Below are 57671 nucleotides of genomic sequence, written 5' to 3' on the forward strand. Positions count from 1 at the left end.
GCCCCTGTTTGGCCGCTACGCGGGCCAGGTCGACCAGTTCGACTGGCCCCGGCTGGCCGCGCCCTATGCCCGCAGCGCCCTGTGGCGCCGCTTCCACCACAAGCGCTGGCATTACGTGGCGCTGGGCACGGAACACATTTTCTGCGCCGTCGCCATCGTCGACGTGGGCTGGACCAGCACCGCCTTCGCCTACGCCTTCGACCGCGACGACGGCGACATGCTGGCCAATTTCTCGCAGGACGGCTTGCCCGGCCTGTCGGCCACGCTGGCCGACAACGCGGCCGGCGCCAGCCGCTTCAAGACGCGCCGCAGCAACATCGCCATCGACAGCCCCGAGCCGGGCCGCTACCGGCTCGCGCTGCATTGCGATTACCTGGAGATCGAGGCGGAATTCGGCCCCGGCACGGCGCCGCTGCTGCTGGCCAGCGGCCCGGTGGCCAAGGGGGCCGTGCACGCCACCCAGAAATCGACCGCCATGCCCGTCACCGGGCGGGTCAGCACGTTCCGCGACGAATATGACCTGGCCGGCGGCGTGGCCAGCTTCGATTATTCGAACGGCCTGCTGGCGCGCGAGACGGCGTGGCGCTGGGCTTCCGGCCATGACCTGGAAGTGGGCTTCAACCTGCAGGCCGGCTATTTCGGCGCCAACGAGAACGCGCTGTGGCTGGACGGCCAGTTGCACGCCTTGGGCCCCGCGCACTTCCTGTACGATAACAGCGACCCGCTGTCGCGCTGGCACATCTTCACCGAGGACGACCAGCTGGAACTGCACTTCACGCCGGAAGGGGCGCGGCGCGAAAACAAGAACCTGGTGGTGGCGGCCAGCCGCTACCTGCAGCCGATCGGCACCTTCAGCGGTTGGGTGCGTACGGCGCCCGACGCGCCCAAGCGCATGGTCAACCAGCTGGTCGGGGTGACGGAAGACCACAGTTCGCGCTGGTAGTGGACGCGCGGCAGCGATATCAAGAGAGCGAAAAATAGAGCGAAGTACAGCGAAGTACAGCGCGGCGCCAGCCGCTAAGGATCTGGTATGAGCATCAGGCATCTCAAGCATCTGTTCGCACCGGCCTCAGTGGCCGTGATCGGCGCGTCCGACAAGCCGCAGCGCATCGGCACCCGCGTGCTGGCCAACCTGGTCGAAGGCGGCTTTGGCGGCGCGCTGTGGCCGCTCAACCCGCGCCACGACCGCCTGCACGGCTTGCGTTGCTACGCCAAGTTGAGCGCCTTGCCGGCCGCGCCCGACCTGGCCATCCTGTGCACGCCGCCGGCCACCATACCGGGCCTGATCGCCGACCTGGGCGCGCGCGGCACCCGCGCCGCCATCGTCATGACGGCCGGTCTGGAAGCCCATCGCGCGGGCGGGCGCAGCGTGCGCCAGGCCATGCTGGAGGCGGCGCGGCCGCACCGGCTGCGCATCCTGGGGCCGGGCAGCGTGGGCCTGCAAGTGCCGGCGCTGGGCTTGAACGCCAGCTTCACCCACTTGCCGGCGGCGGCCGGCAAGCTGGCCTTCGTGTCGCAATCGGGTGCGCTGGGCACGGCCGTGCTGGATTGGGCCAGCCTGCGCGGCATCGGCTTTTCCACCTTTGTCGCCATGGGCGAGGGCGTCGACGTGGATTTCGGCGACATGCTCGATTATCTGGCGGCCGACAACGACACGGCCGCGATCCTGCTGTGCGTGGAGCGGGTCAGCTGCGCCCGCAAGTTCATGTCGGCCGGCCGGCTGGCCGCGCGCGGCAAGCCGGTGATCGTGCTCAAGGTGGGGCGCGACCCGGAGCCGGAGGCGGAGCTGGCGTTCGACGCGGCCATCCGCCGCGCCGGCATGCTGCGCGTGTATTCGACGGAAGACCTGTTCGACGCGGTTGAAACGCTGGCCCGCGCCCGCCAGCAGCGCGGCGAGCGCCTGGCCGTGCTGACCAACGGCGGCGGCCTGGGATTGATCGCGGCCGACGCCCTGCAAGCGGGCGGCGCCACGCTGGCCGGGCTGTCGCCGGAGACGCTGGAGCGGCTGCGCCAGTTGCAGGCGCCCCAGTCCAACCCGCTCGACCTGCTGGCCGACGCGCCCGTGGAGCGCTACAGCGGCGCCGTCGACGCGCTGCTGCACGAGCCGCAGGCGGACGCCTTGCTGTTCCTGCACGCGCCCACGGCCATGGTGTCCAGCGCCCTGATCGCCGAGGCGCTGGCGCCGCAATTGCGGGCCGCCAGCCGCAACGTGCTGTCGTGCTGGCTGGGCGGGCGCTCGGTGGCGGCGGCCCGCCAGACTTTCAGCGACGCCGGCCTGCCCACTTACGACACGCCGGAAAAAGCCGTGCATGGCTTCCTGCAGATCGTGCAGTACCGCCGCAACCAGGACTTGCTGATGGAAGTGCCGGCCCGGGTGCCGGCCGCCGCCGCGCCGCAACGGGCGGCGGCGCAGGCGCTGGTGACGGCCGCGCTGGCGGCAGGCCACTCGGCGCTCGACGCGCGCGACACCTGCGCGCTGCTGGCCGCCTACGGCATCCCGATGGCGGCCACGGAATTCGCGGCCGACGCGGAACAGGCGCTGGCGGCGGCGCGCCGCATCGGCTATCCGGTCGCGCTCAAGGCCGGCGCCCACGATATCGGCCGCAAAGCCGACGTGGGCGGCGTGGTGCTGGACCTGGAGGACGACGCCATGCTGCATGCGGCCGCCTGCGCCATGCGCGAGCGGGTGCGGCGGCTGCGGCCGGCCGCCGGTCCCGGCTTCGCCGTGCAGCAGATGGCGCGCCGCCCGCAGGCGCAGGAACTGGCGGTCCGGGTCCGGGCCGACCCCGTGTTCGGCCCCGTGATCCTGTTCGGCCAGGGCGGCCCGGCCGCCGAGGTGGCCGACGACCGGGTGGCCGGCCTGCCGCCGCTGAACATGGTGCTGGCGCGCGACATGGTGGGCCGCACCCGGGTGGCGCGGCTGCTGGCCGGCTATGGCGACCACGCGCCGGCCGACGCCGACGCCATCGGCCGCATGCTGGTGCAGGTGGCCGAGATGGTGGCCGACCTGCCGGAACTGACCGAGCTGGAAATCAACCCGCTGCTGGCCGACGCCGATGGCGTGCTGGCGCTGGACGCCGACATCCGGCTGGCGCCGCCGCGCGCCACCGGCACCATGGCGATCCGCCCCTATCCGCAGGAACTGGAGCAGGAACTGGCCTGGCAGGGCCGCACCATCGTGCTGCGCCCGATCCGCCCCGAGGACGCGCCCCAGCACCTGGCGTTCTTCCGCGCGCTGGCGCCGGACGACGTGCGGCTGCGCTTCTTCTCGGCCATGCGCGAGTTGCCGCCGTCGCAACTGGCGCGCCTGACCCAGATCGATTACGACCGCGCCATGGCCTTCATCGCCACCGGCAGCGGCGCCGACGGCCAGCCCGAAACGCTGGGCGTGGTGCGGGCCGTGGTCGATTCGGACAACCAGAGCGCGGAATTCGCCATCATCGTGCGCTCCGACCTCAAGGGCCTGGGCCTGGGGCGGGTATTGTTTCAAAAGCTGGTCGACTATTTCCGCAGCCGGGGCACGGCCGAATTGAGCGGCGAGGCTTTGTCAGAAAACAACGGTGTGCAGAGCCTGGTGCGCCACTTCGGCGGCACCGTGCTGCCCCATGCGGAGGCGGGCATGGTCAACCTGCGCTTGCCGTTGCAGGCGGTGGCATGATGCTGCGCAGCATTTGATATTTCACAAGACGCTGTTGTCGGAATTCTTTACACTGGTACTTCCTCGCTTGACGCTGCCGCCCCCAAATGGGGTTCCGCGAGACAATAATTCCGAGACAACAATAGCCCGTGACAGCGCCACACGGGCACCGGCCAGCCGGGGGAGACACATGTTAACGGCCACTTATACATTGGTAGCTCTATCCGTGGAGCAAGCCAAGGTGCGCATCAGTCTGCAGTCATTCCAGCACCACGTGCGCGCCACGCTGCTGCAGCAGCATAGCCTGACCATCGGGCAACTCGAATATGCGTGCGAGATGCTCAATCGTTTGTACCAAACCTGCAACTGGCGCAAGACGGAAATGTACTTGATTCCCGCCATCCGCCAGGCCACGGAGCGGGCCGACCAGCTGATCGATGAACTGAACCGGCTGAACCAGTCGGCGCTGGCCGAGATCCGCGCCATGCAGGCCCGCATGGGCGACCTGGCCGAGGGCAACGATGCCCAGGTCGGCCAGATCTGCGACAGCGTGGACGCGTTCTGCGCGGCCCTGCTGCAGCGGCTGGAAAAGGAGGAGCAGGAACTGTTCGCCATCGCCCGCAGCGTGATCGGGGGCGACGCCTGGTTCGCCATCGCCAACCAGTTCCTGCTGCACGACGCCAAGCTGGAAGAAGTGCGGCGCGGCAAGTCGCCGGCGGCCGACGGCGCCGCCATCCTGCCCGGCGGCGACGAGCGGCCCGACGACGCCATCGCCATCCCCGCGCTGGCGGTGCTGCCGCTGCCCGGCATGGACGTGGAACAGACCTTGCCACCGCTGTTGCGGCAGTTGCCGGAGCGCCGCGTGCGCCAGCGCGTACGCGCCGGATAGGCCGCCGCGCGAGCAAAATCTGTCCGCTTTGCTATCATGGTGGTTTTAGCCCCTCCCACCTGATAGCAAAGTCCACCATGTTCGAATTCCTCTTTAAGCGCGCGGGCGACAAGCCGGACGCCGCCGCCGTGGCCATGGCCGCCGCCGAGCCGAGCGCCGCCGCCGCCCAGAGCGCCGCCCGCCGCGACGAGCAGACCGAGCGCGCGCGCGCCCTGAACGGCGACGAAGCGGCCGCCGTCGAACTGATCTTGCACAGCGAATTCGCCGGCGTGCGCCTGGCCGCCGCCGAACACGTGCATTCTCAGCCCCTGCTGGAACAAGTGCTGCACGCCATGCGCAACACCGACCGCCGCGTCGCCAAGCTGATGCAGGGCCGGCTCGACGCCATCCGCTACCAGCGCGCCGAGCACGAGAAAGCCCAGGCTTGCATCGCCAGCGCCCAGCGCCTGGCGCAAGACGATAAGCTCACACCCAACCAGGTGGCCGAGTTGGACCGCCAGTGGGCCGTCACCGCCGCCGGCCCCGAGCTGGCCGCCACCTTTGACGGCGTGCGGGCCGCCCTGGCCCAGCGCCTGGAAGCCCAGGTCACCTTGCAGCGCGGCGTGATCGACGCGCTGGCCGAACTGCGCCGCTTGCCGGCCGCCGGGCTGGCGCCGGGCGAGGCGGACGCCGCGCTGGCCCGCTTGACGGCGGCCCAGGCCGGCTTCCTGGCGTCGCCCGAGCAGGCCGCCTTGCCGCGCCATTTGCTCAGCGATTACAGCGCCGCGCTGGAACAGGCGGGCGCCGCGCTGGCCGAACTGGCGCAGCACCAGGCCGCCGTCGCGGCCCGCCAGCAGGCGCTGGCCGATTGGCAAGCGGCCGATCCGGCCACCCTGGACGGTGAACAGATCCGCCGCGACTGGCGCGCCTTGCCCGCCGTGCCGGCCGGCGAACTGGCCACGGCCCTGCAGGCCGGACTGGATGCCGTGCTGGCCCGCCTGCCGACCGCGGCGCCCGCGCCCGCGCCGGCCGCCCAGCCGGCCCGCAAACCTGCCCGGGACGCCAATCAGGAGGGCAATCTGGCGGCGAACAAGGAGGCGAACAAGGAGGGCGCACCCAAGCCAGTGGGCCAGCAATTCCTCGACACGCTGGCCGCGATGGAGGCGGCGCTGGAGCAAGGCTTGCTGCATGCCGCCTCCGAGCACGACAAGTGGCTCAAGGAACACAAAGGCGGGCGTTTGTCGCCGGCCCAGGCCGACCGCCTGGCCCATGTGCGCGCCGAACTCAAGCGGCTGGCCAACTGGGCCCGCTGGGGCGGCAATGTGTCGCGCGAGGAACTGGTCAAGGCGGTGGAGGAACTGCCGGTGCTGGGTCTGTCCATGAGCGAGCTGGCCAAGAAGGTGGGCAGCATGCGCGAACGGTGGAAGGGCCTGGACGCCGTGTCCGGCCACGCGCCCAAGAGCCTGTGGGAGCGTTTCGACGCCGCCTGCACGGCCGCCTACGCGCCGGCCGCCGCCCACTTCAAGCACCTGGCCGACGAACGCCACAGCAACGCCGCCAAGGCCCAGGCCCTGATCGAGGAAACCCAGGCCATGGCGGCCGGGGTGCGCGAGGGCGCCGAATGGAAGAACATCGCCGCCGCCGCGCAGCGCTTGCGCCAGATGTGGGGCCGGCTGGGTGCCATCGACCGCAAGGACAAGAAAAAGCTCGACACCGCCTTCGACCAGGCGCTGACCCAGTTGCTGGCACCGCTGTCGGAGCAGCGCCAGGTCGAAATGGGCCGGCGCGAGCACCTGATCGCGGAAGTGGAAAAGCTGCAGCCGTCGGATCGCCACACGCTGGACAACCTGCGCCACCTGCAGGAACGGTGGCAGGAGCAAGCCAGGGCGCTGCCGCTGGAGCGCAAGGCCGAGCAGGCCCTGTGGCTGCGCTTCCGGGCCGCCTGCGACGCCATCTTCGCCAAGCGCAAGGAAACGGCGCATGCGGCTGACCACGAACGCAAGGCCCACCTGCACGTGCGCGAGGACTTGTGCGCGGCGCTGGAAACGGCCACCTTCAGTGGCGAAGACAAGGCGCAACTGGCGGCCATGGCCAAGCTGCTGCGCGACACGGCTGCCGCCTGGCATGGCGCCGGCTCGGTGCCGCGCGCCAGCGAAGCGAAGATCACCCAGCGCTACCAGGCGGCTGTGGCATCCGTCCAGTCGCAAGCCGACGCCATCCGTCGCCGTGCCGGTGCGGCCCAGGCCAATGCGCTGCGCGACAAGCTGCGCCTGGTGCAGGCGCTGGAACAGGCCATCGCCGGCGGCGAGGCGCTCGATGCCGCCGAGTGGGAAGGACGCTGGCGCGGCCTGCCGCCGCTGGCGGCCGAGTACGACAAGACCCTGCACGCCCGTCTGGCGGCTGGTCTGGCGGCGCTGGACGGCCAACGGGCCGCCTATGGGGCCACGCTGGCGAGCAACGGCGTCCGCCTGCTGGACGAAGTGCTGCGGCTGGAAATCGTGGCCGGGGTCGACAGCGGCGCCGAGTTCGCGCGCGAACGCCTGAAGATGCAGGTCGAAGTGCTGCAATCGTCGCTCAAGTCCGGACACAAGCCGCAGACCCAGGCCGACCAGTTCCTGGCCCTGTGCGCCATGCCGGCCCTGGCCGACGCGCGCACGGCCAGCCGCATCGAAACCCTGTTCCGCCGTATCGGCGCCTCGGAGGCAGCATGACGGTGGCGGCCTTCCACAGCGAAGTACGGATCCAGGAAGCCGACTTCGACCTGACGGCCGAAGTGGCGGCCCTGCGCGCCGGCCAGCCCGGCGTGGGCGGGCTGGTGACCTTTGTCGGCACCGTGCGCGACCTGAACGAGGGCGCCAGCGTGGCCGAAATGGAGCTGGAACACTATCCAGGCATGACGGAGCAGTCGATTTCCACCATCATCGAGCAGGCCCGCCAGCGCTGGCCCATCTTCGGGGCGCTGGTGATCCACCGGGTGGGGCCGTTGCGGCCGATGGAGCAGATCGTGCTGGTGGCCGTCACCTCGGCGCACCGGGGCGAGTCGTTCGCGGCCTGCGAGTTCATCATCGATTACCTGAAAACGGAAGCGCCGTTCTGGAAAAAAGAGCAGACCCCGGACGGCGCGCGCTGGGTGGATGCCCGCGTGACGGATGAAACGGCGCTCGATAAGTGGCGTACTGCATGAGGTTTGACTTGGATCATTGATTGTTTAAATAATTAGGAGTCTCCTTGAAAACGGACCGCCAAGCCTTACTTGGCAGGTAAGTTAAAAATTCTCTGGAGCACTCCATGCGTCAAGATAAGCTCACTACCAAGTTACAAGAAGCCCTGGCCGACGCGCAAAGCTTGGCCGTCGGTAACGACAATCCCTACATTGAACCGGTCCACCTGCTGACGGCCCTGCTGAACCAGGACGATGGCGCCGCCCGCTCGTTGCTGCAGCGGGCCGGCGTCAACGTCAACGGCCTGGCCAACGCGCTCAAGTCGTCGATCCAGCGCCTGCCCAAGGTGTCGGGCACGGGCGGCGATGTGCAGGTGAGCCGGGAATTCGTCTCCGTGCTCAACCTGGCCGACAAGGAATCCCAGAAACGGGGCGACCAGTTCGTCTCCAGCGAAATGGTGCTGCTGGCGCTGACGGACGACAAGTCCGACGCCGGCAAGCTGTCGCGCGAAAATGGCCTGACCCGCAAGGCGCTGGAAGCGGCCATTTCCGCCGTCCGTGGCGGCAACAAGGTCGACACGCAGGAAGCGGAAGGCCAGCGCGAAGCGCTCAAGAAATACACGCTGGACCTGACCGAGCGCGCCCGCGCCGGCAAGCTCGACCCCGTGATCGGCCGCGACGACGAGATCCGCCGCGCCATCCAGGTGCTGCAACGCCGTACCAAGAACAATCCGGTGCTGATCGGCGAGCCGGGCGTGGGCAAGACGGCCATCGTGGAGGGCCTGGCGCAGCGCATCGTCAACAACGAGGTGCCCGATTCGCTCAAGGGCAAGCGGGTGCTGTCGCTGGACATGGCGGCGCTGCTGGCCGGCGCCAAGTACCGCGGCGAGTTCGAGGAACGCCTGAAGGCCGTGCTCAAGGAATTGGCCATGGATGAAGGCCAGACCATCGTCTTCATCGACGAGCTGCACACCATGGTGGGCGCCGGCAAGGCGGAAGGCGCGATGGACGCGGGCAACATGCTGAAACCGGCGCTGGCACGCGGCGAACTGCACTGCATGGGCGCCACCACGCTGGACGAATACCGCAAATACATCGAGAAGGATGCCGCGCTTGAGCGCCGCTTCCAGAAGATCCTGGTCGACGAACCGACCGTGGAAGCGACCATCGCCATCCTGCGCGGCTTGCAGGACAAGTATGAGCTGCACCACCAGGTGGCCATTTCGGACGCGGCCATCATCGCGGCGGCCGAGCTGTCGCACCGCTACATCACGGACCGCTTCCTGCCCGACAAGGCGATCGACCTGATCGACGAGGCCGCGTCCAAGATCAAGATCGAGATCGATTCCAAGCCGGAGGTGATGGACAAGCTGGAACGCCGCTTGATCCAGCTGAAGATCGAGAAGGAAGCCGTCAAGAAGGAATCGGACGAAGGCTCGCGCCGGCGCCTGGGCCTGATCGAGGAGGAAATCGTCAAGCTGGGCCGCGAACTGGCCGATCTGGAGGAAATCCTCAAGGCCGAGAAAGCGGTGGTGCAGGGCAGCTCCCACATCAAGGAAGAGATCGACCGCATCAAGCTGCAGATGGAGCAGGCCACGCGCGAGAGCAACTGGCAGCGCGTGTCGGAGCTGCAATACGGCCGCCTGCCGGAACTGGAAGCCCAGCTCAAGCAGGCCGATAGCGGCGCGGCGGCCGGCAAGGAAGGCCAGCCCAAGCTGCTGCGCACCCAGGTGGGCGCCGAGGAGATCGCGGAAGTGGTGTCGCGCGCCACCGGCATCCCCGTGTCGCGCATGATGCAGGGCGAGCGCGACAAGCTGCTGCACATCGAGGAAAAACTGCACGAACGGGTGGTGGGCCAGGACGAAGCCATTTCCGCCGTGGCCGACGCCATCCGCCGTTCGCGCGCCGGGCTGTCGGACCCCAACCGTCCCTATGGTTCGTTCATGTTCCTGGGCCCCACGGGCGTCGGTAAGACCGAGCTGAGCAAGGCGCTGGCCGGCTTCCTGTTCGACACGGAGGAATCGATGATCCGCATCGACATGAGCGAGTTCATGGAGAAGCATTCCGTGGCCCGGCTGATCGGCGCGCCACCCGGCTACGTGGGCTACGACGAGGGCGGCTACCTGACGGAAGCCGTGCGCCGCAAGCCGTACAGTGTGATCCTGCTGGACGAAGTGGAAAAAGCGCACCCGGACGTGTTCAACGTGCTGCTGCAAGCGCTGGACGATGGCCGCATGACGGATGGCCAGGGCCGCACGGTGGACTTCAAGAACACGGTGATCATCATGACCTCCAACCTGGGGTCGCACAAGATCCAGTCGATGGAGGATGCCGATCCGGGCGTGATCAAATTGTCCGTGATGGCCGAGGTCCGGTCGCACTTCCGGCCCGAGTTCATCAACCGGATCGATGAGATCGTCGTGTTCCATGGCCTCGATGAGAAGAACATCGGCGCCATCGCCAAGATCCAGCTGAAGATCCTGGAGGACCGCCTGGCCAAGATGGAGATGGCGCTCACGGTGACCCCGGCCGCGCTGCAGAAGATCGCGGAGGCGGGCTACGATCCGGTGTATGGCGCACGGCCGCTGAAACGGGCGATCCAGCAGCAGATCGAAAATCCGCTGTCCAAGCTGATTCTGCAAGGTAACTTCGGACCCAAGCAGACGATACAGATCGACGCCCGCAACGGCGAGCTGGTGTTCGAAGCCCAGCAATAAGGAAGCCGCGACGGCTGCTGCCGGCCGGGGATGGCGCATGCCATCCCCGGCTTTTCTTTTCATGCCAATATTCTGTTGCGCGCCACCCCGGCAGTGCGTTTCCCCGCCTTTAAATTTCTTGCAATCCGTCACATTCGCGTGACATCATATGTGTCACGGTTTGGCTTTCCTTGCGGCGTATTTCTTTGGGGGATGATGTCGATGACCTATATGCTCCGGCGCTTGTCTGGCCCGCTGCACCCGCCCGCGCCCGTCTCCATATGCGACGTCCTGTTGCATTGTTAATCCAGTTTCAGTTTTTCCGTTTCGTTTTCGGCTTCGTTTTCAGCTTTATCTCCAGCGTCGTTACCAGCATTGCCACCGTCACATCAGATGACGTTCATAACACCTACTGGGAGTTGAGATGTTCGCTAACATGAAAGTGGCCACCCGCCTTGGCCTGGGATTTGGCGCCGTCGTCGTGCTGTTGCTGGTGCTGTCGGTGGTGAGCGTGATGCGGCTGGGGGCGATGAACGAGGGCATACGAAAAATCACGACCGACCGCTACCCGAAAGTGGTGTTTTCCAATGAAGCGATCAAGCGCACCATCGACAATGGCCGTTTGCTGCGCAGCATGCTGCTGTCCACCAGTGACGAGGAACGCGAGAAGTTCCGCCGCAGCGTCGAGGCTAACCGGCCCAAGATCACCGAGGCGCTGTCCAAGATGGAAAAGCTGATCAGCACGGAGAAGGGCCAGACCCTGTTCAAGGACATCACGGAAAAGGCCGGCGTCCTCACGCCCAAGTATGAGCAGCTGTATGCACTCACCAAGTCGGATCCGAAACGGGCGGCCGAGTTCCTGCGCGGCGAGTTCGCCGACGCCAACAATGCCTACTGGGCGTCGCTGGAAACGATGGCGAAATTCCAGAGCGAGCTGATGGATCAGGAATCGGCGACGGCCGACACCAATTACCTCGATACGCGCCGGCTGGTGATCGGGCTGTCGGCCGTGGCCGTGCTGGCGGCGATCGTGATCGCCTGGATGATCACCTTCGACCTGGTGCGCCGCCTCGGTGGCGAGCCCGGCTACGCGGCCGAGTTGATGGAAAAGGTGGCCAAGGGCGACCTCAGCGCCGAAGTGAAGACCCGGCCCGGCGACACCAGCAGCATGCTGTTCGCCGTCAAGGAAATGATCGGCAAGCTGCAGCAGGTGGTCAATGGCCAGCGCGCCGTGGTGGCGGCGGCCAACCGCGGCAATTTCGAGGCGCGGGTGGACTTGAACGGCTTGCAGGGCTTCCAGCGCGAGATGGGCGAAGGCTTGAACCAGCTGGCCACCACCACCGGCGCCAGCATCGGCGACGTGGTGCGGGTAATGGGCGCCGTCTCCGATGGCGACCTGAGCAAGACCATCGACCAGCCTTACGAGGGCGCGTTCGGCGAACTCAAGCAGTACGCCAACAACACGGTGGCCAAGCTGGGGCAGGTGGTCGATGGCCAGCGTGCCGTGGTGTCAGCGGCCAACCGGGGCGATTTCGAGGCGCGGGTGGACTTGAATGGCCTCAAGGGCTTCCAGCGGGAAATGGGGGAGGGCTTGAACCAGCTGGCCACCACCACCGGCGCCAGCATCGCCGATGTGGTGCGGGTGATGGGCGCCATGTCCGATGGCGACCTGACCAAGACCATCGACAAGCATTACGAGGGCGCGTTCGGCGAACTGAAGGAATACGCCAACAACACGGTGGCCAAGCTGGCCGAGGTGGTGGCCGAGGTCAACACCAATGCCGAAGCGCTGGCCGCCGCCTCGGAGGAAGTGAGCGCCACGGCGCAATCGCTGGCCCAGGCCGCCAGCGAGCAGGCCAGCAGCGTCGAGCAGACCTCCGCTTCGGTCGAGGAAATGACGGCGTCGGTGGCGCAGAACACGGAAAACGCCAAGGTCACCGATGCCATGGCCAGCAAGGCGGCCAGCGAGGCCAGCGAGGGCGGCGAGGCGGTGCGCTCGACCGTGTCGGCCATGAAGCAGATCGCCACCAAGGTCTTGATCATCGACGATATCGCCTACCAGACCAATCTGCTGGCCCTGAACGCGGCCATCGAAGCGGCCCGCGCGGGCGAGCACGGCAAGGGCTTCGCCGTGGTGGCGGCCGAAGTGCGCAAACTGGCCGAGCGCAGCCAGGTGGCGGCGCAGGAGATCGCGGAAGTGGCCAGCGGCAGCGTCAACCTGGCCGAGCGGGCAGGGCAGATGCTGGGCGCCATGGTGCCCAACATCAAGCGCACCTCGGACCTGGTGCAGGAGATCACGGGCGCCTCGGAGGAACAATCCGTGGGCCTGGGCCAGATCAATTCAGCCATCAGCCAGCTGAGCCAGACCACCCAGCAGAACGCTTCCGGTTCCGAGGAACTGGCGTCCACGGCCGAGCAGATGAGCAGCCAGGCCGAGGAATTGCAGCAGACCATGGGCTTCTTCACGCTCGGCAACGGCAAGCGGCGGCCTCAGCGCGACTCGATCAAGATGGTCAAGCCCCGCCAGTTCTCCCCGCACATCATGTCGAGCAATATCGGGGAACCCGACGAAACGGACTTCGTGCGCTATTGAAAGTCGAAGAAGGCCGACGGCGAGCAGCCGAAGGTCTTCTTGAACATGGCGGAAAACGCCGACTGGCTGGTGTAGCCCAGTTCCTGGGCCACCAGCAGCAGCGGGGTGCCGCGCGCGATCATGGGCGCGGCGTGCGCCAGCCGCACCTGCTGGCGCCACTGGCCGAAACCCATGCCCAACTCGCGCTCGAACAGCCGTGCCAGCGTGCGTTCCGACGCGCCCACCTGGGCGGCCCAATCCTTCAACGTCAGTTCCGCACCCGGCGCCGCGATCAGGGCCGCGCACAGCGCCTTGAGCCGCTTGTCGTCCGGCAGCGGAACCCGGATCGGGCGGGTGGCCGAGCGTGCCAGTTCATCGAGGATCAATTCGCCCAGCAGCGCTTGACGCGCCGATTGTTCGTGCTGGTCATGCTGTTCCAGCGCCACGATCAGTTCGCGCAGCAGGCTGGACACTTCCAGCACCTGGCACATTGGGCCCGCGAATGGCGCCCGGTCCGCATGCACGAACAGGGGCCGCAGCTGGGTCGTTTCCAGCACCGTGATGGCATGCTCCACCTCGGGCGGGATCCAGATGGCGCGCAATGGCGGCACGATCCAGCTGCTATTGTTGGCCGTGACCCGCATCACGCCTTCCAGCGCGTAGGTCACCTGGCCCCACGGATGGGAGTGGGGCAACAGCGCGTCGTCCGCCTGCAAGTCGCGGCCGGACATGGTGAGCGGCCGCTCCGGCGTGGGGGCGTTGCGGCGCCAGTTGACATCGGTGTGGGTCGCGATAGAAATGGCCATGATGTGTGTTTGGCAGATTTGCGATAAATTTTGTCTTACTATCTTAAAACAGTCGCGCGCCAATTGCTTACACTGGCTCAGTTATTTTCTTACTTATTTTGTAACTGGAGCGACAACATGCGTAGCACCACCTCTCCCGCCGCCCCGGCGGCCGGTCCCGCGCCGGCCATGGCGGACGGCGCCGAAGCGCTGCGGCGCGACGCCCGCGTGATCGGCCTGGTCGGCCTGGCGCACGGCACTTCCCACTTCTACCACGTGATCCTGGCCGCGCTGATCCCCTGGCTCAAGCCGGCCTTCCAGCTCAGCTACGCGGAGCTGGGGCTACTGATGACGGTGTTCTTCACCGTGTCCGGGGTGGGGCAGGCCATGGCTGGCTTCGTGGTTGACCGGTTCGGCGCGCGCAGCGTGCTGTTCGGCGGCATCAGCCTGCTGGGCATCTCCGCGCTGCTGCTGTCGGGCGCGCACAGCTATACGATGCTGGTGCTGGGCGCGTTCGTGGCCGGCTGCGGCAACAGCGTGTTCCACCCGGCCGACTACACCATCCTCAACCAGCATGTGGCGCGCACCCGGCTGGCGCACGGGTTTTCCGTGCACGCCATCAGCGGCAATATCGGCTGGGCCGTGTCGCCGCTGTTCCTGACCTTTGTCGCCAGCCACACCGACTGGCGCACCGCGCTGCTGTGCGCGGCCGCCGTGCCGTGCGCCGTGCTGGCGCTGCTGGTCTGGCAACGTGATGCGCTGCGCTCCAGGCCTTCGGCGGCGCATGCGGGCGGCGCGGCCGAAGGCTCGTTCGCCTTCCTGCGTTTGCGCGTGGTGTGGATGTGTTTCGCCTTCTTCCTGATTTCCGCCGCCGCGCTGGCCGGCATCCAGTCGTTCGCCGTCACCAGCCTGGTCATGCTGTACGGCATGCCGCTGGCATGGGCCGCCTCCGGCTACACGGCCTACATGGCGGCGTCGGCGGTGGGCACCTTGTACGGCGGCTTCCTGGGCGCCGGCTCGGTGCGCCATGAGCGTGCCATCATGCTCGCGTTCGCGCTGGCCGCGCTGATGGCGCTGGTGCTGGCCACGGCCGTCGTGCCGTCCTGGCTGGCGCTGGTGTTGATGGGACTGATCGGCCTGGTGACGGGCGTGGCCGGTCCCTCGCGCGACCTGATGATCCGCAGCGCGACGCCGGCCAACGCCACCGGCAGGGTGTTCGGCGTGGTCTACTCGGGCCTGGACAGCGGCCTGGCGTTGGGACCGCTGCTGTTCGGCGCCTTGATGGATGGCGGCCACCCGGCTGGCGTGTTCGTCGGCATCGGCGTGTTCCAGGCGCTGGTGATCGTCACGGCGCTGGGTGTGGGCGGCCAGGTTCGCCCACCGCAGCCGCAAACGGCATAGAATGGTCGCCATCTTAACTACCCTGTGGAAATGACGATGAGCTTTGCAACCACCGATCTGTGCGACGACAACGCCGCCATGCTGGAAGATGGCCGCCTGGCCGCGCTGCCGCCTGTGTTCCGCCATTACGGCCAGCATGTGCGTTTCGCCGGCCGCGCCACCACCCTCAAGGTGTTCGAGGATAACGCGCTGGTGCGCAGCACGCTGGAGACGCCCGGCAACGGCAACGTGCTGGTGATCGACGGCGGCGCCAGCCTGCGCCGCGCGCTGGTCGGTGGCCAGTTGGGGCTGCTGGCGCAGGACAATGGCTGGGCCGGCATCGTGATCGATGGCTGCATCCGCGACACCGATGAAATCAACGCCTGCGCCATCGGCGTGCGCGCGCTGGGCGCCCATCCGCAAAAGAGCAGCAAGCGCGGTGCGGGCGAGCGCGACATCCAGGTCCAGATCGCCGGCGTGACCGTGCGTCCCGGTGACTGGATTTATGTGGATGCCGATGGTGTGCTCGTAGCGCAACAAAAACTGGCTTAAACCGTCTCCTTTTGTCATTCCGCCCGGCCGGCTGCTTCAGTCTGCCGGGCGGTTTGTCTTTTGCGTCCCACTTTTTTCATCTGGCGGGAAGTGTGTTTCACATCGCGAAATGCACTGTGGATTCGCAGCAACGTCTCCTTTCACGGGAAGAAACTTCGTCCCGTATCCTGAAAAATAAATCGTAAGTATTTGATTTAATGTCGTATTAATTTGCTTATGTGTCTTATATAAGAGTATTGTTGCGGGGCACAACTGGGGCTATGATGGTTTTAACGGATTTCGTTTTAACGCTAGTACGCAATTGAGGAGAACATCGTGGCCACCCGTGAACAGCAAATCGCCGCCCTGCAACATGACTGGGACACCAACCCGCGCTGGCAAGGCGTGACCCGCAGCTACAGCGCGGCCGACGTGGTGCGTTTGCGCGGTTCGCTGCAGGTCGAGCACACGCTGGCCAAGCGCGGCGCGGAGAAGCTGTGGCACTTGCTGAACCACGAGTCGTATGTGAACGCGCTGGGCGCGCTGACGGGCAACCAGGCCATGCAGCAGGTGAAGGCGGGGCTGAAGGCGATTTATTTGTCGGGCTGGCAGGTGGCGGGCGACGCCAACCTGGCCGGGGAAATGTATCCCGACCAATCGCTGTATCCGGCCAATTCCGTGCCCATGGTGGTCAAGCGCATCAACAACACCTTCCAGCGCGCGGACCAGATCCAGTGGTCCGAAGGCAAGGACGATATCGATTATTTCGCTCCCATCGTGGCCGATGCGGAAGCGGGTTTCGGCGGCGTGCTGAACGCCTACGAGCTGATGAAGTCCATGATCGACGCCGGTGCGGCCGGGGTGCACTTCGAAGACCAGCTGGCGTCCGTCAAGAAATGCGGCCACATGGGCGGCAAGGTGCTGGTACCCACGCGCGAAGCGGTGGAGAAGCTGACGGCGGCGCGGCTGGCAGCCGACGTGATGGGAGTGTCCACGCTGGTGATCGCCCGCACGGACGCGGAAGCGGCCGACCTGCTGACGTCGGACGTGGACGACAACGACCAGCCGTATTGCACCGGCGAGCGCACGGTGGAAGGCTTCTACAAGGTCCGGCCGGGCCTGGAGCAAGCCGTTGCGCGGGCGCTGGCGTATGCGCCATACGCCGACCTGGTGTGGTGCGAGACGGGCAAGCCGGACCTGGCCTTCGCCAAACGCTTCGCCGAAGCCGTGCACGCCAAGTTCCCCGGCAAGATGCTGGCCTACAACTGCTCGCCCTCGTTCAACTGGAAGAAGAACCTGGACGACGCCACCATCGCCAAGTTCCAGCGCGAGCTGGGTGCCATGGGTTACAAATTCCAGTTCATCACGCTGGCTGGTTTCCATGCGCTCAATTACGGCATGTTCAACCTGGCGCACGGCTATGCGCGGCGCCAGATGTCGGCCTTCGTGGAGTTGCAGGAAGCGGAGTTCGCCGCCGCCGAGCGGGGCTTCACGCCCGTCAAGCACCAGCGCGAAGTGGGCACCGGTTATTTCGATGCCGTGACCCAGTGCATCCAGAATGGCCAGAGTTCGACCACGGCGCTGCACGGTTCGACGGAAGACGAGCAGTTCTTCGACGCCAAGAAAGTGGCCTGAGCGGGCAGGGCGCGAAAAATCGGGACGTGACACGATTCGCGTAAATCGGGACGTAACACCATTTACGCAAATGAAAAGCCGCAGGCGGACGCAGGGTCCCGTCGCGGCTTGTTGCTGGCCCGGACCAGTGACCTCGTGCTTGGGCAGGTGCTGTTTGAGCGACGTCGGCGGACGCGCATTGCGTGCCGTGGTCATCGCCGTAACTGTAGCTTCAGAACGCGGTTTGTCCGGGGGCCAGGAAGGTCAGCGGACCGACATTGTTGAATGCCATAATATCCTCCATTAAATACGCCTTGCTTGCGAGTGCAGCCTGGCAGCTTCCTCTTATCTAGCGTGGACAAGTCCGCTTCGACGCATTCGGCATCGCACGGCGGCGGGCCCGGTTTTTTGGCGTGGCCGCCTTTCTGGTGGATAATGCTGCTTATTGCGCGCACCAACGCGTCTCCCGCTCCGGGCCGGACGCCGCCCGCGCGGCGCATGCCGCCGCCGCACCGCCCACCTATTTGAGGAATTACCAAGCTTATGTTGAGTTACCGCCACGCTTTCCACGCGGGGAATCACGCCGATGTGCTGAAGCATTTCGTGACCATCCAGCTGCTGCAGTATCTGAATCAGAAAGATACCGCCTACAGCTACATCGACACCCACTCCGGCGCCGGCGTGTACGCGCTCGACGGCAACTTCGCCTCCAAGAACGCCGAGTTCGATACCGGCATCGGCCCCCTGTGGGACCGCACCGACCTGCCCGCACCGCTGAAGGAGTACGTGGACCTGGTCAAGGCCATGAACCCCAGCGGCAAGATGCGCTACTATCCCGGCTCGCCATACTGCGCCGACCAGGTGGCGCGCGAGCAGGACCGCCTGCGTCTGTTCGAGCTGCATCCGGCCGACGCCAAGATCCTGGCCGACAACTTCCGCAAGGTGGAAGCCCATGCCGCCGCGCAGGGCGTGCGTCCCACCACGCGCGGCAAGCGCGTCATCATCACCAAGGGCGACGGCTTCCAGGGCCTGAAAGCCTTGCTGCCGCCGCCATCGCGCCGCGCGCTGGTGCTGTGCGACCCGCCGTATGAAGACAAGATGGATTACCGCAAGGTCAAGGACATGCTGGCCGAGGCGCTGGGACGCTTCCCCACCGGCACCTACGCCGTCTGGTATCCCTTGCTGCACCGCATGGAGTCGCGCCAGTTCGCGGACAAGCTCAAGCAGTTGCCGGCCGAGTGGCTCAACGTCACGCTGACCACGCACACCCCGATGCCGGACGGCTTCGGCCTGCACAGCAGCGGCATGTTCATCCTGAATCCACCGTACACGCTGGAACCGATGCTGAAGCAAGTGATGCCTTACCTGGTGCAGGCGCTGGGCAAGGACGAGGGCGCCCGCTTCACGCTCGAAACGGGCACCCAGGTGACGGGACGGTCCCGCTTGTCGGGTGCCAGTGGCGTGCAGGCCGAAGGCCGTGGTCCGCAATCGGGCGCGCGTGGCCCGCAGGCTGGTGCACGTGGGCCGCAAGCGGGCGCCCGTGCTCCCCAGTCCGGCGAGCGCGGCACGCAGGCGGGTGGACGCGGACCCCAAGGAGGCCCGCAGTCTGGCCCACGCGGCGCACAAAGCGGCCCACAGTCCGGTCCGCGCGGTCCGCAGAGCGGCCCACAGTCCGGTCCACGCGGTCCGCAAAGCGGCCCTCGGAACGGCCCATCGGGTGGCCGCGGCGGCGCGAGCGGCGCTGGCCGTGGTCCGGCGATGGCTGCGCGCAACAGTGGCTCACGCAAGCCATGATTTTACGCAATAAAATATTGTCAAGAGTGCACGGCCGGGTATAGTCTTATATCAACGGGTACGTCGCAGCGACGTACCCGCCGGGCTTGCTGCGGACCCGCCGCGGCCACGAGTGCTGATCTGAGGTATGCGCATGACCTTGTCGCAGCCAGCCACCGCAGTACCGCCGTACGCCAACAATTTTTTCCTGGCGCGGCAACCGATACTCAACCGGCAGCAACGCCTGGTTGCCTACGAATTACTGTTCCGTACGGCGGCCGAACGCAACAATGCCAGCTTCATCGACCACACGGAAGCGACCGCCACCGTGATCGCCCACGCCTCCGAACTGGGCATGGGCAGGGTGGTGGGCGACCAGATGGCCTACGTCAACGTCGACACGGTGGGCTTGATGAGCGACTTCATCAACTTCCTGCCCACCGACAAGGTGATCCTGGAAATCCTGGAGTCCGTCAAAGCCACGCCGGAAGTGCTTGAACGGGTGCAGGAACTCAAGCTGGCCGGCTTCAAGTTCGCGCTCGACGACGTGGTGGCCGAATCGGATGATGTGCGCAAGTTGCAGCCGCTGTGCGACGTGATCAAGATCGACATCAAGGACGTGCGGCCGGGCGCGTTGTCGACCCTGACGCGGGGCCTGCGCCATCCCAGGCAAAAACTGCTGGCGGAAAAAGTGGAAACGATGGAAGAGTTCCAGCAATGTCTGGCGCTGGGTTTCGAATACTTCCAGGGTTATTATTTCGCTCGCCCCGTCATCCTCAGCGGCAAGAAGATCGCGCCGTCCCAGCTGACCATCCTGCACCTGCTGGATTTGCTGAGCCAGGATGCGGACACCCAGGCCATCGAACGCAGCGTCAAGCACGACGCGCTGATCACGCTCAACCTGCTGCGACTGGTGAACACGCCAGCCGTGGGCGCGCGCTACCGCATCAATTCCGTGGGACATGCGCTGGTGGTGCTGGGGCGGCGCCAGTTGCAGCGCTGGTTGCAGATCCTGCTGTACGTGAAATCGGGCCAGCAGCATGAATTCACCTCGCCGCTGCTGCAACTGGCCACCACGCGCGGCAAGACCATCGAACTGCTGATGGAAAAGCTGCGCCCCGGCCAGCGTGTGTGCGCCGATATCGGCTTCACGGTGGGCATCATGTCGCTGATGGACACGCTGTTCTCGGTTCACATGAAGGACGTGCTCAACAGCGTCAACGTGCTGGACGAGGTACGGTCCGCCTTGCTGCACCACAGCGGCGACTACGGCAGCATGCTGAGCCTGATCGAGCACCTGGAAACGGACAGCGACGGCCAGAGCCTGAGCCGCATGTTGCACGAATTGCAGCTATCGCCGTCGGAACTGTATGCGATACAGTTGGCCGCATTTGATTGGGTCAATGATTACGCGCATGGGATGCAATAAGAAGACATTTCAAAATGACCGTGGCGTCGTTGCAGCTCCTTGCCGTGCAGGCGCACTGTCTTCGTCGCTGCGCCTCGCCACGCTCATTCTGAAATGGCTTCTAAGCGGGGGTGGGCCGGGTAAGGTCATGGCCAGGCGCTCCCACCGTCCGCGGATGCTGGCGTTTTCGTTATCGTCCTGGTAACGTCACTTTCATCATGGCATGAATGGTGCTTATCCCCCTTTGCCAAAAGCTGTTTCCGCGCGAACTACCAGCCCCATGCCATCAGCACCGGGGACTGATCAAACCAGCAGAGCATTTCTTTAGTGTCACATGCTTGCCTGTGGTGCATAAGCTGCACACTTCGGTGCATGTGATCGTCGATAGAGCATCCGTTCGCATGTCCAGGCTCAGTCGTGTTCGATGAAGACATGCCCTTTTTCAGGAATCCGCTTTTGGATAGTCAGCTCAAACAGCTTCTCCCCACTCGTCCCCAGCCCGATCCGATGGATGCGATCGCCGGACTGGGTCGCTGGAATCTGGACCGGGACAGCGCGTACTGGTCGTTCTCGCCTATCGCCTTGCAATTGTTGGGCATCGACACCGGCCCGATGGCCGCTCACTGGTTAGCCTGCGTGCTCGCCGAGGATAAGCCAGCGTTGGCTTCCGCGACGGCGGCCATCCTGCGTGACGGCGCCGCCGTGACCTGCGAATTCCGCACGGTCGAGCGCGAGCGTGGCATGCAATGGCTGCGACTGCAGTCACTGGCGGCCGGGGATGGCCTGGTGGCCAGCGGCATCCTGACCGATATCACCGAGGCCAAGCGCGCCGCGACCCGCGAACGCTTCAACTTCGCGTTGACCCGCTATTTGATCGGAACGGATACGTTTGATGATGCGGTCGACAAGATCCTGCACCTGGTGTGCGAGGAACTCGGATGGGAGTGGGGCGCCTTCTGGGCGCGGGAGTGCCAGGGCGACACCGATACGCTGCGCTGTCGCCATGTCTGGCACCACCCGGAGCACGACTACGCGCAATTCCGTGGCGCCGCGATGCGGCTCGCCGTCAAGCCGGGGCAGGGGCTGGTGGGTGAGACGTGGCTGACGGGGAAGTCGCAATGGATCGAGACCTCGGCCACCCATGCCGATATGGCGCGGGTGCGCGCCGCGCGGCGCTGCGGCTTGCGCTCGGGGTTCTTTTTCCCGGTGACGTACGTGGCCGCCGACGGCGAGTTGCACCGCGCCGGCGTGCTGGAATTCTTCAGCGTCGCGCCGCGCCAGCGCGAAGCCCAGTTGCCCGGCCTGGCCGAATCGATCAGCGCGTTGATCGCGCAAACGGCGCAGCGCCTGGTGCAGCAGGAGCGGGTCCGGGTGTTGGCGCAAACGGACGAGATGACGGGCTTGATCAACCGCGCCCATTTCCATAGCTTGCTCGACGCGGCCTGCGCCCGAGGCCGGGAATTCGGCCTGTTGTACATCGATCTCGATCAATTCAAGCCCATCAACGACTGTCTGGGGCATGCGGCCGGCAATGCCGTGCTGTGCCAGTTCGCGGCACGCCTGCGGGGGCTTGCCGAGGGCGGGTCCGTGGTGGCGCGGCTGGGCGGTGATGAGTTCGCGCTGCTCACGCCCGCCGGGCTGAGCCGAGAAGAGCTCGACGCCCTGGCGGGCGAGGTGCTGGCGGCGGCGCGGGCGCGGTTCCAGTATCAGGGCCATGCCTTATCGGTGTCGGCCAGCGTCGGTATCAGCCAATTCCCGCTGCATGGCGACAACACGGCGCAACTGCTGCATGCGGCCGATGCCGCGATGTACGTCAGCAAGGGCAATGGCCGCGACCTGGTCAGCTATTTCAGTCCCGACGATAGCCAGCAGCGCACCATGGCAGCCCTGCTGATGCATTCAGCGCTGCAGGACGCGCTGCAGCGCGATGAGTTTTTCCTCGAGTACCAGCCGATTTGCGACACCCAGAGCTCCCGGATGGTGGCGTTGGAAGCGCTGATCCGGTGGCGCCGGGCGGACGGCAGCATCGTTCCCCCTGATCAATTCATCCCGATGGCCGAGCAGAGCCGGCTGATCATCCAGATCGGGCGCTGGGTCATCGCCCGCGTGTGCCAAGATCTGTCGGCGCTGCGCGCAGCGGGCATGCCGCCGCCGCAGGTCCACATCAATATGGCCGCGCCCGAGTTCCTCGACAGCGAGCTACCGGCGCAACTGCTTGCCATCACCGCCGCCGCCGGCATTGCGCCCCGGCAAATCTGCCTGGAGCTGACCGAGGGCGTCATTATGCAGCGGGTGGAGCAGGCGCTGCCCATCATGCACGAGCTGACGCGGCTGGGATTCGACATCAGCCTGGACGACTTCGGGATGGGCTATTCCTCCCTGTCGCGCCTGAAGGCCTTGCCCATCGCTTCCCTGAAAATCGATCGCCTGTTCCTGCGGGGCGTGCCCGCGGATCGCAATGACGTTGCGATCGTGCGCTCCATCATCGAGCTGGGACGCAATATGAAACTGCGTGTCATTGCCGAGGGCGTGGAGCAGGATGCGCATCTTGGCTTCCTGCGCCAGTGTGGCTGTTCGCTGGTCCAGGGCTACCTGCCTGGCCGTCCCATGCGCCTGGCGCAGCTGATGGCCGCGCATGGCGTGGGCGCGCCTGGGGTAACGGCCGCGGCCACGGCCCCGTCGCCGGTTTCGATTTCCGCATTTCATTAGAGGGCACGCAAATGGATATGTATCCTGTATTTCCGGTCGACCGCTTCCTGCCGTACATGCCCGACGTGGGCAAATGCGAGCGCTCGCTCCATGAACTCAACCTGATGTGGCGCATGATCGAGGCGTCCGCCAAGATGAACTGTCCGGCTGAGGCGCGGATGATCCTGCCCACCATGACCGCCACGCGCGCCGGCATCGGCCAGCTGGAGCAAGACCTGGTCACCAGCCTGGCGCGGGAAAAGACCAACACGGTGCTGGCGGAATTGGCCACCAAGTCGCGCTACATCATCGAGATTGTGGTGCGCAACCTGTACGAGCGCACGGCCGATGTCGGCTTCCTGGCGACCGACCACGAACTGTGTTCCTTCGTCGCCGGACTGGGTGGCGACGCGGCCGCGATCCGGCGGCGCCTGCGTTCCTATCGCAGCAAGTATTCCGTGTACGATGAAGTCATGTTGCTGGCGCCTGATGGCACGGTGTTGGCGCAGATCGGCGAAACGGACCCGGTGTCGCGCAGCCACGACCCGCTGGTCGCCGCCACGCTCGCCGGCGACGGTTATATCGAGACCTTCCGCGCCAGCGACCTGCGTCCCGGACAACGGGAGGCCTTGATTTACTCGCGCCGCATGCACCATCCGGCGACCGGCGAGGTCACCGGCGTGCTGTGCCTGTGCTTCCGGTTCGAAGAGGAGATGGGGCGCATTTTCCGGACCCACCGCGACCATTCGGGACGCTCCATCATGCTGCTGCTGGATGCCGACGACCGGGTGATCGCCAGCGCCGATCCGCTCTGGGTGCCGCTGGGCGTCCAGGTGCCGGTCAACCGGCAATCCACGCCCGCGCTGATGAAGTACGCGGGCCGCGATTACCTCGTGCGCACGGCGGACTCGGCCGGCTACCAAGGCTATCCGGGGCCGGCAGGCTGGCAGGGACAGGTGATGATTCCGGTCGACGTGGCGTTCGGCCGCGCGGACAGCGAAGTGCTGGCCAGCCTGGCGCCTGAATGGGCCGATGGCCTGTTGTCGCATGCGCATACGTTTTGTCCGCCGCTGCACGAGATTATCGGCGCGGCCGACATGATACGGCGGGTGGTCTGGAACGGGCAGGTCATGAGCGCCGGCCAGGACGGCGACCTGGCCCGGCTGCAAAGCGTGCTGGAACAAATCAGCGAGACGGGCGCGCTCAGCGACGCCTTGTTCTCCCGTTCGATCGGCGAGTTGTTCGAGACGGTGCTGGCGTCGGGGCTGCGCGACGCGGAATTCGCATCGCACCTGATGGTCGACCTGCTGGACCGCAACCTGTACGAGCGGGCCAACGATTGCCGCTGGTGGGCGTTGTCGCCGGAACTGGGCTCGCTGCTGGCGGGCGACCTGCCGGACCGTGGCGCGCGCATGGCGCGCATACTGGAATACATTCATGGCCTGTACACCGTCTATTCCACGTTGCTGGTGTACGACCACGAAGGGCGCATCGTCGCCAGCTCCGGCCCTTGCGGCGCGTCGACGATCGATGCCGAGGCGCTGGCGGCGGTCAAGCGATTGCGCACGGAGCAGGAATACCACGTGACGCCATTTGTCGCGTCGCCGCTGTACGACGGCAAGCCGACTTATGTCTATCATGCGGCGCTGCGCGCGCCCGGCGGCGCCCGGCCGGTGATCGGCGGGATTGCGATTGTGTTCGACGCGGCCACCGAATTTGACGCCATGCTGCGCGGCACCCTGGGTGGCCAGCACGGCTTGCATGGCTACTTCCTTGATCGTTCGGGCGCCATCATCGCCAGCACCGACCCGGCCCGGCCGGTCGGCGCCCGCTTCGAGATCGCGCCGCATCTGGCGGCGATGGAAAAGGGGCGCAGCGGTTCCTGCTTGCTGACGCACGATGGGCATTACGCGCTGATGGGGTGCACGGTATCGCACGGCTACCGCGAGTTCAAGGTGACGGACGGCTATCCAGCTGATGTGATGGCCGTGGTGGTGGAATCGTTCGGGGCCGTCAGGGATGGCATGCAGGCCCGGCTGGTGCCACCACCCGCGCGCAAGGTGGCGCTGGGGGCGGGGCAGGGGGCGGAGTTCGCCACGTTCTTTGTCGGCGGCGCCTTGTTTGCGCTGCCGGCCGCCGACGTGCAGGAGGCACGCGCGGCGTCCAGGCTGGCGCCGGTTTCCATGGGGGGCGGCAATACGTGCCTGGGCGTCGTCGCGCTAGAGGAGGGCGAGGCCAATGCGGCCGACTTTGTCTGGGTCTACGACCTGGGGCTACTGGTGGCGGGGCAGCGGACCGCACTCGATGGCCGGTCGCAGATCGTGGTGGTGCGCCATGGTGCGCGCACCGTCGGACTGCTGGTGAGCGAGCTGCATGGCGTGGCGAAATTCCATCCGGAAGACTTGATCGCGCTGCCCCTGGCGGGTAAGGATGGCGGCGCACTGGTCAATCAGGTGGTCAAGGTGGACCAAGGGGAGTGCTTGATCCAGGTAATTGACCCCGTGCAGCTGTTTTCCTTGTTGAAAAACGTTGAAACGCGGTCGTGACCGGGCGGCTCGCCACGCCGGACGGTCACCGCCTTATTGGCCCAGCAACAGGAACACCGTCGGCTTCTTGTGGAAATCCGGCACCTTGCCGTCGGCAAGCTGGCTCTTCCACTTGGCGCCCGTCATGGTGCGGATGGTTTCCGATGGCAGGCTGAGGTCGGTCGCCACGCAGATCAGGGTGCCCGGCTGGCAGGCCGCCACCAGCGCTTCCAGCATGGCAGCGTTGCGGTACGGCGTTTCGATGAACAGCTGCGTTTGCTTCTCCGCGCGCGAGCGTTTTTCCAGGTCCTGGATGCGCTTGGTGCGCTGGGCCGCGTCCGTGGGCAGGTAGCCGTTGAAGGCGAAGCTTTGGCCGTTCAGCCCGCTGGCCATCACGGCCAGCAGCAGCGACGATGGCCCCACCAGCGGCCGCACGGGGATGCCGTGCTGGTGCGCCAGCCGCACCAGGTCGGCGCCAGGGTCGGCCACGGCCGGCACGCCCGCTTCCGACACCAGGCCCGCGTCGCGCCCCGCCAGCAGGGGCGCCAGCAGGCCGGCCAATGCTTGCGCCGGGGTGTTCACGTTCAGTTCGGCGATCTGGATTTCCTGCAGCGTCTTGCGCAGGGGGTGGGCGGCGCCCACCAGCTTGAGGAAGGCGCGCGCCGTTTTGGCGTTCTCGGCCACGAAATAGTCGAGGCTGGCCGTGGTGGCTTGCACCTGCTCGGGAATGACGTGCGACAGCGCTTCGGTGGCGCCCAGGGTGTTGGGGATCAGGTAGAGAGTGCCTGGCATGGATGCTTGCTTTTCTTGTTAGTGGTACGGAATGGTTCAGGCGGCGCCGAAGAAGGGCACGCCAATCTGGCGCAGCATGCCAGTGAGTGCGATCAGTGGCAAGCCTGTCAGCGCGGTCGGGTCGCTATTGTCGATCCGTTCCAGGATGGCGATGCCCAGCCCTTCGTTCTTGGCGCTGCCGGCGCAGTCGTACGGTTGTTCGATGCGCAAGTAGGCGTCCAGTTCCGCGTCCGGCAGGTCGCGGAAGGTGACGACGGTCTGGATATCCTGCACCTGGGCGGCGCCGGCCGGGTCGGCGGCGCGGCCGTCCCACACGCACAGGGCCGTGTGGAACACGACGCGCCGGCCCCGCATCTGCTGCAACTGGCGCAGGGCGTTGGCGTGGTCGCCCGGCTTGCCGATCTGCTGCTCATCGAGCGTGGCCACCTGGTCCGAGCCGATGACGATGCTGCCGGGCAGACGGGCGGCCACGGCGGCCGCCTTTTCGCGCGCCAGGCGCAGGGCGGTGGCGCTGGGCGATTCGCCGGGCAGGGGGCTTTCGTCGATGTCGGGCACGGCCACGTCGAAGGGCAGCCGCAGGCGCGACAGGAGTTCCTTGCGGTAGGCGGAGCTGGAGGCTAAAACGAGACGGACGGGCAGGGTGTCTGGAGGCTTCATGCAATATTTTGGCCGGGATGCTGGCTTGGTGAGAAGAAATGTTATATGCTCTGACGCCGGACGAAAAAGCGGAAAAGGGCGTAAAAAATGCGCCTGGCTTTGACTCGGTGGCGAAAACCCTGTTATTATCGCAGGTTTTCCGGGGAAGCTAGTCCATGAGCGCTGTTGTGATCGACGCATTTGATTTCTGTCGCACGAACGGGGTCAGCGAGGGCGTCACGCCTGTCGCTGAGATGACCCGCCTGACGAAAGATTGCGCGGACCAGTCCGGCACGATCAGCTGGAAGCTCGAAGGCGGCACCAGCAAGCACGGTTTTCCGCAGATTCGTCTGTCGGTGGCTGGCACGGTGCAGCTGGTATGCCAGCGTTGCCTGACCCCATATGAACACAAGATCGATACTTCGACGTTGCTGATGCTCGGTAAAGACGACGCGCACGCCGACGAGATCGAGGAAATCGTGGATGATGAAACCATCGACGTCATCGTCGGCACCCGTAGCATGCAGGTGGCCGACCTGGTCGAAGACGAGGCCCTGTTGGCCTTGCCGCATACGCCCAAGCATGACGTCTGCCCTGACGCGGCATTGGTGAAAGCGGCCCAAAGCGTGAAGCCGTCGCCATTCGACGCCCTCAAGGGCCTCAAATCCGAATAAGCAGTAGGTAACAAACGTGTCAAACGCGTGTAGTAATCGAGTATGGCAATGTGTAGTGAAGCGTAGCAAAAGCAGTTTAACGATGTCGGCAAGGCAAGTATGACCAGTTTTGCCGCTGGGATACTCGATTCGCATGAATTTGCCAGTCGAATGTGTTAAAATTTAAGAACTTATGTATTAGGAGTCATCATGGCCGTTCAACAGAACAAGAAGTCCCCTTCGAAGCGCGGTATGCACCGTTCGCACGATTTCCTGGTTGCACCACAACTGGGCATCGAGCCAACCACCGGTGAAACCCACCTGCGTCACCACATCAGCCCTAACGGCTTCTATCGTGGTCGTAAAGTCCTGAAAACCAAAAACGACGAGTAATCGACGTTTTTGTGGGCTAAGATAAGCGGTGCGACGTGGTGCATAACCGGCGTGGCGCCGCTTTTTCTTTTTATCATCGGCTGCAATCCTCTTTGCACACCGTCATTTTGAATCGCGTTGACCCAGCGTCACCGAGGTCCGCATCTTGCCGCGACTGATCCCTGAAGGACGGGGCGTGGTACTGAATCAAAACAATGACAATCAAAATTTCTATCGACTGTATGGGCGGAGACCATGGCCCGTCGGTTACTATTCCCGCAGCAATTTCCTTCGTCAACTCTGAGCCGGACGCCGAACTGATCCTCGTGGGTCTGGAAGACGTGGTACGTGCCGAGTTGAAAAAGCACCATGCGGACACGCACCCGCGCCTGTCCGTGCTGCACGCCTCCGAGCAGGTGTTGATGGACGATCCGCTGGAAGTGGCGTTGCGCCGCAAGAAGGATTCGTCGATGCGCGTGGCCATCGAGCAGGTCAAGGAAAGCCGCGCGCAGGCTTGCGTGTCGGCCGGTAACACGGGCGCCCTGATGGCCGTGTCGCGCTATGTGCTCAAGACCATGGCCGGTGTCGACCGTCCCGCCATCTGCAGCGTCATGCCGAACCAGAAAAACGGTCCCACCTACATGCTGGACCTGGGCGCCAACGTCGACTGCGAACCCCACCACCTGCACCAGTTCGCCATCATGGGTTCCGTGCTGGTGGCCGCGATGGAGCACATCGAACGGCCCACCATCGGCCTGCTGAACGTGGGCACGGAAGATATCAAGGGTAATGAAGTGGTCAAGGCCACCAGCAAGCTGCTGCAGGCCGACCACGAGCGCGGCGCGCTCAACTTCTACGGCAACGTGGAAGGCAACGACATTTTCAAGGGCACCACCGACATCGTGGTGTGCGACGGCTTCGTCGGCAACGTGACGCTGAAGGCGATCGAGGGCGTGGCCCGTCTGTTCGCCGACACGTTGCGCGCCGAATTCAAGCGCAACTGGCTCTCCATGCTGGGCGCGCTGCTGGGCATGGGCGCGTTGAAGGCCGTGCGTAACCGCGTCAATCCTTCGCGCTACAACGGCGCCAGCCTGCTCGGTTTGCGTGGCCTGGTGTTCAAGAGCCATGGCGGCGCCGATGCATATTCCTTTGAATGGGCGATCCGACGCGCGTATGATGCTGCAAAAAATGACGTGCTGGCCCATCTGGCGACCATGATCGCTGAATTGATGCCACGCGAAACGACAGCACAGGAAGTACCTGGCTCAACTATTTAGTGGACGGTATAGCGGAATGACTTTGTATAGCAAAATTATCGGCACCGGCAGCTATCTGCCACCCAAGCGGGTCACCAACCAGGATCTGGCCGACCAGTTGGCCACCAAGGGCATTGAAACCTCGGACGAGTGGATCGTCACCCGCAGCGGCATTTCGGCCCGCCATTACGCCGAGCCGGAGCAGAAGTCCTCGGACCTGGCCGTGCATGCCGCCAGGAACGCGCTGGAGATGGCCGGCCTGCAGCCGGACGACATCGACCTGATCATCGTCGCCAGCTCGACGCCGGACTTCTTCGGCAGCTTCCCCAGCACCGCCTGCATCGTGCAGCGCAAGCTGGGCATCACCAACAACGGCGCGGCCGTGGATGTGCAGGCCGTGTGCAGCGGCTTCGTGTACGCCGTGTCCGTGGCTGACAGCTTCATCAAGTCGGGCGCCCACAAGAATGTGTTGGTGATCGGCGCCGAAGTGTTTTCCCGCATCCTCAATTTCGATGACCGCGGCACCTGCGTGCTGTTCGGTGACGGCGCCGGCGCCATCGTGCTGACGGCATCCGACACGCCCGGCATCCTGGCGACCAAGCTGCATGCCGACGGCCGCCATGCGGACGTGCTCAGCATTCCTGGCAATGTGGACGGCGGCGCCATCGCCGGCAGCGGCTTCCTGTACATGGATGGTCCGGCCGTCTTCAAGCTGGCCGTTTCCGTGCTGGAGAAGGTGGCGCATGAGGCGCTGGACATGGCGGGCATGACGTCCGACCAGCTGGACTGGCTGATTCCGCACCAGGCCAATATCCGCATCATGAACAGCACGGCCAAGAAGCTGGGCATGCCGCCTGAAAAAATGGTGGTGACGGTGGACCAGCACGGCAACACGTCGGCTGCCTCGATCCCGCTGGCGCTCGATATCGCCATGCGCGACGGCCGCATCAAGCCTGGCCAGAATGTGATGATGGAAGGCGTCGGTGGCGGCTTCACCTGGGGCGCCGTGCTAGCCCGCATGTAATTTTTTGGTCGTAATTTAGAATTAGAATTCTAAGGGCGCAACTGCCGGGTACGCCGGACGGCGGGCCGGTGTAAGGTTTCGGGGTTTCGCCCTACTTAACAAACGGATAACGTATGACTCAATTTGCATTTGTATTCCCAGGCCAGGGTTCGCAAGCGATTGCGATGCTGGATGGCTTTGCCGGCAATCCGGTCGTGGCCCAGACGGTGGCCGAAGCGTCCGACGCGCTGCAATTCGACCTGGGCAAGCTGATCGCCGAAGGCCCGAAGGAAGAGCTGGACCTGACCACCAACACCCAGCCCGTGATGCTGACGGCCGCCGTGGCCGTGTACCGCGCCTGGCTGGCGGCCGGCGGCCCCGTGCCGGCCGTGGTGGCTGGCCACAGCCTGGGTGAATACTCGGCCCTGGTGGCCGCCGGCGTGATCGCGTTCAAGGATGCCGTGCCGCTGGTGCGTTTCCGCGCGCAAGCCATGCAGGAAGCCGTGCCGGTGGGGCAGGGCACCATGGCCGTGGTGCTGGGCCTGTCCGACGACGACGTGCGCGCCGCCTGCGCCGAAGCGGTTGCGGCCGATCCGGCTTCCGTGGTCGAGCCCGTCAACTTCAACGCGCCGGCGCAAGTGGTGATCGCCGGCCATACGGCCGCTGTTGAGCGCGCCTGCGAACTGGCCAAGGCCAAGGGCGCCAAGCGCGCCATGAAGCTGCCGGTGTCGGCGCCGTTCCACTCCTCGCTGCTGAAGCCGGCGTCGGACCGCCTGCGCGAGTACATGGCTGGCCTGGCTTTCGCCGCGCCGCAGATCCTGCTGATCAACAACGTCGACGTGGCTGTCGTCAACGACCCGACCGCCATCAAGGATGCGCTGGTGCGCCAGGCGGCCAGCCCCGTGCGTTGGGTGGAAACCATGCAGCAGGTGGCCAACGACGGCATCACCCAAGTGATCGAATGTGGTCCGGGCAAGGTGCTGATGGGCTTAACCAAGCGCATCGACGCGCGCCTGGTGGGCGACGCCATCGTGGATCAAGCTTCGCTGGAACGGGTTTTGACGCTGCTCAAGTAAGCACGGCCCCACTGGGGCAGTATCGACTTTCACACAAGGATAAGCATGAATTTAGCAAATCAAATCGCACTGGTAACGGGCGCATCGCGCGGCATCGGCAAGGCCATCGCGCAGGAACTGGCGCGCCAGGGCGCGCGCGTGATCGGCACCGCCACCTCGGAAGCGGGTGCGCAGGCCATCAGCGCTTACCTGGCCGAGATCGGTGCGGAAGCGGGCCAGGGCATGGTGCTCAACGTGACGGACGCTGAACGCTGCGCGGCCGTCATCGACGAGATCGGCAAGACCTGGGGCGCCGTGGGCATCCTGGTCAACAACGCCGGCATCACGCAGGACCAACTGGCCATGCGCATGAAGGACGAAGAGTGGGATAACGTGATCGCCACCAACCTGTCGGCCGTGGGCCGTCTGTCGCGCGCCGTGCTGCGCGGCATGATGAAGGCCAAGACGGGCCGCATCATCAACATCACTTCCGTGGTGGCCTCGTCCGGCAATCCGGGCCAGATGAACTACGCGGCGGCCAAGGCCGGCGTGGAAGGCATGGGCCGCGCGCTGGCGCGCGAGATCGGCAGCCGCAACATCACCGTCAACAGCGTGGCGCCCGGTTTCATCGACACGGACATGACCAAAGCGCTGGGCGATGAGCAGCACGCCGCCCTGTTGACCCAGATCCCGCTGGCGCGCCTGGGCAAGCCGGAAGACATCGCCGCCGCCGTGGCCTTCCTGGCCTCGCCGCAAGCGGCTTACATCACCGGTACCACCCTGCACGTGAACGGTGGTATGTACATGAATTGAGGCGGGCAGGCGGCCGTAGGCTGCCCGTTCGCATCATTTAGCAGTGATTTCGGTAGAAATAGCAGCAGACACCGAAATTAGTTTTTCAGTGCGCAAACCTGATAAAATGCGCGCTTTCCGTAACAAACAAAATGGAGCCCTAACATGTCGGATATCGAACAACGCGTTAAGAAAATCGTCGCTGAGCAACTGGGCGTCGCTGAAGCAGACATCAAGACGGAATCCTCGTTCGTCGACGACCTCGGCGCCGACTCCCTGGACACCGTGGAACTGGTGATGGCCCTGGAAGACGAATTCGAAATGGAAATCCCTGACGAGCAAGCCGAGAAGATCACCACCGTGCAGCAAGCGATCGACTACGCTACTGCCCACGTCAAGGCCTAAGCCTGTCCGATCGACTCCAGGAGAATCGCTTGAGCCGTTCTAAAAACCGTCGTGTTGTGATCACCGGCCTTGGCTGCGTGACGCCCGTCGGCAATAACATTGCCGAAGCGTGGAGCGCAATCACCGAGGGGAAATCGGGTATTGCCAACATCACCAAGTTTGATGCGCAACCGTTTACCACCCAGTTCGCCGGCGAAGTCAAAGGCTTCAACATCGAGGATTACATCCCCGCCAAAGAAGCGCGCCACATGGATACCTTTATCCATTACGGTATGGCCGCCGGCATCCAGGCGGTGCAGGACTCCGGTGTGGTCGTCACCGAGGAAAACGCTGATCGCATCGGCGTGATCATCGGTTCCGGTATCGGTGGCTTGCCGCTGATCGAAGAAACCAAGCAAGATTACGACAAGCGTGGTCCACGCCGTATCTCGCCGTTCTTCGTGCCTGCCTCGATCATCAACATGATCTCGGGCAACCTGTCGATCAAGTACGGCATGCGTGGTCCCAACCTGTCGATCGTCACGGCCTGCACCACCGGCCTGCACAGCATCGGCGCGGCCGCTCGTCTGATCGAGTACGGCGACGCCGACGTGATGGTGGCCGGCGGCGCGGAAGCGACCGTCTCGCCGCTGGGTCTGGGCGGCTTCGCCTCGGCGCGTGCCTTGTCCACCCGCAATGACGATCCAGCGACCGCTTCGCGGCCGTGGGACCGCGACCGCGACGGCTTCGTGCTGGGCGAGGGCGCGGGCGTCATGGTGCTGGAAGAGTACGAGCACGCCAAGGCCCGCGGCGCCAAGATCTACGCTGAAGTGCTGGGCTTTGGGATGAGCGCCGACGCTTATCACATGACCTCGCCATTGGAAGATGGCAGCGGCGGCAGCAAGTCCGTGGTCAACGCCCTGCGTCATGCGGGTGTGAATCCGGACCAGGTGAACTACCTGAACGCGCACGGCACGTCGACCCCACTGGGCGACGTGGCGGAAGTGCAGGGCATCAAGCGCACCTTCGGCGCGCACGCCAAGAACATGGTGATCAATTCGACCAAGTCGATGACCGGTCACCTGTTGGGCGGCGCCGGCGGTCTGGAAGCGGTGTTTACGGTATTGGCGGTGCACCACCAGGTGTCGCCTCCGACCATCAACATCTTCAACCAGGACCCCGCTTGCGACCTGGACTTCTGCGCCAATACGGCCCGTCCGATGAAGATCGAGTATGCAGTGAAGAACTCGTTCGGCTTCGGCGGCACCAACGGCAGTCTCGTGTTCGGAAAAGTGTGAACCTTTTAGCGCCCGCTCTGTCTGACCAGAGTGGGCGCTGATTCGGCGCCGGCATTCGCCGGCGCCTGAATTGCCCGGCCTGGCCGGCGCGTCTGTTTTATCTCCTTTGTTCTGTCGTGTTTTGCCATCGTGCGGCCCGTTCGCACGTCGATTGCCATGTCGATCGCGGTGTCGGCCCTGGTGCGGCCCTCGTTTGCAGTGCGCCTGTTGCGTGCACTCGTCTGCGCGGGCGTGATGCTGTCCGCCCTGGTTTGCCCGGGGCGGGCATGGGGCGTCGTGTGCGTGGCAGCCGGCATGGCTGGCTTGCCTTGGCGTGGCGGCAATCCTAAGCCGCGCCGGATTGATATTTCCCCGGTTGGACAGATACGGCTGACGGTATACCAGCAGACAGGGTACGGCGCGCTGACGCCGGCCCCGTTTGCGGACCCGCCTGCGCCGCTGATGTTGCTCGCGGGTTCGACCCTATGGCCGGGGCTGTTGTTGCTGCGGCTGGGCCGTACGGGCCAGCCTGTGCGGGAAGTGTTGGTGCTGCCGGGCTGTGTGGCGGGGCCGCTGTTCCGGCCCCTGGTGCTGGCGTGCCGCGCCGTGGCCGCGCGCGGCGGCGGCAAGGCGGACGGGACATGAGAAAAATGACGAAAACCGTGAACTTCTTGCAGCCGGCAAACTCTATTGCTATATGCGCCCGTGCTGCATGCCACCGAGGACGACGGGCGTGACGACAGAACGTGAGTGCGATCAGTTGCTGGTCGAACGGGTCCAGGCAGGCGACAAGCAGGCATTCGATCTGCTGGTGGTGAAATATCAGCGCCGGCTGATGCGCTTGCTTTCGCGCATCGTGCATGACCCGGTGGAGGCGGAGGACGTGGTGCAGGAAACGTTTATCAAAGCTTACCGCGCGTTGCGTATGTTCCGTGGCGACGCCGCGTTCTATACCTGGTTGTACCGGATCGGCATCAACACGGCCAAGAACGCGCTCTCGCTGCAGGCGCGGCGCACGCCGACCTCCACCGAGGCCAATGCCGAGCGCGCCGAGGCGTTCGATGATGGCGAGCATTTGCGTGACATCAACACGCCGGAATCCGTGCTGGCCAGCAAGCAGATCGCCCAGACCGTCAACGCGGCCATGGACACCTTACCAGTGGACTTGCGCACCGCCATCGCGCTGCGCGAGATCGATGGCCTGAGTTATGAGGAGATTTCCGACATCATGGCTTGCCCCATCGGCACCGTGCGCAGCCGCATCTTCCGGGCGCGCGAAGTGATTGCGGAAAAGTTACGGCCCTTGCTCGATTTGCCGGTTGACAAGCGCTGGTAAGGTGGCAATGATGGCGGGACGCGGCTGGTACTGTCAGTTACAGTAGCTGTCGTATTCCCGGGGTGGTGGGTTGGTGTGAAGATGGCAGGGTGGCGAATGGATACCTCCAAAAGATTGCACGTAAACATCTCGGCACTGGCCGATGGGGAATTGCCCGACAGTGAACGGGAATTGGCCATGGCCGCGCTGGCCAGCGACGATGGCCGCACCGCCTGGCTGGCCTATCACCTGATCGGCGACACCCTCAGGGCCGGCGCCGATGGCGCGCTCAGCGATGACTTCGCGGCCCGGCTGGCCCAGCGGCTGGCGGCTGAGGCGCCGTTGGACGGCGCATCGGGAGCGGGATCGGCATCAACGTCAGCCTCAGCATCAACATTGGCCTCAGCTTCAGCCCCAGCATCCACGTCGCCCCCCGCCTCAGCCTCAGCCTCAGCCTCAACGGCGGCCTCAGGCGCCCCAGGTGACGACGGCGCCTTGCCAGCCGTGATCGCTTCGGCGTCCTGAGTCATCCCGGCGCGGCCTCCCTTGAAAAAGTAGCGATTAGTAACATCTTGCCGATACGGCAGCACCGGTTTTCGCTTACCATCGTTCATGCTGTCGTGGTGCGTGCCGTCCGCGGCGGCGCTGTTTTCCAGAACTCGACCAAGAACCCTACTTTCCATGAAAAATTACATCTCCACTGGTAGTAAGACTCTTTCCGCGCTGATGGTCAGCGCAGGCGTATTGTTGGCCCCAGCCATGCTGGGCCTGGCGCCGGCCGCCCACGCGGCGGCCACCTCGGCCGTGGCGGGCTTGCCAGACTTTACGGAACTGGTCGACAAGGCCGGCCCCGCCGTCGTCAATATCCGCACCACCGAGCGCCTCAAGATGCAGGGCCAGGGCGGGCAGGGCATGCCGGGCGACGAGGAGATGCAGGAATTCCTGCGCCGCTTCTTCGGCGGCGCCATCCCCACCCCCAGCCCCGGCGGCAAGGCGCCGCGCGGACGGCGCCAGGCACCCGATGAGCAGGTGCAGCGCGGCATCGGTTCCGGCTTCATCATTTCCGCCGACGGTTATGTGATGACCAACGCCCACGTGGTGGACGGCGCCGATGAGGTCTACGTGACCTTGACGGACAAGCGCGAATTCAAGGCCAAGGTGCTGGGCGCCGACGCCCGCACCGACGTGGCCCTGCTGAAGATCGAAGGCAAGGCGCTGCCCACGCTGACCATGGGCGACTCCAACAAGATCCGGGTGGGCGAATGGGTGATCGCCATCGGTTCGCCGTTCAACCTGGAGAACACGGTGACGGCCGGCATTATTTCCGCCAAGTCGCGCGACACGGGCGACTACCTGGCCCTGATCCAGAGTGACGTGGCCGTCAATCCCGGCAACTCGGGCGGCCCGCTGATCAATATGCGCGGCGAGGTGATTGGCATCAATTCCCAGATCGCCACGCTGTCGGGCGGCTACAACGGCATTTCGTTCGCCGTGCCGATCGACGAAGCCATGCGTGTGGCCGAGCAGCTGAAAAAATCCGGCAAGGTGACGCGCGGGCGCATCGGGGTGCAGATTGGTGAGCTGAGCAAGGAAGTGGCCGAATCGCTGGGCTTGAAGTCGGCGCAGGGCGCGGAAGTGTCGCTGGTGGAGCCGGGCGGTCCGGCCGACAAGGCGGGCATCCGGGCCGGCGACATCATCCTCAAATTCAATGGCACCGTCATCAACCGCTCGTCCGACCTGCCGCGCCTGGTGGGCGGTACGGCGCTGGGCAGCCAGGCCACCATCACGCTGTGGCGCAAGGGCGCGCAGCAGGATGTGCAGGTCACCATCGCCGAGCTGGAGCCGGACAAGACCGCCAAGGCCAAGGGCAAGGGCGAGAGCACCAAGCCCAAGGCGGAGCCGGCCAACGTGCTGGGCTTCAAGGTCAGCGACCTGACGCCGCTGCAAAAGCGCGAGCTGGACGTGGAGGGTGGGGTGGTGGTGGACGCCACCGAAGGCGCGGCGGCCCGCGCCGGCCTGCGCCAGGGGGATGTGATTTTGCAGCTCAACAATATCGACATCCATGATGCCAAGCAGTTCAACGCGGCCGTGGCCAAGCTGGACCCGAAAAAGGCGTCCGTGGTGCTGGTGCGGCGCGGTGACGTGACCCAGTTCGTGTCGCTGCGGCCCACGGCCAAATAAGCGCGGCCTGTTGTCATTCCTCCGCATCCCGGGCCGTCCTGTATCATGGGGCGGCCTTTTTTCTTTGCCTGCCCATCCATGATGCATTTCACGCTTTATTCCCGCAGTTATTGCCACCTGTGCCAGGACATGCTGGACGCCCTGAACCTGCTGCACACCCCTGAGCGCCCATTCACGGTGGAGGTGATCGACGTGGATGCCGACCCCGCCCTGGTCGAGCGCTTCGACGAATTGGTGCCCGTGCTGTTCGCCGCCCTCGACCAGCCCGAGCTGTGCCATTACTTCCTGGACGCCGATCGCGTGCGCCTGGCCCTGGCCGGCGAAAATACTTGATTACTCAACTATTTCCCGCTTGCACGCTCCAATTTATGCTGCAAAATATTGACGGTTTGATATTTTGATCGCTTTGCCACCTCATAACACGGGCTTTCCACTCTGAAATCCGGTAAAATGGCGGGTTAGAAAAGCTGCTGTTTTGCGTTTTAGTGGTTGTCATCAAGGCGCTCGCCAGGGCATTACCGCCCCGATCGGAGCGCTTTTTTTGTATGAAGCCCAGCCGTCACCTCGTCGTTTCAATCCGTTTTTGAATATTTGTTAATGAACAACATACGCAATTTCTCCATCATCGCCCACATCGACCACGGCAAATCGACCCTGGCTGACCGCATCATCCAACTGTGCGGCGGCTTGTCGGACCGCGAGATGGAGGCGCAAGTGCTCGATTCGATGGATCTGGAGCGCGAGCGCGGCATCACCATCAAGGCGCAAACCGCGGCCCTGCAATACAAGGCGCGCGACGGCAAGGTCTACAACCTGAACCTGATCGATACTCCCGGCCACGTCGACTTTTCCTACGAGGTCAGCCGCTCGCTGTCGGCCTGCGAAGGCGCGCTGCTGGTGGTGGATGCGTCGCAGGGCGTGGAAGCGCAAACCGTGGCCAACTGCTACACGGCGCTGGACCTGGGCGTGGAAGTGGTGCCGGTACTGAACAAGATCGACTTGCCCAACGCCGATCCTCCGACCGCCATCGCCGAGATCGAAGACGTGATCGGCATCGAAGCCGGCGACGCCGTGCACTGCTCGGCCAAGACCGGCCTGGGCGTGGAAGACGTGCTGGAATCGATCATCGCCAAGGTGCCGGCACCGAAAGGCGACAAGGATGCGCCGCTGCAAGCACTGATCATCGACTCGTGGTTCGATAACTACGTGGGCGTGGTGATGCTGGTGCGCGTGGTCAACGGCACCCTGAAACCGAAGGAAAAGATCCGCCTGATGGCCACCGATTCGGTGCAGCTGGTGGAAGACATCGGCATCTTCTCGCCCCGTTCCGTGTCGCTGCCGGAACTGTCGGCCGGCCAGGTGGGCTTCGTGATCGCCGGTATCAAGGAATTGAAAGTGGCCAAGGTGGGTGACACCATCACCCTGGCCAGCCGTCCGGCCGAAGCGCCGCTGCCCGGCTTCAAGGAAGTGCAGCCGCAAGTGTTCGCCGGCCTGTTCCCGGTCGAGGCCAACCAGTACGACGCGCTGCGCGATTCGCTGGAAAAACTGAAACTGAACGACGCCGCCCTGATGTACGAGCCGGAAGTGTCGCAGGCGCTGGGCTTCGGCTTCCGCTGCGGCTTCCTGGGCTTGCTGCACATGGAGATCGTGCAGGAGCGCCTGGAACGCGAATTCGACATGGACCTGATCACCACGGCGCCGACCGTGGTGTACGAGGTCGAGATGCGCGACGGTACCGTGCTGAGGGTGGACAACCCTTCGCGCATGCCGGACCCGTCCAAGATCCAGGAAATCCGCGAACCTATCGTCACGGTGAACCTGTACATGCCGCAGGAATACGTGGGCTCCGTGATCACGCTGTGCATCGGCAAGCGTGGCGTGCAGATGGACATGAGCTACCACGGCCGCCAGGTCAAGCTGGTGTACGAGATGCCGATGGGCGAGATCGTGCTGGACTTCTTCGACAAGCTCAAGTCCACCTCGCGCGGCTATGCGTCGATGGATTACGAGTTCAAGGAATACCGTCCATCCGACGTGGTCAAGGTCGACATGCTGATCAACGGCGAGAAGGTCGACGCGCTGGCCATCATCGTGCACCGCTCCAACAGTGCCTACCGTGGCCGCCAGGTGGCTGCCAAGATGCGCGAACTGATCCCGCGCCAGATGTTCGACGTGGCGATCCAGGCCGCCATCGGCGCCAACGTGATTTCGCGCGAGAACGTCAAGGCGCTGCGCAAGAACGTGCTGGCCAAGTGCTACGGCGGTGACGTCAGCCGTAAGAAGAAACTGCTGGAGAAGCAGAAGGCAGGTAAGAAACGCATGAAGCAAGTGGGCTCGGTCGAGATTCCACAAGAGGCGTTCCTGGCAATCTTACAAGTGGAAGAGAAATGAACCTGCAAGTCATCTTAGGAAACTTCGCTTTAATTCTGTTCGTCTTGATGGTGGTGACCGGCGTCATCTGGTTCCTGGACGTGTTCTACCTGGCCAAGCAACGCCGCCTGGCGGCCGACCGCGCGCTGGCCGAGTTCGACGGCCGCAACGCCAAGCTGACGGCCGACGGCATCAAGGTCGACCACGCCGTGAACCGCAGCGCGATCGAGCATGCGCTGCTGCGCCAGCCGACGTGGATCGAGTATTCGGGCAGTTTCTTCCCCGTGATCGCACTGGTGTTCTTCCTGCGCTCCTTCCTGTACGAGCCGTTCAAGATTCCTTCCTCGTCCATGGTGCCGACCCTGCTGGTGGGCGACCTGATCCTGGTGAACAAGTTCACCTACGGCATCCGCCTGCCGGTGCTGAACCAGAAGATCATTGAAATCAACAACCCGCAGCGCGGCGACGTGATGGTGTTCAAGTATCCCAAGGATATGACCCAGGATTACATCAAACGCGTGATCGGCGTACCGGGTGATAAGATTACGTATGAAAACAAGCGCTTGACGGTGAACGGCAAGCCCGTTTCCTACGCGCCCATGGACGATTACCTGGACGACGAGCACTTGGTCTACAACAAGCAGTTCCAGGAGAACCTGACGGGCGTGGCGCACAAGATCCTCAACAACGAGCAGGCGCCCACCCTGAACCTGGCCGACGTCAAGCCGTTCCCGCACAACGATGCGTGTTCCTATAACTATGAAGGGTTCACTTGCGTAGTTCCTGAAGGTAACTACTTCATGATGGGCGATAATCGCGACAACAGTGCCGACAGCCGTTACTGGGGCTTTGTGCCGGACAAGAATATTGTCGGCAAAGCCTTCTTCGTCTGGATGAATCTGAGCAATTTGCGCCGGATCGGCGGCATACACTAAGGAGCGAGCATGGTGGGCATCAAGCAGAGCGGCAAGCGGCAACGCGGCATTTCCCTGGTGGGCCTGATCATCACCCTGGCCGTGCTGGGCTTTTTGGGCGTGCTGGCCATGAAGATCGTGCCCACCTACACGGAATACCGGGCCATCCAGAACGCCATCATCAAGGCCAAGAGTGCCGGCTCCACCGTGCGCGAGATCCAGGCCTCGTTCGACGCCAATGCCGACGTGGGCTACATCACCTCGATCAACGGCAAGGACTTGATCATCTCGAAGGAAAACAACGAGACGGAAGTGAGCTTCGCCTACGAAAAGAAAATCCCGCTGTTCGGCCCGGCCAGCCTGCTGCTTGAATATGCCGGCACCACCGCCAAGGGCGGCGTTCCGGCCAAGGCCGACCAGTAAGCTTTATAGAATTAAACATTGACACCACCGACGATGAATCTTCAGCTCTTGCAAACCCGTTTAGGCTATACGTTCCAGGATGCTGGCCTGTTGCAGCAAGCCTTGACGCACCGTAGCCACAGCAGTTTGCATAACGAACGGCTGGAATTCCTGGGCGACTCCGTGCTCAACTGCGTGGTCGCGTCCATCCTGTATGAACGCTATATCGCCATCGACGAGGGTGACCTGTCGCGCCTGCGGGCCAACCTCGTCAAGCAGCAATCGCTGTACGAAATCGCCCAGAAGCTGGAACTGTCGCAGTTCCTGCGGCTGGGTGAGGGCGAGCTGAAGTCGGGCGGTTTCCGCCGGCCGTCCATCCTGGCCGACACGCTGGAAGCGTTGCTGGGCGCCATATTCCTGGACGGCGGCTTCAACCCCGCGCGCGACGCGATCCGCTCGTTCTACATCCCCATCCTGGACTCGGTCGATCCGCAGACCCTGGGCAAGGATGCCAAGACGCTGCTGCAGGAATTCTTGCAAAGTAAGAAGATCTCGCTTCCGCAGTACAATGTGGTAGCCACCCATGGCGCCGCGCACAGCCAGGAATTCGAAATCGAATGCCTGGTGCCGAAACTGGGCATCCAGGTCTATGGCCGGGGCGGCAGCCGCCGCGCCGGTGAACAGGCCGCGGCCAAGCTGGCGCTGGAAGTGGCCGAGCAGGCGCTGGTGAAAACGCCGGCGGCGGCCCGCAAGGCCAAGCCGCGCGCGGCCCAGCTCAAACTGGCCGGCATCGCCACCATCCAGAGCGACGCCGCTCCGGCCCAGCAAGACTCCCCGGCCGCCAATCCGGCCTCGGGCAAGCTGGCCAATACGTAAGATAAGTAACATTGATAGAATCGAGCAGCATGACTACCGCACCCACTTCCACCCCGTTCCGTTGTGGCTACATCGCCATCGTCGGCCGCCCCAACGTGGGCAAATCGACCTTGATGAATACGCTCATCGGCGCCAAGGTCAGCATCACCTCGCGCAAGGCGCAGACGACGCGCCACCGCATCACGGGTATCCAGACGCTGGATGACGCCCAGTTCATCTACGTCGATACGCCTGGCTTCCAGACCCGTCATTCGAACGCGCTGAACAAGACGCTCAACAAGACGGTGACCAATACTCTGATCTCGTCGGACCTGATCCTGTACGTGATCGAGGCGGGTACCTTCGGCCCGGCCGACCAGGAAGTGCTGGACCTGCTGCCGAAGGAAGTGCCGACCGTGCTGGTGATTAACAAGTCGGACCGCGTGAAGGACAAGGCGGTGCTGTTGCCGTTCGCCCAGAAAGTGGCGGCCAAGCACGACTTCGCGGCCATCGTGCCGGTGTCGGCCAAGCTGCGCTTCCAGCTCGACGGCCTGCAGAACGAGATCAAGAAGTTCCTGCCCGAGAATGATCCCATCTTTGGCCCGGACGACATCACGGACCGCAGCGAGAAATTCCTCGCGTCCGAGATCGTGCGCGAAAAACTGTTCCGCTTCGTGGGCGACGAGCTGCCTTACACCAGCACCGTGCTGATCGAGAAGTTCGAGCAGGAGGGCGATTTGCGCCGCGTGTTCGCCGCCATCCTGGTCGAGCGCAATACCCACAAATCCATGATCATCGGTGACAAGGGCGCGCGACTGAAGGAAGTGTCGACCCAGGCCCGGCTGGACATGGAAAAACTGTTCGGCGGTCCCGTGTACCTGGAAATCTGGGTCAAGGTCAAATCCGGCTGGGCCGACAACGAGGCGGGCCTGCGCGCCTACGGTTACGAGTAAGCGCCAGGGAATCCCGACACACGCATGTCCACGCTGACAGCAGACCACGATACGGCTGAGCCCGTGTCCACCTTGGTGCCAGGCACCGGGGCGGACACGGGCTCAGCTCTTTCAGCGCCCACCGCGCGCCGTCCGCGCCCGCCCGTGCGCGAGCGTACCTTCGGCACCAAGGTGGGCGGCCAGCCCGCGTTCGTGCTGCACAGCTATCCGCACCGGGAAACCAGCCTGATCGTGGACATGTTCACGCGCGATTACGGCCGCGTGGCCCTGGTGGCCAAGGGCGCCAAGCGCCCCCATTCCCAGTTGCGCGGCGTGCTGCAAACCTTCCAGCCGTTGCAGGCCGGGTGGAGCGGCAAGTCCGAACTGCGCGTGCTGACCAGCGCCGAGTGGGTGGGCGGCATGCTGCCGCTGGAAAAGACGGCGCTGCTGTGCGGCTTCTACCTGAATGAACTGCTGGTCAAGCTGCTGGCGCGCGACGACGCCCATCCGGCCCTGTTCGACCATTACGTGGCCACGCTCAACCAGTTGGCCCACAACGAGCCGGCGCCCATCGTGCTGCGCAAGTTCGAACTGGCCCTGCTCAAGGAAACGGGCGTGGCGGCCGACCTCACGCGCTGCACGGCTACCCGCGAGGCCATCGTGGCCGAACGCCTGTACGTGGTGGACCCGGAACGCGGTCCACGGCCCGAGTGCGCCAGCGACACCTGGCCCCGCGTGGCCGGGAAGACCCTGCTCGACATGGAACGCGAGGAGTACGCCGACACGGCCACGCAAGCCCAAAGCAAGCAGCTGATGCGCTTCCTGCTGGCCCACCACCTGGGCGGCGCGCCACTCAACACGCGCCAGATCCTGATTGACCTGATGCAGCTTTGAACCGATAACCCGAATAACCTGATAAACGGTATAAATCAATGAGCTTCCTCCAGCCTGCCGGCCCCGTCATCGACCTGGGCATCAACATCGACCACGTGGCCACGCTGCGCAACGCGCGCGGCACCAGCTATCCCGATCCTATCCGCGCCGCGCTGCTGGCCGAGCAGGCCGGCGCCGACTGCATCACGCTGCACCTGCGCGAAGACCGCCGCCACATCAAGGACGCCGACGTGATCGCGCTGGCGCCCCAGCTGCTGACGCGCATGAACCTGGAGGCGGCCGTGACCCAGGAGATGATCGATTTTGCTTGCCGCATCAAGCCGGCCGACGTGTGCCTGGTGCCGGAAAAACGCACCGAAGTGACCACCGAAGGCGGCCTCGATGTCGTCACCCACTTCAAGGCCGTGCAGGCGGCCGTGCGCCAGTTGCAGGGCGAAGGCATCCGCGTGAGCCTGTTCATCGACGCCGATGAAGCGCAGATCGCCGCCGCCGCCGAGATCGGCGCGCCCGTGATCGAACTGCACACGGGCCGTTATGCGGACACGGACGGCGCCGAGCAGGCCGCTGAGCTGGAACGCATCAAGGCCGGCGTGCTGTTCGGCGTGGGACGTGGCCTGAAGGTCAATGCCGGCCACGGCCTGCACTACACCAACGTGCAAGCCATCGCCGCCATTCCCGACATCGCCGAACTCAATATCGGCCACGCCATCGTGGCCCATGCCGTGTTCGCGGGCTGGGAAAACGCCGTGCGCGAGATGAAGGCCATCATGGTGTCCACGCGGCTGGGGCAGGGCGCAAAATGATCTACGGGATCGGCACCGACATCTGCCGCATCCCGCGCATCGCCGCCGCGCTGGAACGGCACGGCGACCGTTTCGCGCAAAAGATACTGGGCCCGCAGGAGATGGAAAAATACCATGCCCGCAAGGCCAAGCATGAGGCGCGCGGCATCCGCTTCGTCGCCACCCGCTTCGCCGCCAAGGAAGCGTTTTCCAAGGCCATTGGCCTGGGCTTGCGCATGCCGATGACGTGGCCGGCGGCCCAGATGCTCAATGATCCCAGCGGCAAGCCCACCATCGTGTGCAGCGGCGTGCTGGCGCAGTTCATGCAGGACAAGGGCTTGACGGCGCAGGTGAGCATCAGCGACGAGGAGGAATACGCGGTCGCTTTCGTCATCGTCGAACAAGCCAGCTGATACAGGTAACAGGAATGAGCGAAGTAAACGAACAGGCCAGCGTGCCCGATCCCCGCGCGCAGGTACTGGCCACCGTGGCCAAGTTGCCCAATTTGCCGGGCGTGTACCGCTATTTCGACGCGGCCGACAACGTGCTCTACGTGGGTAAGGCGCGCGATCTGAAGAAGCGCGTGTCGAGCTACTTCCTGAAGAACCTGTCCAGCCCCCGCATCGCCATGATGGTGGAGCGCATCGCGCGGCTGGAAACGACGGTCACGCACAGCGAGGCCGAAGCGCTGATCCTGGAAAATAACCTGATCAAGACGCTGCACCCGCGTTTCAACATCCTGTTCCGCGACGATAAATCCTATCCCTACCTGAAGATCACGGCCGGCGACGCGCCGCGCATGGTCTACTACCGGGGCGCGGTGGACAAGAAGAACCAGTATTTCGGGCCGTTCCCCAGTTCGTGGGCGGTCAAGGAATCGATGCAGATCCTGCAGAAGGTGTTCCGCATCCGCACTTGCGAGGACAGCGTGTACGCCAACCGCACGCGCCCCTGTCTGCTGCACCAGATCGGCCGCTGCAGCGCGCCCTGCGTGGACCTGGTGAGCAAGGACGATTACCAGGCCGACGTGGCCAACGCGGCCCGCTTCCTGCGCGGGCGCCAGAGCGAAGTGATGGACGAGCTGGAAAAGAAGATGCACGGTTACGCGGCCGAGCTGAAATTCGAGCAGGCCGCCGTGGTGCGCAACCAGATCTCGTCGCTGTCGCGCGTGCTGCACCAGCAGAGCATGGAAACGACGGGCGACGCCGATGTCGATATCCTGGCCGTGCTGGTGCAGGGCGGGCGCGCCTGCGTCAACCTGGCCATGGTGCGCGGCGGCCGCCACCTGGGCGACCGCGCCTATTTCCCCACCCAGTTGAATGATGCCGCCGCCATCGCGGAAGACCCGATCGAGGTGGAAGTGCTGTGCGCGTTCCTGGTCCAGCACTACACGGAGAAATTCATCCCCGGCACGCTGATCCTGAATATCGAATTCGACCAGCCGGCCTTGATGCTGGCCTTGCAGGAGCAGTGCGGCCACCGCATCCACCTCGTGTTCCAGCCGCAGGATCAGCGCCGCAAGTGGCTGGAACTGGCGCAGAAGGGCGCCGAGATCTCGCTGGCGCGGTTGCTGTCGGAGCAGGGCTCGCAGCAGTCGCGCACGCGCGCGCTGGTGGACGCGCTGGGACTGGAGCCGGAGGATATCGAGACGCTGCGCGTTGAATGCTTCGACATCAGCCACACGCAAGGCGAGGCCACGCAGGCTTCGTGCGTGGTGTTCCATCATCACCAGATGCAGAACGGCGAGTACCGGCGCTACAACATCAACGACATCACGCCCGGCGACGATTATGCTGCGATGCGGCAGGTGCTGATGCGGCGCTACGAAAAAGTGGCCAACGGCGACGGCGTGATGCCGGATGTGGTGCTGATCGACGGCGGCAAGGGCCAGATCGAAATGGCGCGCCAGGTGTTCGCTGAACTGGGGTTGGACATCAGCCTGATCGTCGGCGTGGCCAAAGGGGAAGGGCGGCGCGTGGGTCTGGAGACGCTGATGTTCGTGGACGGCCGTCCGTCGCAGGAACTGGGCAAGGAATCGGCGGCCCTGATGCTGGTGGCGCAGATCCGCGACGAGGCGCACCGCTTCGCCATCACCGGCATGCGCGCCAAGCGCGCCAAGACGCGCCAGACGTCGCGCCTGGAAGAGATTGAAGGCATCGGCGCCAAGCGGCGCCAGAAGCTGCTGGCCCGCTTCGGCGGCCTGCGCGGGGTGGTGGACGCCAGCGTGCAGGACCTGATGCAGGTGGAAGGCATTTCCAGCGCGCTGGCCGAGGAAATCTATCGCCAGCTGCACTAACATCGTGTGGACCATGCGCCGCTGTGCTGCATCGCAGCGGCGGTGCACGGTCATGCCGTCGTGGCCCGGCAGCCGCCGCGCGCAGCCCGCGCTGGTTTAAAGTGCGCCCGCAAGGTAGACTAGCGGCGATATCAGTTTTTGTAGTAGCAACTTTACTTGACCCTATGCCTTTCAATATACCGATCCTGCTGACCTGGCTGCGCGTGGCGCTGATCCCGCTGGTCGTTGGCGTGTTCTATCTGCCCACGCACTGGCTGCCACTGGCCGACCGCAATCTGGCTGCCACCCTGGTCTTCATCGTCGCCGCCGTCACCGACTGGTTCGATGGCTTTTTGGCGCGGCGCTGGAACCAGACCTCGGCCTTCGGCGCCTTCCTCGATCCGGTAGCCGACAAGCTGATGGTGGCGGGGGCCTTGCTGGTGCTGGTGCAGCTGGACCGGGTCAACGCGGTGCTGGCGTTCATTATCATCGGTCGCGAAATCGCCATTTCCGCGCTGCGCGAATGGATGGCGCAGATCGGTGCGTCCAAATCGGTGGCCGTCAGCTCGCTGGGCAAGATCAAGACGGCGGCCCAGATGACGGCCATCCCCATGCTGCTGTTCCATGACATCCTGCTGGGCGCCGTCGATACCCAGGTGTGGGGCGAACGCTTGCTGCTGATCGCCTGCGTGCTGACCGTGTGGTCCATGTTCTACTACCTGCGCCTGGCCTGGCCCATGATCAAGGAACGGGCCGGCACCATCTGACATCCGGCTTGGTATAAACAATTTTCATCATTTCTCTATTGAAAATGTTTTTACCATTGACAGTCCGGATAGATCCTCTATAATGCTGGCCTGTTGTTGATGACGACGACGCGCTGAAAAGCACTGCGGGAGTAGCTCAGTTGGTAGAGCGCAACCTTGCCAAGGTTGAGGTCGAGAGTTCGAGACTCTTCTCCCGCTCCAGTTTTTCGGGGCAGTCAGCAGTCAGCGACAAGAAGTTGCACTAGAAATACAAGCAGTAAGCTGCTACAATGTTGGACCAAATGCGGGAGTAGCTCAGTTGGTAGAGCGCAACCTTGCCAAGGTTGAGGTCGAGAGTTCGAGACTCTTCTCCCGCTCCATTCGGTACCAGTAGTAAAGCAGTGACGGTAACAACTCCTACGCGGGAGTAGCTCAGTTGGTAGAGCGCAACCTTGCCAAGGTTGAGGTCGAGAGTTCGAGACTCTTCTCCCGCTCCAGAATTCTCGCAACAAGCATCGCGCTTGCTGCGGCAAGAAAGCAAGACCGCAGCTGTGCGGTGTTGCCCAGTAAGACCCTCTGGCGAGGTAGCAAAGAGGTTATGCAGCGGCCTGCAAAGCCGTCTAGGTCGGTTCGATTCCGATCCTCGCCTCCATAAAATCAAGCACTTAGCGTTTTTATCGCTGGTGTGAACATGTAGTTCACCTCCCGAAAAAGGAGGTGCACCTACCATGAGACGGCCAACATGCCGTTGACTTTTCGGTGCCCCGTTACTACGATGGGTCAATGGCATCGATCAAGAAAACCCCCACCGGTACCTTCCAGATATGCGTCAAGAACAAGTTGTTGCCCAAGACGCTGTGGGCAACCTTCGATTCGCTTGAGCAGGCGGATGCCTACGCCAGGCAGCTCGAAGGATTGCTGGCGCAAGGCATCGTACCGGCCGCTTTGCTTGAACGCACCACGCCATCGCGCGAAGTGTGGACCATTTCCCGTTGCATCGCTGAGTACCAGCGTTATAACGTGGTTCCCGTTTCCGAGATCAAGCTGCTCGACACGGTGCGCTCTTCCCTCGCCACGCTCAGCACAGGTTATCTCAACTATGATTGGGCCGAGGGCTGGATTCGCTCCATGAAGCGGGAACTGAACCTTGCCCCTTCAACCATTCGCCATCGCCATGGCGCGCTGGCGCGCTGTTTCGACTGGATGGTGCGCAAGCATCCTGAAATCATGGCGCAGAATCCACTACGGCTGCTCAAGCGGGGTTTCGCGGCTTACACTCCGGACGACAGCGCCGTACTCGCGGCAGTGGGCAAGAGCAGCAAACTTGCCGAAGAGCGCAACCGTCGTCTGGAACCAGGTGAGGAGCCACGTATTCTCGCTGTCTTGTCGCAGCGAGCCGTTGAGCGGATTTTTTTTGTACTGGCTCTTGAGACAGCGATGCGGATGCGTGAGTGCTATACGCTGGAGCGCGCTCAGGTGGATCTGGCCAGGCGTACGATCTTCCTCGATAGGACAAAGAATGGCGATAGTCGCCAGGTGCCCTTGTCGACCCCCGCCGTGGTCGCGCTGGGGGAATATATGGAAGCCCATGATACCGAAATCCGCGCACGGTCGGAGCGGCTGTTCCCCTACTGGAATGGCGATCATTCGGAGCGGACCCTGGACGTTGTCACGCGCGATCTCTCGCGGGTCTTCCACTTGGTATTCGAGGAGGCGAAAGTCGTTGGCCTGCATTTTCACGATCTTCGCCATGAAGCGACGTGCCGATTGTACGAACGCACCAATTTATCGGATGTGCTGATCGCTAAAATCACTGGTCATCGGGATCTGCGGAATCTAAAGCGCTACGCCAGCTTGCGGGGCAGCGACTTGGCGCTTCATCTATGGTAGTGGCTTGACTTCCTTCGCGATCGGTAGGGAGGGCAATTCGGGTACGGGACGCCGCCGGCCGCGCGGTGGCACCGGCATCAAAAGCGCTAACGCGTCTGGGGCCGCCAGACGCGAGTTACGCCGCTTGGCCGTATCGGCCCGTATGCGTTCGGTCAGAAACGCCAGGGCGTCGGAACGCAGGAAGACCCACGATTTGCCGATCTTAGTTCCGGGCAGTTCACCACGACGCGCCAGGTGCATCACCGTCTCCGGATCGGCATGAAGCAGATCCGCCGCGTCGGCAATGGTAAGGGTTTCTGGGGCTTCCATGATGACATTTTTGTCGTCGGCTCAATTGAAGTAACTAGTGATCAGCTGGCACCTTGCTGCTTGATGTCATCGCATGTCGGCATCTGAATGGACCAATTCCTGTTCGCTCAGTGGCGAGTCGACGCGGTGATGTAGTGAGGAACCCACCCGAGACCGACCTGCTCACTACGCGCCATCCTTGAGTGAGTGCGCGTCGACCTTGGCATCGCGCCGATTGCTGCTTTTCGCGGACCGTTCCGGGCTGGCGACGGCGGCCGAAAGTGGGGTTGATGCTTCCGACGACATGGTTGTGTCAGCGTGTGGATTGGCGTCGGATGATGTGGCGTCGTCTCCGGCCGTGTTGTGGATAGGGTGGCCTTCCGACACGGCCATGGCCGGCGGCGGACCTTGTCTGGCGACCGCTTCAGCGACGGCGACGCGCGCGTCGGCCAGCTCGCCGGTGAGCATGTCCAGCCGCGCTTGGAGCTGTGCCAGCTTTGCTTGTTCCTGGGCGGCGTGCGCGCGGGCCTCGTCCAGACGATTGGCGAGGTCGTCGCGTTGCACGGCCAATACGGCCGCGCTCTGTTCGGCCGTCACTTTCGAGGTGCGCTCGCTGGCGACCGCCGCGCGCAGTTCCGCCAGTTCGCTTTCCATCCTGGGCAGCCATTCCAGCCGCAGCTGTTCGCGCGCCAGTTCGATGCGGGCTTGCTGGGCGCGTTGTTGTTCGCGTTCGCACTCGGCGCGGGCTTGCGCCAGATCCGCGCCCAGCTGCCGGGTGCGCGCTTCGGCCGCGACCAGTTCAACTGTTTTGAGTTCCAGGTCGATGCGCTGGCGCTCGACGTGCTCGCACAGCCGTTCGTTTTCCTCGGCCAGGTCGGCGTTCTCCTTTTGCTGTTCATCCAGGCTCGCTTCCAGGCGGGCCTGGGCGGCCGCGACGTGCTGTTCGGTGAACGTGACGATGGCCCTTTGCAGTTCGACCGGCAACGACAGCGCTGGCGCCGCGACTTGCGCCTTGCTTGCGCGCCACTGTTGCAGCAGGCGGGCGACGGTACCCATGCTACCCACGTTGCCTATCCGTTCGCGTATCAGCCGCATGGTGGGCTGCAGCCCCTGGCCTAGCGCCATGTCGGCTGCGGCGGCGATTTGCTCATACGTGATCATGGCGGGGCGACTCATGCTGTGCTCCTGCTACGTTACGATAGATATGCGCTGATATGAATGGTTGTTACATATCAAGCGCTGTGTTCGTGTTTTCGGGCTTGCCCACGTGCGGACTGGTGGTGTTAGCTGGGCCCATCTGCGGATGGAGGCCTGGCCACGGCGCGCGTCCGTGCGATGAACTGTATTCGTCCTGTTTGCATTGTCTATATTATGCGAATTTCTGGTGGCATGCCTCTTGATCGGTTTGTGGATGTGATCCCGCTCAAACCTTGCGCTGGCGCGAGGAACCGGGCCATCGGACGAACGAGCCCGTGCGGGGTTGATGTCCGGCGTGGTCGATACGAACACTGGGGCTAGCGATGCTTCGCTGTGGCGGGCTGGTCGCTTGATGCGCGATGGGGACCTGGCGAAAGCACGCGCGCGATTTCCCCGGCGCGTTCGACCAGCAGCGCCATGTCGCGGTTGGGGCGATCTGCGTGGTTCATGGTCGCTCTCCTTTGCGTGATCTTTATCCTTCCAGGATCGGCTGTTTTGCACTTGCGCAGGTGAGGCGTGGTTTGCGCGTCCCCTGCGGGCCGGGCTGTCGCGCTGCGCGTCGAGCCACATGAAGCCGTGTCTCGCCCCTGCGGGCTTCCATCCCTGACGCCTGCGCGCCGTCGGCGCTGCGCGCTGCGCTTGCCAGGGAAGTGCGCGGCCTGCGGCCGCGAGTGGACGAGGTCGCTCATCAAGGGGCAGCCGCACGATGTGCGGCAACCCCTTGGCCGCTGGGCTGATCCCCGCAAGGCGCGCGATGCGCTGCGCGCAACGCTTGACGGCGGAAGTGAGGGAGGGCGCTGCGCGGTGCGCCGCGACGCCGCTGCGCGGCAAAGTGGTGGCTGGCGCTTTCAAGGGGTGTGCCAGCCAACCCTGCTGGCACACCCCTTGAGCCGCCGCTTGCGCTATGAAGCCGGCCGCGCCAGCCACAGGCCACTCCACCAGGCAGCACGGGCCGCCCGCCCGTTTCGCAAATCCCCCCACAAGCCCCCCGGGTCGGGCGAGGGGGACTTGTGGGGGGATAAACCGCGAAACGGGCTAGAAGCAGCGGCCCGTATGCGCGCTGCCTTGCACCCCACCCATCCCAACCCTGCCCGTGAGGGCAGGGCATTCGCCACCCCCCGCCCGCCCCGGCGGGAGCGAGGAAGTCCGAATGAGAGGATGAATGTTGAACCTCTTGTTATTCGACAACCGATAGGAGGCTGGAATGGAAGACTCGAATGTTTTGCAACTGTGCGCGGCCGGCAGCGGTGCGGGGATCGTCGCGCGCAAGGTGACGGACGAACAGGAACGCATGCTGTGCCTGCCGCGCGTGGGCGGGGCGCGCTTTCCGCTGCTGGAGCCGACGGTGTACGGCGTCATGGGCGAGATATGCGCAAGCTATGACGGCGGCTACTGGGATTTCTACACCTTGTCCAACGGTGGCTTCTACATGGCCCCGGCCAGCGAACAGGTGTTCCACCTGTGCTGCGACAACTACTTCGAGCGCGACGTCAGCGCCGATACGGCCGGCCTGATCGCCACCGCATATGCCTATAGCGAGCTGTCGTTCGACGCCCATGGCGCGCCGTTCGCGCGTGCCTACGAGCGCTTGACGGCCTATATCCGGCAGCGCGCGGACGCCGCGTCGATCTACGCGGCGCTCGACTAGCGCTGCAGGACGGCGCGCGGGGCCCGTCGCGCCGTCCCTCGCTTGACGGGCCGTGGCCCGGCCCCTTGTGCCGGGAAAATCCTCAAATGATCGGAGCCAACATGAATGCCATACATGCCATGCCGCGCATCGCCGATGCGCCACCGTTAAGTGCGCTGTGCGCCGCTGTCGCGGAAGCCCAGCACCATGCCACGCTGTGCCTCGCCACTTTTCCCCAGCTGGTACGCAGCAAGCTTAACGTCCGCCGCAAGCAAACGGATGTCACGGAATTGATGGGATTGATCCGTACCCAAGGCTTGCTGCAAAACCTGATCGGCTTCCGGCAGATCATCGCCGGTGTCGAAACGGGCATCATCGAGATCATCGCGGGCGGCCGGCGCTTGCTGGCCATCGGCCTGCTGATCGAGGCTGGCTGTCTGCCGGACGATTACAGCATCCCGGTGCTGATCGTGTCCGAGTACGAGGCCATTGAAATCAGCGTGACCGAGAACCTCGGACGCCAAGACATGCATCCGGCCGACCTGTTCGAGGCCATGCAGGACATGGTCGGGCGTGGCCGATCCATCGAGGACGTGGCGTTGCTGTACAACCTCGATATCCTGACAGTGAAACGCCGCCTGAGACTGGCCAACGTCGCGCCACGGCTGCTGCAGCTGTACCGTGATGACAAGGCGAGTTTCGAACAGATGATGGCCTTGGCGATCACGGACGACCACGCGGCGCAGGAGCAGGCGTGGGATGGCCTAGGCGAATATCGCCGCTCGCCCCACGATTTGCGCCGTATGCTGACCGCGCAGAAGGTCAACTTCATGACGGATCGCGTGGCTCGCTACGTCGGTCTCGCCGCCTATGAGCGGGCCGGTGGCACGGTCACCCGCGACCTGTTCAGTGACCGGGCGACAGGCTATATCGATGATGTCGCGCTGCTGGAGCGGCTCGCCAACGAGAAGTTCGAGCGCCAGCGTGCGAAGTTGCTCAAGGCGGGGGCCGCGTGGGTCGAAACGCTGCCGCGCGCCGATGCGGCCGATTTGATGACATATCCGCGCGTGCGCCGCAGCTTCAGCAAACTGAGCGACGAACAGCAGGGACAGGTCGATGTGCTGGATGGGCGGATCGCGGCGGTAACGGCGCGGCTCGACAGCGACGAGGCGGAGCAGGACGCCTCCCTGGAGGAGCGCTTGGCGGGCGAGCTGGATGGACTGGAGCGTCAGCGCGAGGCCATCTACGCCACCCGCAAGCTGGTGCCGCACGAGGCGGACTTGGCGCTAGCCGGTGTCGTGCTGCGCCTGAACGCCGATGGCAAGCCGGTCGTCGAGCGCGACATGATACGGCCAGCGGACAAGGGCAAGATCGCCAACCATGCCACCGTCGCCGGCAAGGAGCAGAGCAAACGGATTCGGCAGGTACATTCCGACCGCCTGACCGCGGAGTTGACGGCGCACCGCACGGTGGCCCTGCAGGCGGAAATGATGATGCAGGGACAGGCGGCGCTGGCCTACCTGACTTACACCTTGGCGCAATCGGTCTTGATGGAGCAGGGCAGTCGGGGCACCTTGGCCAAGATCGGCGTCAGAAGCGCGGTGTTGACCCAAGCGGCGAAGCAGAGCAGCGCCGCGCTGGCGGTGAACGAACGGCGTCTGGAACTGCTGGCCCGCCTCCAGTACGCGGAGGAAGTGGGGGGGCTGCTGTGCTGGCTGGCCGGTCGGTCGCAGGCGGAACTGCTGGAGTGGTTGGCCTTTTGTGTGGCCATGTCACTGGACGGGACGCAGGACCGCGAAGCGGAGTCGCCAGACTTTGTCGCCGTCGCCAGACTCGTCAAGCTGGACATGGTGAAATGGTGGCGGCCAACGGCGGATAGCTATTTCAACCATGTCTCGAAGGAGCGCATGATGAAGGTCGTCACGGAAGCCGTGTCGGCTGGTGCGGCCGTGCCGCTTGAGAAAATGCGCAAGGGTGAAGCGGCTGGTGCGGCGGAACGGGCCGTCGAAACGGCGCGCTGGCTGCCGGAACCGATGCGCACCACATGAACATGCGAGCCCGTCCCTATAGCAGGGGCGGGCTCGTTTCCAGTTTGTTCGTAATGCCTGGGGGGGCGACGTACGGCCCCAAGCATCTTCGCGCGCGACGAGATGTCGCGATGAAAAAAAAGGTTCTTCACGGATTTCCGGGAAACGCGGCTTTGATCTTCAGGAAGAAGAATTCAGAGTCGCGATAACCGTATGCCATTCGTTTCATCACTTTGATGCGATTGTTGATGCCTTCGAGCTGCCCGGTATGCATAGGCCAGCGAAGTCGGGCGAGAATGCCGCGCCAGTAGGGGTGTAGCCGGCGAGCGAAGCGCTGCAGCGGTTCCAGCGTGCCCTGGGCGGCCATCCGCAACCAACTTTTCCAGGAGCGCCGCCACTGCCATGCAGTGCGGGGCTGCCACAACTCCTTCAAGCTCGCCTTCATGACGTAGGTGGTCATCAAGGCTTGATTTGCTGCCAGTAACTCTTCCAGCTTGGGCTGCTGATCTTCCGGCACGTTCTCAGGATTACGCAGTAGCAGCCAGCGGCCGCGTTTGACCTTCTGCCGTGCTGGTTTATCGTGCTTTAACTGATTGGCCTCATCGACGCGGACGCGGTCAATGACTTCCCGTCCATACTTGGCAATGACGTGGAACAGGTCATAGACGACTCGGGCCCTCGGGCAATGCTGCTGCACTTCGAGGTCGAAGGCGCTATTCATGTCCATGGCTACCGCCTCGATTTGCCGGCAACGTTCAACGCCGAGCCACTCGAAGAAGGGGCGTACCGCTTCCCGGCTGCGCCCTTCGCCAACCCAGAGTACCTGGCGTGTGTCGGCATCGAGCACCACCGTCGCGTAACGATGTCCCTTGAACAACGCGAATTCGTCCATAACCAACCGGACCGGTTCAGCAATAGGCAATGCCGCCAGTTGTGTCGCCAGCTTTGCCCGCTCGATTCTGCGTACGGTTTCCCAGTGGAGGCCTGTCATTTCACACACATGAGCGACCGGCAGCTTCTCGCACCACAGCCCAACGAATTGCGCCAGCCTGCGCGTCACTCGCGCGTGGCGCTCAAGCCAGTCGATGTGTTCGGCGCACGTCCCGCAATCAGGACAGCGCACACGACGCAAATGCACCTGTAACCATACCGGCTCTCCCACCATGGTCATCTCTCGCACCGTGCGCCAATACCGGCCGTGTATCTGTGAGCACGCCCGCGCACAGTTCGAGCAGCGAGCGATGCTTCCTACTGTTGGCACCAGCGAGATCCAGATACCGTCGCTGCGCCGGTCAAAATTCCAAATGGAGAACCCTTCCCAGAACGGGAGGTCGAGATTATTATCCTGCATGAAAGCGGTGAGTTAAGTTGAACAAGTTGGTCGCACAACAAGTCTAACTTTTCTTCACCGCTTTCTACATTTCTGGACTACTTCACAGCAATCCGTGAAGAACCAAAAAAAAGCTCGGTTGTCACCGAGCTTAATTTACTGCAAACACGAGGGTATATCGCCGTTACGATTGTACGCTACTTTCGCCTGTTTGCCGGCTCCGCCGTCTTCAACCCCGAATCTTCCTCTGTATTGGCCTCAATTGCTGGGTCTGCCTTGAACTTCCATCCTAGGTGGACAATACTACAATGAACGTGGTCAATTAACTATCAAAATGGTCGTCTCATAGGCTGGGGCAAAAGTCCAGCGCTAGCAAGACCCGAGTTGTGAATAAATAACAATACGGAGAATAAAATGCGTGATTCTTTCGCCAAGGTGTACAGGATCGTACCCGCCGCTCTGGCTATCGTTCTCGGCGCGCTAGCCGTGCCTGCGATGGCCAGCGGTGGCGATGACGATGGGCACGAACACAACACTTATGTTTTTGTCTGGAACGATCTAAGCGATACCTTGACCGGCAACACATATAAGAACCATGGCAATACCCCAATCTCCAGTATCACGCCGGCGAATGAGTTCTACTCTGGTGCGTATAGGCTATGGAGTGGCGCGGGTCTCAAAGACAATATCAACGTCAGCTTTAATATTTACGAGGCCAATGGCGCGTTGAGTGACACGATGAGTATCGTTGGCTATAAGCAACGCCGGGAGGACGATGGTCCGATTGGTCAGTTCAGCTTCCAGCAAGACGATGAACATCATCACGGCGGCACGCTGCAATTGACTTTTAATTCGGACGTGGATGGCAAGCCGCTAACTCCGCTGGCTCACGGCATTACCTTGTATGAAACGGGCCGTCCGCAAACAGTGTTGCAATTCGTAGCTACGAACGGCGACAAATACAAGTTCCAGTTCGTCTCTGATGTGGATCCAGTACCAGAACCGGAAGCCTATCTGATGCTGCTTGGTGGCCTTGGGCTGCTTGGAGTGGCGGCGCGTCGGCGCAAGGACTAGAGCGGCATGCAGCAGCGTGGTTTTCCTCCTTTTACAATCACCTCTAATCGAACTGGCCCAGCGCGAAAGCCAAGCCAGTTCGGTACGCGTCTAAATGCCGCGTCGCGGCGGCATCAATTTTCCATCCAGCGCCGCTAGACGCATGCGGGGCGACTTGCTTGCTGCTCCCGGTGGCGGCTTGACCAACAGGTATTTCTCAGCCTCCGATTCAGTCAACCGCATAATGAAGCGCCATCCTTCTAATACTCTGTATTATTCATCGCTGAAGCAAAATTCTTGGCATCGTAATTGTGAGTTTTCCGATGGCATCCGCGTCAAGCCGGCATGGTGTTACTGAACTGCCACTACTGCCTCAATTTCGTATGCCACGACCATAAAACGGTTTTAGCTGTGCAGCCGTTTGTTCATGCCAGCGGCCATGGATCGGAGATGGGCCACAATGGCAGGGCTGCCACCAATAATGGAAATTGCATTTAGCTGTCCCAGTTCGCCGGAAAACACTGTTGGCTGAGGTGTTCCACCATCAACACTCACTGTCCATCGCCAATCGAGCGCACGCCACTTGATCGTCGGTGGCGCCAGCAATGCCACTTCGTGTGCAGGGGAGTAGGGTTCGACCGCCACGGCTACCACAAAGTTCCAGGTTCGCCTGCCACCCTTCGAGACGGCGTCGCTGGAGTAACTTTGCCTCAAGGTAACCGTGCAAGGCAATGCA

General features: G+C 63.8%; 49 protein-coding genes and 4 tRNA genes (2 of these 53 cut by a window edge). 45 read left to right on the top strand and 8 right to left on the bottom strand.

Annotated features, from left to right (window positions below):
• The 7 genes from H3H39_RS08935 to H3H39_RS08965 form a co-directional block, all read left to right on the top strand.
• Positions 1–943, top strand: partial view of a DUF2804 domain-containing protein gene (locus tag H3H39_RS08935; protein ID WP_182152990.1) — the 3' portion only. It extends 47 nt beyond the left edge of the window; 943 of the gene's 990 nt are visible here — the last part of the coding sequence; its start codon lies beyond the left edge, outside the window; the stop codon is at positions 941–943.
• 87 nt (positions 944–1030) lie between these two features.
• Complete coding sequence (locus tag H3H39_RS08940; RefSeq protein ID WP_182152991.1) at positions 1031–3658, top strand: bifunctional acetate--CoA ligase family protein/GNAT family N-acetyltransferase; 2628 nt, start codon at positions 1031–1033, stop codon at positions 3656–3658.
• Positions 3659–3827: 169 nt separating this feature from the next.
• The gene (locus H3H39_RS08945; RefSeq protein WP_182152992.1) at positions 3828–4526 is read left to right on the top strand and encodes a hemerythrin domain-containing protein; all 699 of its coding nucleotides are present in this window, start codon (positions 3828–3830) and stop codon (positions 4524–4526) included.
• 77 nt (positions 4527–4603) lie between these two features.
• Complete coding sequence (locus tag H3H39_RS08950) at positions 4604–7216, top strand: DUF349 domain-containing protein (protein WP_182152993.1); 2613 nt, start codon at positions 4604–4606, stop codon at positions 7214–7216.
• Positions 7213–7689 carry a molybdenum cofactor biosynthesis protein MoaE gene (locus tag H3H39_RS08955; RefSeq protein ID WP_182152994.1) on the top strand — a complete coding sequence of 159 codons (477 nt, stop codon included), beginning with the start codon at positions 7213–7215 and terminating at the stop codon, positions 7687–7689. The genes H3H39_RS08950 and H3H39_RS08955 overlap by 4 nt, the downstream gene beginning before the upstream one ends.
• A gap of 104 nt (positions 7690–7793) precedes the next feature.
• Positions 7794–10382 carry an ATP-dependent chaperone ClpB gene (gene clpB, locus H3H39_RS08960; RefSeq protein WP_182152995.1) on the top strand — a complete coding sequence of 863 codons (2589 nt, stop codon included), beginning with the start codon at positions 7794–7796 and terminating at the stop codon, positions 10380–10382.
• 403 nt (positions 10383–10785) lie between these two features.
• Positions 10786–12954, top strand: a complete 2169-nt coding sequence (locus tag H3H39_RS08965; RefSeq protein WP_229217933.1) for a methyl-accepting chemotaxis protein — start codon at positions 10786–10788, stop codon at positions 12952–12954.
• Here the strand turns inward: H3H39_RS08965 and H3H39_RS08970 are convergent.
• Complete coding sequence (locus H3H39_RS08970; RefSeq protein ID WP_182152996.1) at positions 12948–13739, bottom strand: AraC family transcriptional regulator; 792 nt, start codon at positions 13737–13739, stop codon at positions 12948–12950. The two genes, H3H39_RS08965 and H3H39_RS08970, sit on opposite strands and share 7 nt — an antisense overlap.
• 168 nt (positions 13740–13907) lie before the next feature.
• On the opposite strand from H3H39_RS08970, the gene H3H39_RS08975 reads away from it, so the two are divergent.
• From H3H39_RS08975 to H3H39_RS09005, 7 genes are all read left to right on the top strand, one after another.
• Positions 13908–15119 (top strand): MFS transporter, encoded by a 1212-nt coding sequence (locus H3H39_RS08975; protein ID WP_182153099.1) that lies wholly within the window; start codon positions 13908–13910, stop codon positions 15117–15119.
• 36 nt (positions 15120–15155) lie between these two features.
• The gene (gene rraA, locus H3H39_RS08980; RefSeq protein WP_182152997.1) at positions 15156–15650 is read left to right on the top strand and encodes a ribonuclease E activity regulator RraA; all 495 of its coding nucleotides are present in this window, start codon (positions 15156–15158) and stop codon (positions 15648–15650) included.
• Positions 15651–15965: 315 nt separating this feature from the next.
• Positions 15966–17264, top strand: coding sequence for an isocitrate lyase (aceA, locus tag H3H39_RS08985; protein ID WP_182152998.1), 1299 nt, complete (start codon positions 15966–15968; stop codon positions 17262–17264).
• A gap of 522 nt (positions 17265–17786) precedes the next feature.
• On the top strand, positions 17787–19037 hold the full coding sequence (locus tag H3H39_RS08990) for a 23S rRNA (adenine(2030)-N(6))-methyltransferase RlmJ (protein WP_182152999.1): 1251 nt from the start codon (positions 17787–17789) through the stop codon (positions 19035–19037).
• Between the two features lie 127 nt (positions 19038–19164).
• Positions 19165–20445 carry an EAL and HDOD domain-containing protein gene (locus H3H39_RS08995; RefSeq protein ID WP_375540413.1) on the top strand — a complete coding sequence of 427 codons (1281 nt, stop codon included), beginning with the start codon at positions 19165–19167 and terminating at the stop codon, positions 20443–20445.
• A 396-nt stretch (positions 20446–20841) separates the two neighbouring features.
• Positions 20842–23133, top strand: coding sequence for a putative bifunctional diguanylate cyclase/phosphodiesterase (locus H3H39_RS09000; RefSeq protein WP_182153001.1), 2292 nt, complete (start codon positions 20842–20844; stop codon positions 23131–23133).
• A 17-nt stretch (positions 23134–23150) separates the two neighbouring features.
• Entirely contained in the window at positions 23151–25658 is a 2508-nt protein-coding gene (locus H3H39_RS09005) for a chemotaxis protein CheW (RefSeq protein ID WP_229217934.1), read from the top strand.
• 33 nt (positions 25659–25691) lie between these two features.
• Here H3H39_RS09005 and H3H39_RS09010 read toward each other — a convergent pair whose 3' ends face one another.
• Positions 25692–26429: an SAM-dependent methyltransferase gene (locus H3H39_RS09010; protein ID WP_182153003.1), complete on the bottom strand. Its 738-nt coding sequence runs from the start codon at positions 26427–26429 to the stop codon at positions 25692–25694.
• Between the two features lie 36 nt (positions 26430–26465).
• Positions 26466–27086, bottom strand: coding sequence for a Maf-like protein (locus H3H39_RS09015; RefSeq protein WP_182153004.1), 621 nt, complete (start codon positions 27084–27086; stop codon positions 26466–26468).
• Positions 27087–27241: 155 nt separating this feature from the next.
• Between H3H39_RS09015 and H3H39_RS09020 the strand changes: the two genes are divergently transcribed.
• The 28 genes from H3H39_RS09020 (at position 27242) to H3H39_RS09155 (ending at position 49413) form a co-directional block, all read left to right on the top strand.
• Positions 27242–27739 carry a YceD family protein gene (locus H3H39_RS09020; protein ID WP_182153005.1) on the top strand — a complete coding sequence of 166 codons (498 nt, stop codon included), beginning with the start codon at positions 27242–27244 and terminating at the stop codon, positions 27737–27739.
• Positions 27740–27928: 189 nt separating this feature from the next.
• The gene (rpmF, locus tag H3H39_RS09025) at positions 27929–28111 is read left to right on the top strand and encodes a 50S ribosomal protein L32 (RefSeq protein ID WP_008449924.1); all 183 of its coding nucleotides are present in this window, start codon (positions 27929–27931) and stop codon (positions 28109–28111) included.
• A 194-nt stretch (positions 28112–28305) separates the two neighbouring features.
• Positions 28306–29367 (top strand): phosphate acyltransferase PlsX, encoded by a 1062-nt coding sequence (gene plsX / locus H3H39_RS09030; protein ID WP_182153006.1) that lies wholly within the window; start codon positions 28306–28308, stop codon positions 29365–29367.
• A 16-nt stretch (positions 29368–29383) separates the two neighbouring features.
• Entirely contained in the window at positions 29384–30370 is a 987-nt protein-coding gene (locus H3H39_RS09035; protein ID WP_311196878.1) for a beta-ketoacyl-ACP synthase III, read from the top strand.
• Between the two features lie 113 nt (positions 30371–30483).
• On the top strand, positions 30484–31425 hold the full coding sequence (gene fabD / locus H3H39_RS09040) for an ACP S-malonyltransferase (protein ID WP_182153008.1): 942 nt from the start codon (positions 30484–30486) through the stop codon (positions 31423–31425).
• Between the two features lie 45 nt (positions 31426–31470).
• Positions 31471–32217: a 3-oxoacyl-ACP reductase FabG gene (fabG, locus tag H3H39_RS09045; protein WP_182153009.1), complete on the top strand. Its 747-nt coding sequence runs from the start codon at positions 31471–31473 to the stop codon at positions 32215–32217.
• 144 nt (positions 32218–32361) lie between these two features.
• On the top strand, positions 32362–32601 hold the full coding sequence (gene acpP, locus H3H39_RS09050; protein WP_055936274.1) for an acyl carrier protein: 240 nt from the start codon (positions 32362–32364) through the stop codon (positions 32599–32601).
• 29 nt (positions 32602–32630) lie between these two features.
• On the top strand, positions 32631–33878 hold the full coding sequence (gene fabF / locus H3H39_RS09055; protein ID WP_182153010.1) for a beta-ketoacyl-ACP synthase II: 1248 nt from the start codon (positions 32631–32633) through the stop codon (positions 33876–33878).
• A gap of 156 nt (positions 33879–34034) precedes the next feature.
• Positions 34035–34502 (top strand): hypothetical protein, encoded by a 468-nt coding sequence (locus H3H39_RS09060; protein WP_182153011.1) that lies wholly within the window; start codon positions 34035–34037, stop codon positions 34500–34502.
• A gap of 67 nt (positions 34503–34569) precedes the next feature.
• A complete protein-coding gene (rpoE, locus tag H3H39_RS09065) occupies positions 34570–35193 on the top strand; it encodes an RNA polymerase sigma factor RpoE (protein ID WP_182153012.1) in 624 nt (207 codons plus the stop codon).
• A gap of 96 nt (positions 35194–35289) precedes the next feature.
• A complete protein-coding gene (locus tag H3H39_RS09070; RefSeq protein ID WP_182153013.1) occupies positions 35290–35697 on the top strand; it encodes an RseA family anti-sigma factor in 408 nt (135 codons plus the stop codon).
• Between the two features lie 156 nt (positions 35698–35853).
• Entirely contained in the window at positions 35854–37353 is a 1500-nt protein-coding gene (locus H3H39_RS09075; protein ID WP_182153014.1) for a DegQ family serine endoprotease, read from the top strand.
• Positions 37354–37434: 81 nt separating this feature from the next.
• Positions 37435–37686, top strand: coding sequence for a glutaredoxin family protein (locus H3H39_RS09080; RefSeq protein WP_182153100.1), 252 nt, complete (start codon positions 37435–37437; stop codon positions 37684–37686).
• 264 nt (positions 37687–37950) lie between these two features.
• Complete coding sequence (gene lepA / locus H3H39_RS09085) at positions 37951–39744, top strand: translation elongation factor 4 (protein ID WP_182153015.1); 1794 nt, start codon at positions 37951–37953, stop codon at positions 39742–39744.
• On the top strand, positions 39741–40658 hold the full coding sequence (gene lepB, locus H3H39_RS09090; protein ID WP_182153016.1) for a signal peptidase I: 918 nt from the start codon (positions 39741–39743) through the stop codon (positions 40656–40658). The genes lepA and lepB overlap by 4 nt, the downstream gene beginning before the upstream one ends.
• Positions 40659–40667: 9 nt before the next feature.
• Positions 40668–41060, top strand: a complete 393-nt coding sequence (locus H3H39_RS09095) for a DUF4845 domain-containing protein (RefSeq protein ID WP_182153017.1) — start codon at positions 40668–40670, stop codon at positions 41058–41060.
• Between the two features lie 48 nt (positions 41061–41108).
• Positions 41109–41915 (top strand): ribonuclease III, encoded by an 807-nt coding sequence (rnc, locus tag H3H39_RS09100; RefSeq protein ID WP_229217935.1) that lies wholly within the window; start codon positions 41109–41111, stop codon positions 41913–41915.
• Positions 41916–41944: 29 nt separating this feature from the next.
• Positions 41945–42847, top strand: coding sequence for a GTPase Era (gene era / locus H3H39_RS09105; RefSeq protein WP_182153019.1), 903 nt, complete (start codon positions 41945–41947; stop codon positions 42845–42847).
• A 24-nt stretch (positions 42848–42871) separates the two neighbouring features.
• A complete protein-coding gene (gene recO, locus H3H39_RS09110) occupies positions 42872–43720 on the top strand; it encodes a DNA repair protein RecO (RefSeq protein WP_182153020.1) in 849 nt (282 codons plus the stop codon).
• A 38-nt stretch (positions 43721–43758) separates the two neighbouring features.
• Positions 43759–44523, top strand: coding sequence for a pyridoxine 5'-phosphate synthase (gene pdxJ / locus H3H39_RS09115; RefSeq protein WP_182153021.1), 765 nt, complete (start codon positions 43759–43761; stop codon positions 44521–44523).
• On the top strand, positions 44520–44915 hold the full coding sequence (gene acpS, locus H3H39_RS09120) for a holo-ACP synthase (RefSeq protein WP_182153022.1): 396 nt from the start codon (positions 44520–44522) through the stop codon (positions 44913–44915). Before pdxJ ends, acpS begins: the two co-directional genes overlap by 4 nt.
• A gap of 14 nt (positions 44916–44929) precedes the next feature.
• Positions 44930–46798 (top strand): excinuclease ABC subunit UvrC, encoded by a 1869-nt coding sequence (uvrC, locus tag H3H39_RS09125; protein WP_182153023.1) that lies wholly within the window; start codon positions 44930–44932, stop codon positions 46796–46798.
• Between the two features lie 164 nt (positions 46799–46962).
• On the top strand, positions 46963–47544 hold the full coding sequence (gene pgsA / locus H3H39_RS09130) for a CDP-diacylglycerol--glycerol-3-phosphate 3-phosphatidyltransferase (protein ID WP_182153024.1): 582 nt from the start codon (positions 46963–46965) through the stop codon (positions 47542–47544).
• Between the two features lie 125 nt (positions 47545–47669).
• Positions 47670–47745 (top strand) — tRNA-Gly (locus H3H39_RS09135).
• Between the two features lie 82 nt (positions 47746–47827).
• A tRNA-Gly gene (locus tag H3H39_RS09140) sits at positions 47828–47903 on the top strand.
• Between the two features lie 41 nt (positions 47904–47944).
• Positions 47945–48020: transfer RNA gene (locus H3H39_RS09145), tRNA-Gly, on the top strand.
• Positions 48021–48101: 81 nt separating this feature from the next.
• A tRNA-Cys gene (locus H3H39_RS09150) sits at positions 48102–48175 on the top strand.
• Between the two features lie 131 nt (positions 48176–48306).
• Positions 48307–49413: a site-specific integrase gene (locus H3H39_RS09155; RefSeq protein WP_182153025.1), complete on the top strand. Its 1107-nt coding sequence runs from the start codon at positions 48307–48309 to the stop codon at positions 49411–49413.
• Here the strand turns inward: H3H39_RS09155 and H3H39_RS09160 are convergent.
• From H3H39_RS09160 to H3H39_RS28180, 3 genes are all read right to left on the bottom strand, one after another.
• Positions 49405–49722: a helix-turn-helix domain-containing protein gene (locus H3H39_RS09160; RefSeq protein ID WP_182153026.1), complete on the bottom strand. Its 318-nt coding sequence runs from the start codon at positions 49720–49722 to the stop codon at positions 49405–49407. The two genes, H3H39_RS09155 and H3H39_RS09160, sit on opposite strands and share 9 nt — an antisense overlap.
• A 165-nt stretch (positions 49723–49887) precedes the next feature.
• A complete protein-coding gene (locus tag H3H39_RS09165; protein ID WP_182153027.1) occupies positions 49888–50877 on the bottom strand; it encodes a DNA-binding protein in 990 nt (329 codons plus the stop codon).
• A gap of 338 nt (positions 50878–51215) precedes the next feature.
• Entirely contained in the window at positions 51216–51347 is a 132-nt protein-coding gene (locus tag H3H39_RS28180) for a hypothetical protein (protein ID WP_255462479.1), read from the bottom strand.
• A gap of 755 nt (positions 51348–52102) precedes the next feature.
• On the opposite strand from H3H39_RS28180, the gene H3H39_RS09170 reads away from it, so the two are divergent.
• Both H3H39_RS09170 and H3H39_RS09175 read left to right on the top strand, forming a co-directional pair.
• Positions 52103–52546, top strand: coding sequence for an antirestriction protein (locus tag H3H39_RS09170; RefSeq protein WP_182153028.1), 444 nt, complete (start codon positions 52103–52105; stop codon positions 52544–52546).
• Positions 52547–52647: 101 nt separating this feature from the next.
• A complete protein-coding gene (locus H3H39_RS09175; RefSeq protein WP_182153029.1) occupies positions 52648–54573 on the top strand; it encodes a ParB/RepB/Spo0J family partition protein in 1926 nt (641 codons plus the stop codon).
• Between the two features lie 127 nt (positions 54574–54700).
• On the opposite strand, the gene H3H39_RS09180 is transcribed toward H3H39_RS09175, so the two are convergent.
• A complete protein-coding gene (locus tag H3H39_RS09180) occupies positions 54701–55903 on the bottom strand; it encodes an ISL3 family transposase (protein WP_182153030.1) in 1203 nt (400 codons plus the stop codon).
• Between the two features lie 393 nt (positions 55904–56296).
• On the opposite strand from H3H39_RS09180, the gene H3H39_RS27825 reads away from it, so the two are divergent.
• A complete protein-coding gene (locus H3H39_RS27825) occupies positions 56297–56956 on the top strand; it encodes a PEP-CTERM sorting domain-containing protein (RefSeq protein WP_229217936.1) in 660 nt (219 codons plus the stop codon).
• Between the two features lie 384 nt (positions 56957–57340).
• Here H3H39_RS27825 and H3H39_RS09190 read toward each other — a convergent pair whose 3' ends face one another.
• Positions 57341–57671 carry the 3' portion of a hypothetical protein gene (locus H3H39_RS09190; protein WP_182153031.1) on the bottom strand. The gene runs 260 nt beyond the window's last position, so 331 of the gene's 591 nt are visible here — the last part of the coding sequence; the start codon falls outside the window, past its right edge — the gene reads right to left on this strand; its stop codon occupies positions 57341–57343.

Origin of the sequence: Rugamonas apoptosis, from assembly GCF_014042355.1 — a bacterium.
GTDB lineage: Bacteria > Pseudomonadota > Gammaproteobacteria > Burkholderiales > Burkholderiaceae_D > Rugamonas > Rugamonas apoptosis.

What these genes read in the sequence shown, in the direction of transcription:
- H3H39_RS08955 (WP_182152994.1), top strand. Translation starts at nt 7,213, where the DNA reads ATGACGGTGGCGGCCTTCCACAGCGAAGTACGGATCCAGGAAGCCGAC.
- H3H39_RS09180 (WP_182153030.1), bottom strand. Translation starts at nt 55,903, where the DNA reads ATGCAGGATAATAATCTCGACCTCCCGTTCTGGGAAGGGTTCTCCATT.
- pgsA (WP_182153024.1), top strand. Translation starts at nt 46,963, where the DNA reads ATGCCTTTCAATATACCGATCCTGCTGACCTGGCTGCGCGTGGCGCTG.
- rpmF (WP_008449924.1), top strand. Translation starts at nt 27,929, where the DNA reads ATGGCCGTTCAACAGAACAAGAAGTCCCCTTCGAAGCGCGGTATGCAC.
- H3H39_RS09175 (WP_182153029.1), top strand. Translation starts at nt 52,648, where the DNA reads ATGAATGCCATACATGCCATGCCGCGCATCGCCGATGCGCCACCGTTA.
- H3H39_RS09095 (WP_182153017.1), top strand. Translation starts at nt 40,668, where the DNA reads ATGGTGGGCATCAAGCAGAGCGGCAAGCGGCAACGCGGCATTTCCCTG.
- H3H39_RS09020 (WP_182153005.1), top strand. Translation starts at nt 27,242, where the DNA reads ATGAGCGCTGTTGTGATCGACGCATTTGATTTCTGTCGCACGAACGGG.
- H3H39_RS09165 (WP_182153027.1), bottom strand. Translation starts at nt 50,877, where the DNA reads ATGAGTCGCCCCGCCATGATCACGTATGAGCAAATCGCCGCCGCAGCC.
- H3H39_RS09005 (WP_229217934.1), top strand. Translation starts at nt 23,151, where the DNA reads ATGTATCCTGTATTTCCGGTCGACCGCTTCCTGCCGTACATGCCCGAC.
- H3H39_RS08940 (WP_182152991.1), top strand. Translation starts at nt 1,031, where the DNA reads ATGAGCATCAGGCATCTCAAGCATCTGTTCGCACCGGCCTCAGTGGCC.
- era (WP_182153019.1), top strand. Translation starts at nt 41,945, where the DNA reads ATGACTACCGCACCCACTTCCACCCCGTTCCGTTGTGGCTACATCGCC.
- fabG (WP_182153009.1), top strand. Translation starts at nt 31,471, where the DNA reads ATGAATTTAGCAAATCAAATCGCACTGGTAACGGGCGCATCGCGCGGC.
- acpP (WP_055936274.1), top strand. Translation starts at nt 32,362, where the DNA reads ATGTCGGATATCGAACAACGCGTTAAGAAAATCGTCGCTGAGCAACTG.
- H3H39_RS09075 (WP_182153014.1), top strand. Translation starts at nt 35,854, where the DNA reads ATGAAAAATTACATCTCCACTGGTAGTAAGACTCTTTCCGCGCTGATG.
- H3H39_RS09035 (WP_311196878.1), top strand. Translation starts at nt 29,384, where the DNA reads ATGACTTTGTATAGCAAAATTATCGGCACCGGCAGCTATCTGCCACCC.
- H3H39_RS09155 (WP_182153025.1), top strand. Translation starts at nt 48,307, where the DNA reads ATGGCATCGATCAAGAAAACCCCCACCGGTACCTTCCAGATATGCGTC.
- H3H39_RS09060 (WP_182153011.1), top strand. Translation starts at nt 34,035, where the DNA reads ATGTCGATCGCGGTGTCGGCCCTGGTGCGGCCCTCGTTTGCAGTGCGC.
- clpB (WP_182152995.1), top strand. Translation starts at nt 7,794, where the DNA reads ATGCGTCAAGATAAGCTCACTACCAAGTTACAAGAAGCCCTGGCCGAC.
- H3H39_RS08995 (WP_375540413.1), top strand. Translation starts at nt 19,165, where the DNA reads ATGCGCATGACCTTGTCGCAGCCAGCCACCGCAGTACCGCCGTACGCC.
- H3H39_RS09170 (WP_182153028.1), top strand. Translation starts at nt 52,103, where the DNA reads ATGGAAGACTCGAATGTTTTGCAACTGTGCGCGGCCGGCAGCGGTGCG.
- H3H39_RS09080 (WP_182153100.1), top strand. Translation starts at nt 37,435, where the DNA reads ATGCATTTCACGCTTTATTCCCGCAGTTATTGCCACCTGTGCCAGGAC.
- H3H39_RS08950 (WP_182152993.1), top strand. Translation starts at nt 4,604, where the DNA reads ATGTTCGAATTCCTCTTTAAGCGCGCGGGCGACAAGCCGGACGCCGCC.
- recO (WP_182153020.1), top strand. Translation starts at nt 42,872, where the DNA reads ATGTCCACGCTGACAGCAGACCACGATACGGCTGAGCCCGTGTCCACC.
- rraA (WP_182152997.1), top strand. Translation starts at nt 15,156, where the DNA reads ATGAGCTTTGCAACCACCGATCTGTGCGACGACAACGCCGCCATGCTG.
- lepB (WP_182153016.1), top strand. Translation starts at nt 39,741, where the DNA reads ATGAACCTGCAAGTCATCTTAGGAAACTTCGCTTTAATTCTGTTCGTC.
- rpoE (WP_182153012.1), top strand. Translation starts at nt 34,570, where the DNA reads ATGCCACCGAGGACGACGGGCGTGACGACAGAACGTGAGTGCGATCAG.
- H3H39_RS08990 (WP_182152999.1), top strand. Translation starts at nt 17,787, where the DNA reads ATGTTGAGTTACCGCCACGCTTTCCACGCGGGGAATCACGCCGATGTG.
- H3H39_RS08965 (WP_229217933.1), top strand. Translation starts at nt 10,786, where the DNA reads ATGTTCGCTAACATGAAAGTGGCCACCCGCCTTGGCCTGGGATTTGGC.
- lepA (WP_182153015.1), top strand. Translation starts at nt 37,951, where the DNA reads ATGAACAACATACGCAATTTCTCCATCATCGCCCACATCGACCACGGC.
- H3H39_RS09160 (WP_182153026.1), bottom strand. Translation starts at nt 49,722, where the DNA reads ATGGAAGCCCCAGAAACCCTTACCATTGCCGACGCGGCGGATCTGCTT.
- pdxJ (WP_182153021.1), top strand. Translation starts at nt 43,759, where the DNA reads ATGAGCTTCCTCCAGCCTGCCGGCCCCGTCATCGACCTGGGCATCAAC.
- H3H39_RS09070 (WP_182153013.1), top strand. Translation starts at nt 35,290, where the DNA reads ATGGATACCTCCAAAAGATTGCACGTAAACATCTCGGCACTGGCCGAT.
- H3H39_RS09015 (WP_182153004.1), bottom strand. Translation starts at nt 27,086, where the DNA reads ATGAAGCCTCCAGACACCCTGCCCGTCCGTCTCGTTTTAGCCTCCAGC.
- H3H39_RS08975 (WP_182153099.1), top strand. Translation starts at nt 13,908, where the DNA reads ATGGCGGACGGCGCCGAAGCGCTGCGGCGCGACGCCCGCGTGATCGGC.
- H3H39_RS27825 (WP_229217936.1), top strand. Translation starts at nt 56,297, where the DNA reads ATGCGTGATTCTTTCGCCAAGGTGTACAGGATCGTACCCGCCGCTCTG.
- fabD (WP_182153008.1), top strand. Translation starts at nt 30,484, where the DNA reads ATGACTCAATTTGCATTTGTATTCCCAGGCCAGGGTTCGCAAGCGATT.
- H3H39_RS28180 (WP_255462479.1), bottom strand. Translation starts at nt 51,347, where the DNA reads ATGAACCACGCAGATCGCCCCAACCGCGACATGGCGCTGCTGGTCGAA.
- acpS (WP_182153022.1), top strand. Translation starts at nt 44,520, where the DNA reads ATGATCTACGGGATCGGCACCGACATCTGCCGCATCCCGCGCATCGCC.
- H3H39_RS08945 (WP_182152992.1), top strand. Translation starts at nt 3,828, where the DNA reads ATGTTAACGGCCACTTATACATTGGTAGCTCTATCCGTGGAGCAAGCC.
- uvrC (WP_182153023.1), top strand. Translation starts at nt 44,930, where the DNA reads ATGAGCGAAGTAAACGAACAGGCCAGCGTGCCCGATCCCCGCGCGCAG.
- H3H39_RS09010 (WP_182153003.1), bottom strand. Translation starts at nt 26,429, where the DNA reads ATGCCAGGCACTCTCTACCTGATCCCCAACACCCTGGGCGCCACCGAA.
- plsX (WP_182153006.1), top strand. Translation starts at nt 28,306, where the DNA reads ATGACAATCAAAATTTCTATCGACTGTATGGGCGGAGACCATGGCCCG.
- H3H39_RS08970 (WP_182152996.1), bottom strand. Translation starts at nt 13,739, where the DNA reads ATGGCCATTTCTATCGCGACCCACACCGATGTCAACTGGCGCCGCAAC.